The 57,671-nt window shown below is 43.6% G+C and carries 56 protein-coding genes and 1 riboswitch (2 of these 57 cut by a window edge); of the genes, 32 read left to right on the top strand and 24 right to left on the bottom strand.

The genetic code is table 11. The features are described from left to right. The 7 genes in view from ABTQ23_RS11255 to ABTQ23_RS11285 are tightly spaced (at most 60 nt apart) and all read left to right on the top strand, a layout consistent with a single transcriptional unit that may run on beyond the window. Positions 1 to 327, top strand: the 3' end of a protein-coding gene (locus tag ABTQ23_RS11255; RefSeq protein ID WP_408615825.1) for a chemotaxis protein CheA. It extends 1,737 nt beyond the left edge of the window; 327 of the gene's 2,064 nt are visible here — the last part of the coding sequence; its start codon lies beyond the left edge, outside the window; its stop codon occupies positions 325 to 327. A gap of 8 nt (positions 328 to 335) precedes the next feature. After that, a complete protein-coding gene (locus ABTQ23_RS11260; RefSeq protein ID WP_408615826.1) occupies positions 336 to 2,408 on the top strand; it encodes a HAMP domain-containing methyl-accepting chemotaxis protein in 2,073 nt (690 codons plus the stop codon). Between the two features lie 8 nt (positions 2,409 to 2,416). Then, positions 2,417 to 2,956: a chemotaxis protein CheW gene (locus ABTQ23_RS11265; RefSeq protein WP_408615827.1), complete on the top strand. Its 540-nt coding sequence runs from the start codon at positions 2,417 to 2,419 to the stop codon at positions 2,954 to 2,956. 13 nt (positions 2,957 to 2,969) lie between these two features. Beyond that, positions 2,970 to 3,806 (top strand): CheR family methyltransferase, encoded by an 837-nt coding sequence (locus ABTQ23_RS11270; protein ID WP_408615828.1) that lies wholly within the window; start codon positions 2,970 to 2,972, stop codon positions 3,804 to 3,806. Positions 3,807 to 3,815: 9 nt separating this feature from the next. Then, positions 3,816 to 4,871, top strand: coding sequence for a protein-glutamate methylesterase/protein-glutamine glutaminase (locus ABTQ23_RS11275; protein WP_408615829.1), 1,056 nt, complete (start codon positions 3,816 to 3,818; stop codon positions 4,869 to 4,871). A 20-nt stretch (positions 4,872 to 4,891) separates the two neighbouring features. Next, the gene (locus tag ABTQ23_RS11280; protein ID WP_408615830.1) at positions 4,892 to 5,410 is read left to right on the top strand and encodes a chemotaxis protein CheD; all 519 of its coding nucleotides are present in this window, start codon (positions 4,892 to 4,894) and stop codon (positions 5,408 to 5,410) included. 60 nt (positions 5,411 to 5,470) lie between these two features. Continuing rightward, positions 5,471 to 6,298 (top strand): inositol monophosphatase family protein, encoded by an 828-nt coding sequence (locus ABTQ23_RS11285; protein WP_408615831.1) that lies wholly within the window; start codon positions 5,471 to 5,473, stop codon positions 6,296 to 6,298. Between the two features lie 36 nt (positions 6,299 to 6,334). Here the strand turns inward: ABTQ23_RS11285 and ABTQ23_RS11290 are convergent, their stop codons facing one another. Together ABTQ23_RS11290 and ABTQ23_RS11295 are read right to left on the bottom strand one after the other, a co-directional pair. Then, on the bottom strand, positions 6,335 to 8,335 hold the full coding sequence (locus ABTQ23_RS11290) for an oxidoreductase (protein ID WP_408615832.1): 2,001 nt from the start codon (positions 8,333 to 8,335) through the stop codon (positions 6,335 to 6,337). A 245-nt stretch (positions 8,336 to 8,580) separates the two neighbouring features. After that, positions 8,581 to 9,600, bottom strand: a complete 1,020-nt coding sequence (locus tag ABTQ23_RS11295) for a methyltransferase (protein WP_408615833.1) — start codon at positions 9,598 to 9,600, stop codon at positions 8,581 to 8,583. A 358-nt stretch (positions 9,601 to 9,958) separates the two neighbouring features. On the opposite strand from ABTQ23_RS11295, the gene dapA reads away from it, so the two are divergent. Both dapA and ABTQ23_RS11305 read left to right on the top strand, forming a co-directional pair. After that, complete coding sequence (dapA, locus tag ABTQ23_RS11300; RefSeq protein ID WP_408615834.1) at positions 9,959 to 10,834, top strand: 4-hydroxy-tetrahydrodipicolinate synthase; 876 nt, start codon at positions 9,959 to 9,961, stop codon at positions 10,832 to 10,834. A 56-nt stretch (positions 10,835 to 10,890) separates the two neighbouring features. After that, a complete protein-coding gene (locus tag ABTQ23_RS11305; protein ID WP_408615835.1) occupies positions 10,891 to 11,676 on the top strand; it encodes a GGDEF domain-containing protein in 786 nt (261 codons plus the stop codon). Here ABTQ23_RS11305 and ABTQ23_RS11310 read toward each other — a convergent pair. Together ABTQ23_RS11310 and ABTQ23_RS11315 are read right to left on the bottom strand one after the other, a co-directional pair. Further along, on the bottom strand, positions 11,659 to 12,003 hold the full coding sequence (locus ABTQ23_RS11310) for a hypothetical protein (protein ID WP_408615836.1): 345 nt from the start codon (positions 12,001 to 12,003) through the stop codon (positions 11,659 to 11,661). The genes ABTQ23_RS11305 and ABTQ23_RS11310 overlap by 18 nt on opposite strands. Before the next feature lie 81 nt (positions 12,004 to 12,084). Further along, positions 12,085 to 12,915, bottom strand: coding sequence for a phosphotransferase (locus tag ABTQ23_RS11315; RefSeq protein WP_408615837.1), 831 nt, complete (start codon positions 12,913 to 12,915; stop codon positions 12,085 to 12,087). 39 nt (positions 12,916 to 12,954) lie between these two features. Here ABTQ23_RS11315 and thiB point away from each other — a divergent pair, with 39 nt between their 5' ends. From thiB to thiQ, 3 genes are read left to right on the top strand one after another with little or no spacing between them, the layout of a single operon-like run. Then, a complete protein-coding gene (thiB, locus tag ABTQ23_RS11320) occupies positions 12,955 to 13,956 on the top strand; it encodes a thiamine ABC transporter substrate binding subunit (protein WP_408615838.1) in 1,002 nt (333 codons plus the stop codon). After that, positions 13,932 to 15,509, top strand: a complete 1,578-nt coding sequence (locus ABTQ23_RS11325; protein WP_408615839.1) for an ABC transporter permease subunit — start codon at positions 13,932 to 13,934, stop codon at positions 15,507 to 15,509. Before thiB ends, ABTQ23_RS11325 begins: the two co-directional genes overlap by 25 nt. Next, entirely contained in the window at positions 15,503 to 16,234 is a 732-nt protein-coding gene (thiQ, locus tag ABTQ23_RS11330; RefSeq protein WP_408615840.1) for a thiamine ABC transporter ATP-binding protein, read from the top strand. Before ABTQ23_RS11325 ends, thiQ begins: the two co-directional genes overlap by 7 nt. Here thiQ and eno read toward each other — a convergent pair. The 10 genes from eno to ABTQ23_RS11380 all read right to left on the bottom strand — a co-directional run bounded on the left by eno (position 16,187) and on the right by ABTQ23_RS11380 (position 25,826). Continuing rightward, the gene (gene eno / locus ABTQ23_RS11335; RefSeq protein WP_408615841.1) at positions 16,187 to 17,476 is read right to left on the bottom strand and encodes a phosphopyruvate hydratase; all 1,290 of its coding nucleotides are present in this window, start codon (positions 17,474 to 17,476) and stop codon (positions 16,187 to 16,189) included. The genes thiQ and eno overlap by 48 nt on opposite strands. Continuing rightward, a complete protein-coding gene (locus ABTQ23_RS11340; protein WP_408615842.1) occupies positions 17,473 to 17,922 on the bottom strand; it encodes an adenine nucleotide alpha hydrolase family protein in 450 nt (149 codons plus the stop codon). The genes eno and ABTQ23_RS11340 overlap by 4 nt, the downstream gene beginning before the upstream one ends. 160 nt (positions 17,923 to 18,082) lie before the next feature. Beyond that, positions 18,083 to 18,149, bottom strand: a riboswitch (Fluoride riboswitch). 78 nt (positions 18,150 to 18,227) lie between these two features. Next, complete coding sequence (locus ABTQ23_RS11345; RefSeq protein ID WP_408615843.1) at positions 18,228 to 19,475, bottom strand: class I SAM-dependent methyltransferase; 1,248 nt, start codon at positions 19,473 to 19,475, stop codon at positions 18,228 to 18,230. 11 nt (positions 19,476 to 19,486) lie between these two features. Next, on the bottom strand, positions 19,487 to 20,212 hold the full coding sequence (locus ABTQ23_RS11350) for a DUF1365 domain-containing protein (RefSeq protein ID WP_408615844.1): 726 nt from the start codon (positions 20,210 to 20,212) through the stop codon (positions 19,487 to 19,489). Then, positions 20,209 to 21,465: an NAD(P)/FAD-dependent oxidoreductase gene (locus ABTQ23_RS11355; protein WP_408615846.1), complete on the bottom strand. Its 1,257-nt coding sequence runs from the start codon at positions 21,463 to 21,465 to the stop codon at positions 20,209 to 20,211. The genes ABTQ23_RS11350 and ABTQ23_RS11355 overlap by 4 nt, the downstream gene beginning before the upstream one ends. After that, positions 21,465 to 22,184: an SDR family NAD(P)-dependent oxidoreductase gene (locus ABTQ23_RS11360; protein WP_408615847.1), complete on the bottom strand. Its 720-nt coding sequence runs from the start codon at positions 22,182 to 22,184 to the stop codon at positions 21,465 to 21,467. Before ABTQ23_RS11360 ends, ABTQ23_RS11355 begins: the two co-directional genes overlap by 1 nt. After that, a complete protein-coding gene (locus ABTQ23_RS11365) occupies positions 22,181 to 22,597 on the bottom strand; it encodes a nuclear transport factor 2 family protein (protein WP_408615848.1) in 417 nt (138 codons plus the stop codon). The genes ABTQ23_RS11360 and ABTQ23_RS11365 overlap by 4 nt, the downstream gene beginning before the upstream one ends. A gap of 192 nt (positions 22,598 to 22,789) precedes the next feature. Beyond that, complete coding sequence (locus ABTQ23_RS11370; RefSeq protein WP_408615849.1) at positions 22,790 to 23,635, bottom strand: 23S rRNA (adenine(2030)-N(6))-methyltransferase RlmJ; 846 nt, start codon at positions 23,633 to 23,635, stop codon at positions 22,790 to 22,792. 21 nt (positions 23,636 to 23,656) lie between these two features. Next, a complete protein-coding gene (locus ABTQ23_RS11375) occupies positions 23,657 to 24,490 on the bottom strand; it encodes a CvfB family protein (protein ID WP_408615850.1) in 834 nt (277 codons plus the stop codon). A 121-nt stretch (positions 24,491 to 24,611) separates the two neighbouring features. Beyond that, positions 24,612 to 25,826 carry a uracil-xanthine permease family protein gene (locus ABTQ23_RS11380; RefSeq protein ID WP_408615851.1) on the bottom strand — a complete coding sequence of 405 codons (1,215 nt, stop codon included), beginning with the start codon at positions 25,824 to 25,826 and terminating at the stop codon, positions 24,612 to 24,614. A 690-nt stretch (positions 25,827 to 26,516) separates the two neighbouring features. On the opposite strand from ABTQ23_RS11380, the gene ABTQ23_RS11385 reads away from it, so the two are divergent. From ABTQ23_RS11385 to udp, 11 genes are all read left to right on the top strand, one after another. Next, positions 26,517 to 27,035, top strand: coding sequence for an Hcp family type VI secretion system effector (locus ABTQ23_RS11385; RefSeq protein ID WP_408615852.1), 519 nt, complete (start codon positions 26,517 to 26,519; stop codon positions 27,033 to 27,035). 75 nt (positions 27,036 to 27,110) lie between these two features. Beyond that, entirely contained in the window at positions 27,111 to 29,066 is a 1,956-nt protein-coding gene (locus tag ABTQ23_RS11390) for a type VI secretion system Vgr family protein (RefSeq protein ID WP_408615853.1), read from the top strand. A gap of 6 nt (positions 29,067 to 29,072) precedes the next feature. Beyond that, positions 29,073 to 29,984 carry a DUF4123 domain-containing protein gene (locus ABTQ23_RS11395; protein ID WP_408615854.1) on the top strand — a complete coding sequence of 304 codons (912 nt, stop codon included), beginning with the start codon at positions 29,073 to 29,075 and terminating at the stop codon, positions 29,982 to 29,984. A gap of 15 nt (positions 29,985 to 29,999) precedes the next feature. Next, on the top strand, positions 30,000 to 31,748 hold the full coding sequence (locus ABTQ23_RS11400; protein ID WP_408615855.1) for a hypothetical protein: 1,749 nt from the start codon (positions 30,000 to 30,002) through the stop codon (positions 31,746 to 31,748). Between the two features lie 84 nt (positions 31,749 to 31,832). Next, positions 31,833 to 32,729 (top strand): glycosyl hydrolase family 26, encoded by an 897-nt coding sequence (locus ABTQ23_RS11405; RefSeq protein WP_408615856.1) that lies wholly within the window; start codon positions 31,833 to 31,835, stop codon positions 32,727 to 32,729. 51 nt (positions 32,730 to 32,780) lie between these two features. Then, positions 32,781 to 33,749 carry a glycosyl hydrolase family 26 gene (locus ABTQ23_RS11410; protein ID WP_408615857.1) on the top strand — a complete coding sequence of 323 codons (969 nt, stop codon included), beginning with the start codon at positions 32,781 to 32,783 and terminating at the stop codon, positions 33,747 to 33,749. Between the two features lie 51 nt (positions 33,750 to 33,800). Beyond that, on the top strand, positions 33,801 to 34,769 hold the full coding sequence (locus ABTQ23_RS11415; protein WP_408615858.1) for a glycosyl hydrolase family 26: 969 nt from the start codon (positions 33,801 to 33,803) through the stop codon (positions 34,767 to 34,769). A gap of 45 nt (positions 34,770 to 34,814) precedes the next feature. Then, a complete protein-coding gene (locus ABTQ23_RS11420; protein ID WP_408615859.1) occupies positions 34,815 to 35,774 on the top strand; it encodes a putative periplasmic lipoprotein in 960 nt (319 codons plus the stop codon). 51 nt (positions 35,775 to 35,825) lie between these two features. Further along, positions 35,826 to 36,788 (top strand): glycosyl hydrolase family 26, encoded by a 963-nt coding sequence (locus ABTQ23_RS11425; RefSeq protein ID WP_408615860.1) that lies wholly within the window; start codon positions 35,826 to 35,828, stop codon positions 36,786 to 36,788. A 307-nt stretch (positions 36,789 to 37,095) separates the two neighbouring features. Further along, on the top strand, positions 37,096 to 37,428 hold the full coding sequence (locus ABTQ23_RS11430; RefSeq protein ID WP_408615861.1) for a DUF2956 domain-containing protein: 333 nt from the start codon (positions 37,096 to 37,098) through the stop codon (positions 37,426 to 37,428). Positions 37,429 to 37,472: 44 nt separating this feature from the next. Next, positions 37,473 to 38,237 carry a uridine phosphorylase gene (gene udp, locus ABTQ23_RS11435; protein WP_408615862.1) on the top strand — a complete coding sequence of 255 codons (765 nt, stop codon included), beginning with the start codon at positions 37,473 to 37,475 and terminating at the stop codon, positions 38,235 to 38,237. Here the strand turns inward: udp and ABTQ23_RS11440 are convergent. Then, on the bottom strand, positions 38,234 to 39,124 hold the full coding sequence (locus ABTQ23_RS11440; RefSeq protein WP_408615863.1) for a LysR family transcriptional regulator: 891 nt from the start codon (positions 39,122 to 39,124) through the stop codon (positions 38,234 to 38,236). The two genes, udp and ABTQ23_RS11440, sit on opposite strands and share 4 nt — an antisense overlap. 148 nt (positions 39,125 to 39,272) lie before the next feature. Here ABTQ23_RS11440 and ABTQ23_RS11445 point away from each other — a divergent pair, with 148 nt between their 5' ends. Continuing rightward, positions 39,273 to 40,478, top strand: coding sequence for an MFS transporter (locus ABTQ23_RS11445; protein ID WP_408615864.1), 1,206 nt, complete (start codon positions 39,273 to 39,275; stop codon positions 40,476 to 40,478). Positions 40,479 to 40,833: 355 nt separating this feature from the next. Here the strand turns inward: ABTQ23_RS11445 and ABTQ23_RS11450 are convergent, their stop codons facing one another. Beyond that, positions 40,834 to 41,499 (bottom strand): glutathione S-transferase family protein, encoded by a 666-nt coding sequence (locus ABTQ23_RS11450; RefSeq protein ID WP_408615866.1) that lies wholly within the window; start codon positions 41,497 to 41,499, stop codon positions 40,834 to 40,836. Positions 41,500 to 41,797: 298 nt separating this feature from the next. Between ABTQ23_RS11450 and ABTQ23_RS11455 the strand changes: the two genes are divergently transcribed. Beyond that, entirely contained in the window at positions 41,798 to 43,150 is a 1,353-nt protein-coding gene (locus tag ABTQ23_RS11455) for a DEAD/DEAH box helicase (RefSeq protein WP_408615905.1), read from the top strand. 56 nt (positions 43,151 to 43,206) lie between these two features. Here the strand turns inward: ABTQ23_RS11455 and ABTQ23_RS11460 are convergent, their stop codons facing one another. Continuing rightward, positions 43,207 to 44,031 (bottom strand): ion transporter, encoded by an 825-nt coding sequence (locus ABTQ23_RS11460; RefSeq protein ID WP_408615867.1) that lies wholly within the window; start codon positions 44,029 to 44,031, stop codon positions 43,207 to 43,209. Positions 44,032 to 44,116: 85 nt separating this feature from the next. On the opposite strand from ABTQ23_RS11460, the gene ABTQ23_RS11465 reads away from it, so the two are divergent. Next, positions 44,117 to 45,799 (top strand): mechanosensitive ion channel domain-containing protein, encoded by a 1,683-nt coding sequence (locus ABTQ23_RS11465; RefSeq protein ID WP_408615868.1) that lies wholly within the window; start codon positions 44,117 to 44,119, stop codon positions 45,797 to 45,799. On the opposite strand, the gene ABTQ23_RS11470 is transcribed toward ABTQ23_RS11465, so the two are convergent. Together ABTQ23_RS11470 and ABTQ23_RS11475 are read right to left on the bottom strand one after the other, a co-directional pair. Continuing rightward, positions 45,787 to 46,770, bottom strand: a complete 984-nt coding sequence (locus ABTQ23_RS11470) for a GGDEF domain-containing protein (RefSeq protein WP_408615869.1) — start codon at positions 46,768 to 46,770, stop codon at positions 45,787 to 45,789. The genes ABTQ23_RS11465 and ABTQ23_RS11470 overlap by 13 nt on opposite strands. Before the next feature lie 544 nt (positions 46,771 to 47,314). Then, on the bottom strand, positions 47,315 to 47,578 hold the full coding sequence (locus ABTQ23_RS11475) for a DUF5062 family protein (protein ID WP_408615870.1): 264 nt from the start codon (positions 47,576 to 47,578) through the stop codon (positions 47,315 to 47,317). 111 nt (positions 47,579 to 47,689) lie between these two features. On the opposite strand from ABTQ23_RS11475, the gene ABTQ23_RS11480 reads away from it, so the two are divergent. Continuing rightward, entirely contained in the window at positions 47,690 to 48,682 is a 993-nt protein-coding gene (locus tag ABTQ23_RS11480) for a DUF2333 family protein (protein ID WP_408615871.1), read from the top strand. Further along, positions 48,675 to 49,169, top strand: a complete 495-nt coding sequence (locus ABTQ23_RS11485) for an RNA methyltransferase (protein WP_408615872.1) — start codon at positions 48,675 to 48,677, stop codon at positions 49,167 to 49,169. Before ABTQ23_RS11480 ends, ABTQ23_RS11485 begins: the two co-directional genes overlap by 8 nt. Before the next feature lie 131 nt (positions 49,170 to 49,300). Here ABTQ23_RS11485 and ABTQ23_RS11490 read toward each other — a convergent pair whose 3' ends face one another. The 3 genes from ABTQ23_RS11490 to ABTQ23_RS11500 form a co-directional block, all read right to left on the bottom strand. Further along, complete coding sequence (locus ABTQ23_RS11490; RefSeq protein WP_408615873.1) at positions 49,301 to 49,429, bottom strand: hypothetical protein; 129 nt, start codon at positions 49,427 to 49,429, stop codon at positions 49,301 to 49,303. Positions 49,430 to 49,800: 371 nt separating this feature from the next. After that, positions 49,801 to 51,246: a sugar porter family MFS transporter gene (locus tag ABTQ23_RS11495; protein ID WP_408615874.1), complete on the bottom strand. Its 1,446-nt coding sequence runs from the start codon at positions 51,244 to 51,246 to the stop codon at positions 49,801 to 49,803. A 333-nt stretch (positions 51,247 to 51,579) separates the two neighbouring features. After that, positions 51,580 to 52,377 carry a CLCA_X family protein gene (locus tag ABTQ23_RS11500; protein WP_408615875.1) on the bottom strand — a complete coding sequence of 266 codons (798 nt, stop codon included), beginning with the start codon at positions 52,375 to 52,377 and terminating at the stop codon, positions 51,580 to 51,582. A 269-nt stretch (positions 52,378 to 52,646) separates the two neighbouring features. On the opposite strand from ABTQ23_RS11500, the gene ABTQ23_RS11505 reads away from it, so the two are divergent. Together ABTQ23_RS11505 and ABTQ23_RS11510 are read left to right on the top strand one after the other, a co-directional pair. After that, on the top strand, positions 52,647 to 53,222 hold the full coding sequence (locus ABTQ23_RS11505; RefSeq protein ID WP_408615876.1) for a TetR/AcrR family transcriptional regulator: 576 nt from the start codon (positions 52,647 to 52,649) through the stop codon (positions 53,220 to 53,222). Then, positions 53,223 to 53,942, top strand: coding sequence for a YjjG family noncanonical pyrimidine nucleotidase (locus ABTQ23_RS11510; RefSeq protein ID WP_408615877.1), 720 nt, complete (start codon positions 53,223 to 53,225; stop codon positions 53,940 to 53,942). 83 nt (positions 53,943 to 54,025) lie between these two features. Here ABTQ23_RS11510 and ABTQ23_RS11515 read toward each other — a convergent pair whose 3' ends face one another. Beyond that, positions 54,026 to 54,727, bottom strand: coding sequence for a MaoC family dehydratase (locus tag ABTQ23_RS11515; RefSeq protein ID WP_408615879.1), 702 nt, complete (start codon positions 54,725 to 54,727; stop codon positions 54,026 to 54,028). A 551-nt stretch (positions 54,728 to 55,278) separates the two neighbouring features. Between ABTQ23_RS11515 and ABTQ23_RS11520 the strand changes: the two genes are divergently transcribed. Together ABTQ23_RS11520 and ABTQ23_RS11525 are read left to right on the top strand one after the other, a co-directional pair. Next, positions 55,279 to 55,767, top strand: a complete 489-nt coding sequence (locus tag ABTQ23_RS11520; RefSeq protein WP_408615880.1) for a glutathione peroxidase — start codon at positions 55,279 to 55,281, stop codon at positions 55,765 to 55,767. 143 nt (positions 55,768 to 55,910) lie between these two features. Next, a complete protein-coding gene (locus ABTQ23_RS11525; RefSeq protein WP_408615881.1) occupies positions 55,911 to 57,371 on the top strand; it encodes an ATP-binding cassette domain-containing protein in 1,461 nt (486 codons plus the stop codon). 6 nt (positions 57,372 to 57,377) lie between these two features. Here the strand turns inward: ABTQ23_RS11525 and ABTQ23_RS11530 are convergent, their stop codons facing one another. Further along, positions 57,378 to 57,671, bottom strand: the 3' portion of a protein-coding gene (locus ABTQ23_RS11530; RefSeq protein ID WP_408615882.1) for an HAD family hydrolase. The gene runs 384 nt beyond the window's last position; the window shows 294 of its 678 coding nt (coding positions 385-678); its start codon lies beyond the right edge, outside the window — the gene reads right to left on this strand; the stop codon is at positions 57,378 to 57,380.

The raw sequence follows: 57,671 nt of genomic DNA on the forward strand, positions 1-57,671 counted from the left end.
GATGGGGCAAGGCTTGTTGAAAATCGTGGTGAACTTATTTCGTGTGTACGTCTTCGAGAGCTTTTTGCAATTGGTGGCGAGCAACCAGCCATCGAACAGACCGTTATTACTCATGCAGGTAAAGACCGTCTGGGAATTACGGTTGATGAAGTAATTGGTCAGTATCAAACAGTTATTAAAAGTTTAAGTCGGCTTTATCAACATGTTCCCGGGTTAATGGGGGCAACAATTCTTGGTAATGGCGATGTTGCAATGATTTTGGATATTAACAAGTTGGTTGATGAAGTGAAATCGCCAATGGAATCAATGCCAACTATGGGCAGGTAGGGACTGACATGTTAAAGAAAATCACTTTAAAAACATTGATTATCTGGGGCTATGTTTTGTTAATCATCTTGTTAGCGGCAACCAGTTTTCAAGGTATACGCAAACTGCAAAGTGCTAACACAGAGATGAATTTCATTGTCGAAGGTCCTGCTGAAGTGATCCGCCTCACAGCGCGAATGCGCCAAGATCTGCTTGAGCTGGGGATGGAATCTGCTGAGTATATTCTGGCCAAGACAGAAGCGAACCAGAAAAAACTCGAAGCAAATATTGATGTCGTACATAAGCGCTTAATGGATAGGCAAAACCGCTTAGCTAAAGTGCTACCCGCTCAATACACCGATCAGCTGACTCAATTTGATACCAATCTTAAGAATTACCGAGAAGTTATTCATAAAGTGGTTAAATTGGCGTCGCAAAATACCAATTTAAAAGCCACTCAGATGAGTGAAACGGTTGCGTTAGAAGCATACAAAAAACTGATGGCTCAGATTAATACGTTGTGTGAAAAAATCAGTTACAAGGTTTCTAATGAACTTGATATCGATAATTTGCGACTGTTAGCTAAAGAAAACGAACGATTAGCATCGCTTAACTATTACATGGGTGAAATTCAGCGACTGGAAAAAATCTTTTTGCTCACAACATCTCAGCAAGGGATGGATAAAATCCAAGAGCAACTTGATGCCATGATTGCTCAGGCAACATTGATTGAAAAAAATCTTCAGCAAGAAGCACTGCCTGACCAGAGCCATGATATCGATGCCATTATTCGTAGCTTCAATGAATACCTCAATGTTCAAAAACAGGTGTTTGAATTAGATAGAGAAAACACCAATACCCGCGCCTATGAGTTGCTTGAGTCGGAAGGGGCGCAAGCGATGAATGAAACCAGCAAATATCTGACTATGATGTTAAATGGCGCCGATAAAACCATGAATGAAACGGTTTTAGAAACGAATACGACGTTTGAGATTACCGCTAGAGTGTTGCTCATCTTGTTTGGTGTTTCATTTGTGGTTTCAGTTTTAATCGCCATTATTGTTGTCACTCGAATCAATGAGATTGCTCGTATTGCATCGACCATTGGTGAAGGGGACCTGAATCAGCGCTTTAATCCTAAATACAGCGAACATGATATTTATGGTGTATTGCGCTCAATGAATGAACGATTACGCGATATCGTTGGACGGATTAAAGAAGCTTCAGGCAACGTAGCCTCCGGTAGTGTCCAACTTTCCGGTACTGGTCAGCAGATTGCTCAAGGCGCGACCGAGCAAGCATCTTCGCTAGAAGAAATCTCATCGGCAGTAGAACAGATGTCAGCCAATATCTCGCATAGTGCTGATAATGCCAAACAGACCGAACAGATAGCCAGTCAAGCTGCCGATGATGCGGATTCGTCCGGTAAAGCGGTGAAAGACTCGGTACTGGCGATGAAAGACATCACCGAACGCATCAATATTATCGAAGAAATTGCTCGTCAGACTAACTTACTAGCACTGAATGCAGCAATTGAAGCGGCGCGCGCTGGTGAACATGGTAAAGGCTTTACGGTTGTTGCCGCTGAAGTGAGAAAACTAGCTGAGCGCAGTCAGCGTGCGGCAGGTGAAATTGTGGAATTGTCGCGTAACAGCCTGAATATATCAGAGCAGGCGGGCGAAATGCTGGAAAAACTGGTGCCTAATATCCAAAAAACGGCTGATTTAGTCCAAGAGATTAGTGCCTCAGCAATTGAGCAAAATAAAGGGGCATCAGAGATTAATACGGCTATTCAGCAGTTAGATCAGGTGGTGCAACAATCCGCTGCGGCTGCCGAAGAGATGGCTTCAACCTCTGAAGAGCTCTCCGCTCAGGCCGAGCAGATGAATACTACCATGGAATTTTTCAAGGTTGATTCGCATTACCGCTCTCGGCCACAAACACCAACCAATCATTCACGAGGAGCATCTGGTGGTTCAGGTGGCTCAAGTAGCCGAGCAAGTAATAAAGACAAAAGTAGTTCGCCAGAGATTGGTGCAAGTAATAACAAAGGTGGAATTGATCTGGATTTGGACAGTGATGATGACTTTGTACGCTATTGAGGTGAACTATGAGCGATGAAAATCAAGTCAATGACCAGCAGGACAGATTGCAAATCCTTTCTTTTGTGTTGGGTCAGGAGAGTTTTGGTACTGAGATTAGCTGTATTCAGGAGGTGTTGGAGTATCGCAAAGTCACCGCTGTTCCGCGCACGCCTGATTACATGCTGGGGGTGATTAATTTACGCGGGCAAGTTGTCCCCGTGGTTGATTTGCGCCAAGTGTTCGCGATGCCAGTGAGCAAACCGACGATTGATAGCTGCATTATTATTGTCAAAATTCCCATCGAGGGCGAGGAGACCGCTCTGGGAATTTTGGCTGATAAAGTCAAAGAGGTCGTTGAATTTAATGCAAACGAGCTTAAGGCACCGCCGCGAATTGGCAATAAAGTGGATAGTCAGTTTATTTCCGGCATGCTGCAACATGAAGATGAATTTATCATTTTACTGCGTTTAACTCGCGTATTTTCAAGCGACCAACTTCACGAAGTGCTTGATCCCGTGGGTGAGATTCCGGTTGAAAAAGTTGCTGATGATGCTCAGTCATCTTGATTAGGAGTCATTTATGATTGGGCACATGGGGCCGCTCAGTGAGCGTGACCACCACCGTTTGGCGGAATTTATTGACCAAGCTGCGGGCATCCAGTTGCCAGCGCATAAACGCTCATTGATTGAATCACGTCTGCGCAAACGCTTAATGGTGACGGGCAAGGATAGTTTTCATCAGTATTTGGATTGGGCATTAATGGATAGCTCTGAGCAGGTGATGCTCATTGATGTGCTCACCACCAATAAAACGGACTTTTTTCGCGAATCGAACCATTTTAGTTTTTTAACGGAGTATTTATCGCAGCGTTTGCAAAATGCCAGTTTGCGGCGCAGCCATTATCGGTTTTGGAGTGCAGGTTGTTCTACTGGTGAAGAACCTTATACCTTGGCCATGGTACTGGAAAATTTAAAGCGCGATTATCCGGGGTTTCAATATTCGATTGAAGCCACAGACATTGCGCCAAGTGTTTTAGATACTGCCAGACGTGGTGTTTATAGCCATGACTTAGTCCAGCCCATTTCGATGGTGGATCGTAAGCGTTATTTGTTGCGTAAAAAGACCCGCCAAGTCGATTTAGTAAAAATAGCGCCCGAGTTGCGCCATCATATTCGGTTTGCCCCATTTAATTTAATTACGGGGAATTTCAGTTCCATGGGAGAATTTGACGGTATTTTTTGTCGCAATGTGATGATCTATTTTAGCCCAGCGCAACGGGAACAAATTATTGAGCAGTTTGCCGCTGCTTTAAGTGCTGGTGGGCTATTCTTTATTGGCCACTCCGAAGGTCTATCGGGGCGTCAATTTGGGTTTGATTCACCGATGCCAACGGTTTATCAGAAAATCAGTTCATAAGGACCGTCTATGATTGATGTAATCATTGTCGATGACTCTGCGGTCGTTCGCCAGACCCTTAGTGAAATCATTAATTCGCAAACTGATATGCGGGTCAGCGCGACCGCCGGCGATCCTTATATTGCTGCTGATAAACTGCGTCAGGGCTTACCTGATGTGATGATTTTAGATGTTGAAATGCCGCGCATGGATGGGTTAACTTTTTTACGAAAATTGATGAGTCAGCACCCGATGCCAGTGGTGGTGTGTTCGTCTTTAGTTGGCGAGCGCAGTGATACTCATCTTAAAGCATTAGAGCTAGGTGCGGTTGATATTATTCAAAAACCAGCTTTGGGCACGCGCGATTTTTTACGCGAAGCCAAAGTCATGATTACTGACGCGGTGCGAGCGGCAGCCAGTGCTAAAGTAGCTAAAATTTTAAAACCTCTAGAACCCACCCAAAAACTGACTGCCGATGCGATGCTTGCTAAAGGCTCGCCGACAGCCATGAGTGAGACGACTGATAAAATTATTGTTATCGGAGCCTCGACGGGTGGCACCGAAGCCATCCGCCAAGTGCTTGAAGCGATGCCCGGAAACTGCCCACCGATTGCGGTGGTGCAACATATGCCCGAGGGGTTTACGCATTCATTCTCGCAGCGTTTAAATAATCTGTGCCGTATTAATGTTAAAGAAGCCAAAGATGGCGATAGTCTGTTGCGTGGCCATGCGTTAATTGCGCCGGGCAATCACCATATGCTCGTTAAACGAAGTGGGGCACGCTATTACGTCGAGGTGAAAGATGGCCCGCTTGTTTCACGACATCGCCCATCTGTTGATGTGTTATTTCGCAGCGCCGCCAAATATGTAGGCTCCAATGCAGTGGCTGCTATTTTAACTGGAATGGGAGATGATGGTGCGGCGGGGATGAAAGAGCTCTATGATGCTGGTGCTTGGACTTGCGGCCAAGATGAGGCAAGTTGCATTGTTTATGGGATGCCCAAAGAAGCGTTTTTAGCAGGTGGCGTTGGCCAACAACTGCCACTGGTTCATATTGCTGCTAATTTACTTAAAGCGTCCAATTAGTTGTGTTGAGTCGTTGTCTTATGCCTACTCACCTTCCGAAAAATCGCCTCGTTTATCTCTATGCTGGTGATATTCTCTTTGGCCGGGGCTATCGCGAGGTTCGCACATTGCTAGGCTCTTGTATTTCGATAGTCCTTTGGCACCCCAGAGAGAAGTTCTGTGGTATTTGCCATTTTGCTGTTCCTAATTCGCCAAATGGTCTGCATGGCAAACTCGATGCTCGCTATGGCGACCATTGCATCGAACTTTTCGAACGCTTTGCCAAAGAGCGTGGCACGGAACTCAAACATTATCAGGCCCGAATTTATGGCGGTGGTAATATGCTTGCTCACCATAACCCGCTGCAATCGATAGCAAAACCGCATGCAAGTGTTGAAGCAGGTTCTGTGGGGGATAAAAACGCTGGCGCTGCTTTTTCAATGTTGATGCAACATAAGGTGAATATCCTTGAGGCTGATGTCGGTGAGCAGTGCTATCGCAAAGTGTATATTGATACTCGCAGTGGTAAGGTAAAGTCTATCTGTTGTTATGTCGGTTAATCGTTATTAACTGTCATCTTTTACATTTAAACTGACTATTTGCAGTTTTTAAGGAGCTTTATGCAACTCAGTGAGCAGCAATTAACGCAACTTAAAAGTGATATCACCGAAATTGCCAGACCTTTGGTCCATGAGCATTACCGACATTTGCAAACCAATGATGTTCATACCAAAACCTCTCCAACTGATTTAGTGACGGTGGTGGATCAAGATATTGAGCGGCAATTAACCAAAAGGCTTCGCGGCCAATATCCGCAAGCGATGATTATTGGTGAAGAAGCGGTCAGTCAAAATCCACAATTATTAGACTCTCTTGATAATGCTGAGCTCACCTTTGTCATTGACCCTATCGATGGCACTTGGAATTTTGCGCACGGCATGAGTGTGTTTGGGGTGATGGTCGCAGTAATTAGTGATGGGCTTTGCCAACATGCGTTGCTCTATGACCCAATTATCAATGACTGGCAACAGGCGACGTTAGGTCAAGGGGCATTTTATGAAGATAGCTCAGGCAAGCAAAGCCCAATTCATGTTAGCGATAGAAACGGTTTAGCTCAGTTGCGCGGCTTTGTCCCGCTTTGTAATTTTAATCAGGCGATGCAATTACACATCGCACCACAATTAGCAGGCTTTGCCCGAATTATGGAATTTGGCTGCTCGTGTTTTGAATACCGGTTACTAAATGATGGCGCCGCCGACTTTATTATCGCTCCTGACCCAAAAGTTTGGGACCATGCTCCAGGGCAGCTTATCTTAAGCGAAGCGGGTGGTTATAGCTGTTTTTCTGACGGTGAAGCCTATCGGCCGGGGCGTAATCGAGGCATTTTACTAGCCGCTAATAGCCAACAAAATTGGCACGAGTTGATGAATCATTTTCAACTTATTTAGGCTCATTCGGCCCGCTTGGCGAGCCGAATGATACGCTTAAAGCGTTCTTGCCACTTCAAACCCATCCCAAATTGCATACATAATATTTTGTACCTGACGCGCATCGCCAATCAAATGTAAATTGGCAATCTCAGTGCGTAACTGCTGGTAGAGATGATTGTCACTGTTGTAGCCAATTGCTGCGACCAAACTTTGACAGGCAATTTCTCTCTCACCTTTTTGTGTTTGAACCACAATAGCGCTTTGTGAGGCGCGCAGCAGCTGGCTTTGTGAGAGCACTTCAATATTGCTTTGATATTTGATTAATGCCAGTAGCATGTCTTGGTTAGCATCGCACAGTGGACCACTGAGCGCTAATGGCGCCGCTGCTGATTCGATGAGATAGACTTGATGCTGATGTTGGCTAAGCCACAGAGCAAGTTCACATCCTACGAGTCCTGCGCCGACAATCGCAACGCTTTCTTTAACTTGAGTGTTACCAAGTAGAACATCCGTTGCCAGTAAAATTGGCTGATCTGATGCAATCGGTAGTGTTTTAGCGATTGAGCCAGTGGCTAAGATAACCTCGTCTGCTTTACGAGCAATAATCTCTGCCGCTGTTAAGCGAGTATTGAGCTCAATTGTAACGTGCAACTCTTTTAACTGCCCTTGGTACCAACGCAGCAGTTTATGGTCGTCTGCTTTAAACTCTGGCATTCCACCAGCGATGACAACGCCGCCTAGCTGGTCTGATGCTTCACAAACAGTGACTTTATGACCGCGCAAAGCACTAACGCGAGCACATTCAAGCCCTGCGACACCACCCCCGACAATCAGAATTTGTTTGGATTGTAAGCTTGGATGCAAAACGTAATCGCTTTCGCGAGCGGCTTGTGGATTAACCGCGCAGCCTAACTGAGTAAAGTGCTCAAGGCGGCCCATGCATCCTTCCTGACAAGATAAACAGGGGCGAACACTGGCTTTGTTGCCTTGCATCACTTTATTAGGCAGGTCGCTATCGGCTAAAAGTGGTCGGCCTAAACCTACCATATCGGTTTGGCCGGAAACGATAGCTTGGCGAGCAAGCTCTGGATTATCCATGCGTCCTGCGGTGATAATCGGTACGTTCACCTCTTTTTTAAGAATTTCACTATAGGGTAGGTACAATCCTTCTGGCTGATACATCGGCGGATGGTTCCAGTACCAGGCATCGTAGCACCCAACATCGACGTTTAGCGCATCATAACCGGCGCTTACTAGAATTTTGGCCGCTTCAATTCCTTCTTCAATATCTCGGCCTTTTTCAACAAATTCTTCTCCAGGAAGAGCGCCATCACACCAATCTTTGATAAAGCTTTTTAGGCTATAACGAAGTGAAACGGGGTAATCTGTGCCGCAACGTGCTTTGATAGCCGCGACAATTTCACAGGCAAATCGCAGTCGATTGACTAACGATCCGCCGTATTCATCTTCGCGTTGGTTGAACATTGCAATGGCAAATTGATCCAGCAGATAACCCTCGTGAACTGCGTGAATTTCAACGCCGTCAAACCCTGCTTTTTTCGCAATCTCAGCACTTTGCGCAAATTTTTCAATGTAGGTATGAATTTCATCAATACTCAAAGCTCGGCACGTGACACCTTTGACCCATCGATGGGGAATCGCTGAAGGTGCAACCGGCGGTGTTTTAATAAAGCCAGGCATTCCAACGCGGCCAAATCCGGCTGAAAGTTGTAAAAAACTTTTGGCTTGATAGGCATGAATGCGCTCGTTCATTGGCCGAGCGGTTTGAATAAAATGACCTGGATGCACAGTTGGGCATGGCATGGCGGGTAATTGGCAGCGTTCAATTTCGTTTTCAACTTTGGTCACTCCGGGCATAATCATCCCGGCGCCACCCTTGGCGCGTTCAACATAAAATTCGACGCCACGTTGATTAAACCCGCCGAGAGCATCACATAATCCCGCAGGTCCCATCGGGGCGAGCATATAACGATTTTTAATGGTGACTTGGCCAATCTGAATGGGTTCAAATAGTTCTGGGTATTCTATAGACATAGCAGTGCTCCCAAAGATACAAAGGAATGCCAACTCTGGTTTTTGGGTCGTTTAATTCATGGATTTTTAGGTGATTGATGATGCTCGCAATATTGGCACAAAAGAGTGTTGCGAGATTATCGCGTCAATGAGCGTTGCCTGCAGATAACATAAAGCAACCGATCACTGACTCATTCCAGAGCAAGCGGCTAGAACTAGCCTAACCGTTGCTTGGGGGTGTATAGCTGATAGGGATCAACTCAGCATTAGTTATGGCAGTGGTAAACCCTGAATTTACGGTTATCTGTCACAATTTCACAATGGCTAAATTCATTCTCTAACAGCTCTTTATAACTTAGAAAACTGTTGGCAACTAAGTACAGTGGTTTACCGGGTTTGAGTTTTTTAGCAGCCAGCGTAATGAAGCGGCGGCTGGTTTCATATTCGGTTTTAACGCCAAGATGAAAGGGCGGATTTGAGACGATAAAGTCAAACGATTCGCTAAACTCATTAATGCCATCGCGACAGAAAACTTGGGCCGTGAGTCCATTTTGGGTAAATGTCTGCTCAGTACTTAATGTGGCCAGAGCACTGACATCGGTGGCACTGATAGATGCTCCGGTTTGTTTGGCAATGGCGGCGCCAATAATGCCCGCTCCACAGCCAAAATCAAGCCCGTGGCCATTTAGCGGTGGTAAGTTTTCTAACAATAGCGCCGTTCCGTTATCAAGGCTGCCATGGTTAAAAACACCCGGAAGCGAGCGAACCTGCAATTCACCTTGATTTAAATTTAAAGAGAATGATTGCCACCAGTTATCAATCGAAAAAGCAATGTCATCATTGCCTCTGGGTGCATAAATGAGGCTGCAACGCCGAGCAGAGTCAACTTTGCGCCCAGAGAGTTGATATTTCTCTAAAAGCTTAATGGCTGCGTTAATACCGCCGCGATTTTCCCCGACAATAAATACATCCGCATTAGGCTCTAGCTGACTAAGACACAGGTTTAACCAGTAGTCCGCTTCTTGTTTGGCTTTGGGTATATACAATAAAAGTGTGTCGTAAGCGAGCTCAAGTTTAGGCTGTGCGCTTAATATAACTTGTGTGTTATCGTCTGCTAATTGCTGATAACGCTCTGCTTGGCCTGCATGAGCAACACAAATCGTGGCTGAGGTAGCCGCTTTTGCAAGTTCAACGGGATAGTCATCGAGTAGTTGCCCGGCGATTAATAAGCGGGTATCGGCAAAAGTTTCTTCATGACGGGTTAACAGTTCGCTTGGCGCAATCATTTAAGGCTCACTTAAAAATAACGAGACAGTTCAAAGAGCCATCACGAGCGATTGGCTCTTATTATTGGCCGCTAGTTTAGAGAAAAAGCGGTGAATTGGCGAATTTTATAAGAAATTTGAGCCCTCCTATTGACATTTATTTGGCTTACGAGAAACTAACTGCATCAAAACTAATTTATGAGTGAACTCTTGGTTATTGGCCACGTGGGATTCCCCTCGATAAGCACAGATAAGAAAACGCTGCCTAAGAAGGCTCTTAAGCTTTCCTAGATGGCGTTAACCAGGCGTTCGAATTCAACCCGGTTAGCGATAAAATATTGCGACCGGGTTTTTTTATGATTCAGATGACGGAGTAGGCATGTTCAAAGGGTCAATTGTTGCGTTGATCACCCCATTTTACGAAGGGGAAGTAGATTATACCGCCTTAAGAAATATTGTAGACTGGCATGTAGAACAGGGAACAAATGCCATTGTTCCAGTTGGAACCACTGGCGAGTCACCAACTTTAACTCATGATGAACATGTGGGGATCATTAAGGCCGTGGTTGAACAGGTTGATGGTCGTATCCCGGTGATAGCAGGTGCAGGTTCCAACAATGTTATTGAAGCGATTGAATACACCCAGCACGCAGAAGCGGCTGGTGCTGATGCAACATTGCATGTGGCTGGTTATTACAATCGACCTAATCAGCGTGGGTTGTTAGCTCATTTTAAAGCGGTGCAAGATGCCGCCACTAAACCGGTGATTTTATATAATATTCCATCTCGCGCGATTGTGAATATTGAACCGCAGACGATGGCAGAGCTTGCGCAATTGCCACGTATCGGTGGGGTAAAAGATGCTACCGGCGACTTGGCTCGTCCTTGGATTGAACGGCAACTGATTAAAAAAGCAGATTTTTGCTGGCTTAGCGGTGAAGATGCTACAGCTGTTGCCTATAATGTCAGTGGTGGCCATGGTTGTATTTCGGTAACTGCGAATATTGCACCAAAATTATGTAGCGAAATGCAACAGGCTTGCCGTGATGGGCAGTGGGATAAAGCGGTCGCATTGCAGGATCGATTGTTGCCACTGCATCAGGCAATGTTTGCTGAACCAAGTCCGGCTCCCGTGAAATATGCAGCATCCTTGCTAAACTTGTGTAGTGCTCAGTGCCGCTTGCCAGTTGTTGAATTAACTGACGAAACTAAACGGCGAATTGAACAGGCAATGCAACAGCTTGAACTGATCTAGTAAGTTCGCCAGGCTGGGCACTGGGTTAGACCGTCAGAATAAAACAGAGTGTATTGATGTCGACTTCGATCGGTGAATGGGCTTGTCAGCAGATGATGGCCCCTACAACAGATGACCTGCGCTGGTATTACGAGCCTCTGAGCCAGCGGGTGTGGTTTAATTACCGCGATGGTGACGGTTGTCGCTGTCTAACGTATGCTGCTTGGCTCAAGTCGTTGGATATGAGCTGTCGCTCGGCTGTCGCGCAGACGGTGGAACAAGTTCATGATGATAAATTGACGCGCTGCTGTCATTTTAGCCATGATGATGACTGTTGGTATCGGATGCAGGTCGAAGAACAGGTTGTTGAACCATTTGAACAGGTGCTCATCAGTGGCACTTTAACCTGTCTTTCTCGCCAATCGGGGATTGGGGATCAGCTTTATTTGCAAAGTGACTCGGGGCTTTTAAGTTGTCCGATGTTTCGCAGCTTCTTAATCCAAGCGCTCCAAAGTAATGCTCATAACGGTGAGTCTTTGGTGCTGATGGCTGTGTATATCCGTGATATGAAAAGCGGTGAGCGCCGTGATGAAGTTGCTACTGTGCTGCGCCGTGACCTGCGTCGTACTGATTTAATCGGTCTGTTTCGCCAGCAAGAACTGTTGGTGTTGCTCAACGGCGTCAGTGGCGAGGGGGCAAATCGCATCGCGGATAAATTATCAGCAAGTCTTAGCCATGAAAGCTTACCTGCAACAACGATTGGTTGGGCTGTTTTCCCGCAAGATGGTGAGAATGTCGATACACTGATTGAACGGCGTTATCAAAGCCAGCTGCAAAATGTCGATTTAAGCTCGGGCCAGTAAGATCTGGCCCCGGTCACCAAATTCCTGCATTACATCAAAATACTCACGAATATGCGTGGCGCTGTTTTGCACCGTTTCACGCATCGCTTCTCGGATATGTTTACTGTTGGCAATTTTGGCATTACGCTCATCGCGCAGTTGGGTTGGTGTTTGTCCCGGTGGAATATCATCGGAGGTAAAGACTTTGGTGCCAGGCTTGAGTTGTTGGCGATCAACGGTGTATTCAGTGAGATTACGAATCGGAGCCTGCGCTTTAATACGCTGATACGCGTGATGAATCGATTCAAAACTGGCCGCCCCTAAATTGTTTCCGTAATCATTTTGCATCGTCTTAAAGCCTGTTTTGTTGCTTGTCTTATCTTTAGCGACCTCAATGGCTTAAAGTTTAGAAATTACTTTATGTTATCGCTATAAACGGTTTTGCCACTGCTGCCAAGCGGCTAGTTGTGCATCCGATAATGGTTGCTGACTGTACCAACACAAGTCTAATAGTTCACACGCACTTTGATAAAAATAGAGGCGTTGTGGGCTAAGCGAACCCAGTTCACAAAGCTTAGATTGTTGTGATTTACTAAGCTCAAAGGTGTGGATCAAGCATGCCTCATCCCAGCCCTTGGCACTCAACGCCGCATATTCCCAGTCAAGTATTGCTAGATGTTCTGGATGAGTTTGCAACAGGTTAGCTGGCGTTAAGTCATGGTGATTAAGGCAAAAACTTTGTTCATGTGGAAACTGCTCGAGCCAGTTTTGGGCGAGTGTTTTAAACTTTATCGGCGCAAAGTTTGCTAAATCCAGATATCGATTTAGATAATCTTTCATGTCGCGCTTGGCATTTTTCCCAAGACTCATCGATTGTTCATGAATCCAGACTAAAATCTCGCACAGCTGGTCAAACAGTTTTGGGGTTTGTAAAAAACTTTGCTTGGTTAACGTTTCGCCAGGAATATATCGATACAGTAACCACGGTTCATTTTTGCTATAAAACTGTCCTTGAATCGCCCAACAATGGCCTTTGAGTGCTTGTAATAAGAGCTGTTCACGTTGATAATCGGTGCCGTAATAAGGGGTTGTGTTAGGCGAGCGCAAAATAAACTCTCCTTGCACGCAGTAGCAATGCCAGATTGGGTGGTGCCCCTTTTCTAGTCGATGAGCACTTTGAAGTGGGCCGGTTATCTGCTCAAACCAGGCAATGGCGTCCGGGCTCATCTGTTTCAATAAATCAGTGGATGTTGTAAACATCTATTCGCATCATCTTGTCATTAATCACGGAAGTGTAAAATGAAACGATTGTTTTGGCTATGCCAGGCTGTAATGCTTTGCCTATTTAGTGTCACTGCGTTAGCAGCAAGTTCAAAACCGACATTAACGGTGTACACCTATTCCTCGTTCACTTCAAAGTGGGGGCCGGGGCCACAACTGACGAAGTTATTTGAAAAAGACTGTCATTGTCAGATTAACTGGGTTGGTTTAGATGATGGTGTTTCGGTATTAAACCGGCTGCGTTTAGAACGGGCAAATACAAAAGCTGATGCGGTTGTCGGACTTGACACCAATTTGATGTATAGCGCTGAAAAACTAAAACTTGTGGCTCCGCATCAATTGAATATCGAAACAGATAAGTTGGCTATTCAATGGCAGAACAAAGATTTTATCCCTTATGATCGCGGCCAGTTTGCTTTTGTTTATAGCCGTAAAAAGTTAGCCAATCCCCCGCATTCGCTTAAAGATTTAGTCGAGAATTTTAAAGGTCGCATCATTTATGAAGACCCTCGTACCAGTACCCCAGGTTTGGGATTATTGCTGTGGGTCAAAGCGGTGTATGGTGATAAAGCGCCGCAAGCTTGGGCTAAACTTGCCAAGAAAACCGTCACAGTGACTAAAAGCTGGGATGATGCTTATGGCATGTTTTTAAAAGGTGAAGCGGATATGGTGCTTAGCTATACCACTGACTCGGCTTATCATAAGATTGAAGAAAACAATAGCGACTATCTCGCAGCGCAGTTTTCCGAAGGGCATTATCAACAGATTGAAGTGGCGGCCGTTAGTGCTTATGCCCACCATAAACAACTAGCCCGCAAGTTCCTTGAGTTTCTATTAACTCCCAAAGCTCAGCACATTATCGCGTTAAATAATTGGATGTTGCCTGTTCGTAAGGATGTTGAGCTGCCAAAAGCATTTAGCGAAATCATTCATCCTAAAGCGCTGATGTTGCCAGCAGAAGCGGTTGCTAAAAATCGTCAGAATTGGATTCGCCAGTGGCGCAGCGCAGTCAGTCAATAGTTACACTTGGCACCGCTTCGGTTCTGTCAGTGGGTGTTATATCGCTGATTTTACTGCTTGCTTTAAGTGGCATTTGGCAAGCTGGCCAAGGTTTATCCTTGGCCCAGTTCAACGATCCCTATTTGTGGCATGTCCTTTGGTTTAGTTTCTATCAAGCGGCGTTATCTGCCACATTGTCCTTAGTGATTGGGGTATGGCTTGGACGCGCTTTGTTTTATCTTCGAGCCAAAGGCACCCGCTGGTGGCTTTATCTGGCCAGTGTCTGTTTTATCGCACCGGTAATTTTGGTGGTATTAGGCGTGGTTGGGGCGTTTGGTATCCATGGGATCTGGGCGCGCGTTCTGTTTCAATCTCTGAATATTTATGGGCTCACAGGGATTTTGTTAGCTCATCTGTTTTTAAACATTCCACTATTTGTTCGCCACAGTTATTTGCTGTGGCAGTCCATCGCCAGTAGCCATTGGCAGCAAGCTGAACAGTTGGGACTGACGCCGATGCGCCGTTTTCGCTATTTAGAATGGCCATTATTAGCGCCCGGTTTAGTGAGCTCTTGGGTGCTGGTTTTCTTATTGTGTTTTGGCAGCTTTACGATTGTGTTAGCTCTGGGCGGCGGCCCTGCTCATACTACGTTAGAAGTTGCGATTTATCAGGCGCTTAAATATAGCTTTGAGCCAACCTTTGCGCTTTATTGTGCATTGTTGCAGCTGGTTATTGCTCTGGCGCTGACTATTATTTTTAAGCGCCAAGAAAAGCCCAACCCAATCGCGGCCTCTGGCGATTATCGCCCCGCATCCGGCTCTTTAGAAAAGCTTTGCATGCGCGCATCTCTTGGTTTGGCTGCGTTATTTTTTGGCTCGGTTATCATTGGGATGTTTACGCCCTTGATTGATTTTAACTGGCATCATTTACCCATGGATGCGCTTTTTAGAGCAACTTTTACAAGCCTTGCGATAGCGTTGCTCAGTTGGCTATTTTGCATTGTGCTAGTTTTCGCACTCAGTTACCTGCTTATGCAAAGCTGGGCTCTGCATTCGTTAAGATTTTTAGAACGGTTAAGTGATTTTTATAGTTCAGCTCTTTTGTATTTGCCGCCGATGGTAATTTCAACAGGCTTGTTCTTTTGGCTGTGGCTACATGGTTATCAGGTCTGGTTGTGGCCGTTAGTGGCGCTGGTTAATGCGCTGATGTCTTTGCCGTTTGTTAGTCGCATTATTAAACCGCAACTTTGGCAGTTACAGATTAGTTATCAACATCTGATGTTAGAATTAGGGCTATCGCGTTGGCAATCGTTGCGATTGGTTTACTTGCCTGTGTTAGCTCGTCCTCTGGCATTGGCCAGTGCTTTTGCATTGGTGTTATCGCTCGGTGATATGGGCGTGGTCGCGCTACTTGGGGATACTCATCTTTTGACATTACCATTGTTAATCTACCAGCAACTTGGGCACTATCAGTTCGCTGGTGCTAGCGTTACCGGCTTGTGGCTAATGCTATTATGCCTTGTCATTTTTGCTGTTATCAATTGGGTGGGGGAGCGTTCAAGAGCGCTATGTTAAAGGTAAATCAGTTAAAGTTAACTCGCCAAGGCCATGAGTTTTGCTACGATTTGACCTGCCAAGCAGGGCAGGTGGTTGCGCTGTTAGGACAAAGTGGTTGCGGTAAATCGACATTACTGGCCATGATCGCTGGATTTGAGAATGCCTCTGGTGAGCTGTCTTGGCAGAATCAATCTATCCTTGAGCTTCCCGTTGCCAAAAGGCCCGTTAGCAGTTTATTTCAGCAGCATAATTTATTTGAGCATCTAACGGTTAAGCAGAATTTAGCGTTGGGGATCAATGGTAAATTAAAGCTCAATCGCAATGAACAAGCACAAATTGATAAGGTAGCGGAGCAGCTGGCTATTGCCCAATGGTTAGAAAGTTATCCAAGCGATCTTTCCGGCGGTCAGGTGCAAAGGGCAGCCCTTGCCAGAGCATTGCTTCGTAAGCGGCCTGTTTTATTACTTGATGAACCTTTTAATGCGCTCGATCCAGTGCTTCGCGCCGATTGTTTAGCGTTGGTTCGAAACCTTGCTAATGAGCATCAATTAGCGGTGTTATTGGTGACTCATCAATTTAGTGATGCCAGTGCGATTGCTGATGAAGTTGCTTTTATCGAACATGGGCGGGTCATTCAACAATGCCCGCCCCAAGAGCTACAAAAGAACCCGGTTAATGACCAGGTTGCTCAGTTTTTAGCGATTGCGGATAAAGGCATTTTTACCAGCAAAGACCGCAGCTGAACCTAGCTGTTGTTCAATTCGCATGAGCTGATTGTATTTTTCAACACGTTCACCACGACATGGTGCACCTGTTTTGAGGTGTCCGGCACGCATCGCAACGGTCATATCGGCAATGAAGCTGTCGGTCGTTTCGCCGCTACGGTGAGAGATGAATGTCCCCCAATGGTTTTGATGGCACAGATTTACCGCATCGAAGGTTTCAGATAGTGAACCAATCTGATTTAATTTAATCAAAGCGGCATTGGCTAGTTGTTCATCAATACCCCGTTGAATATAGGTAATGTTGGTTACAAATAGGTCATCACCGACGAGTTCAACACGTCCTGCTAGTTTGTCATGCAGAACTTTCCAGCCTTCCCAGTCATCTTCAGCCAGACCATCTTCAATCAGAACCAGCGGAAAATCGTCAATCAGTTTTGAGTAGTAGTCACTCATCTGTTCGGCATTCAGTTTAGAGTTTTCAGTGTTTAGCGTATAAATACCTTTATCGCAGAATTCACTGGAAGCTGGGTCCATACAAATCGCAATGTCATCTCCAGGTTTAAACCCAGCAGCTTCAATGGCTTGGACAATATACTCAAGAGGTTCGCGGTTTGATTTAACTTGTGGAGCAAAGCCGCCTTCATCGCCAATCCCTGTTGAGAGGCCTTTTTCTTTAAGCACATTGCGCAAGGCCTGATAGACTTCGCTGCCCCAACGAATGGATTCAGCAACACTACCGGCACCCCATGGCGATATCATAAATTCCTGAAAGTCAGCGCCTTGCCAGCGAGCATGCACGCCGCCGTTAATGATGTTCATGCAAGGCACTGGTAATAGATTTGCACCTGTTCCGCCAAGATATTGATACAGTGGCAAATCTGATTGCAATGCCCCTAAGCGAGCACAAGCCAGTGACACACCTAAAATAGCGTTAGCACCGAGTTTTGCTTTGTTTTCAGTGCCGTCTAGCTCTAGCATGATAGCGTCAATTTGGCGCATTTGACGAGCATCAGTACCAATCAGCGCCGGTGCAATGGTTTTGTTAATGTGTTCAATTGCTTTTAAAACGCCTTTGCCACCAAAGCGAGATTTATCATTGTCGCGAAACTCAATGGCTTCGCGCGAACCTGTACTGGCCCCTGATGGCACAGACGCACGAGCTGTTCTGCCAGATACATCAAATACATCGACTTCGACCGTTGGATTACCGCGAGAATCAAGAATTTCGCGAGCTGTGATCTGCTGAATTTGATTATTCATAAAGCCTCCGTTAAGGATTTTTCATTGGGAATATGTTGCACCAACACATCAATATTGATGCGATTGATGAATTCAAACGAATAAGATGACATAACGCCAAATAGCCGGTTTTTATGGCCAACGATCAAAAGATCGATTTGACGTTCATTGATGAGATTTTCGATATCTTTAAACCGGGTAATGCTGACAAGCTCTTCAATTCCAGCCGGAAAATCGATGGATTTGATAAGCTCAGAGAGCATTTGTTTGGCTTCGATAACATGTTTGGACTGCTTCTCAAGGACTGTATTATCATTGAGATATTGCAGTTCCCGGTAGTCAGAACTAATGTGGCCGATGGTAATTTTAGTGCCCAGCGCATGTGCCATTTTACTGCCATGACTGAGTAAAATTTTCCCATCTATCTGATCGTGAGCCAGAACTAATGCGTGGCGATAATAGGTCATAACCACTTCCTCCAAAGGCTGTTGTCGGCAACATCAGTATGAGCTACATGAACAGCAGAAAATAAGTGGCAGTTCAAAAAACAGATGAGATTAAAATGCGTGAATGCATATAAAACTTTGATATCTGGCATACTGATGTACCCCTTAAATAGATAAGGATGAATCATCAGGTGTTATCAGCCAGAAAAGGGCGGTTTGTTACGGTGAACACCATCACCGTAGCAATCAGTTCAATTGCTAGGGATTAAAATACGCGCTTTTAATCCCCTAGGCAATTTATTAATGTAAAAATTTTGTAAATCTCACTAAGACTCGTTATGAGTTAAAGTAAGTTGCCAAACGCCTGTATTTGCACTTAAAAATCCAGCTTCACAGTAAGCCATATAAAAGTGCCAGAGCCGAAAAAACTGGGCATTAAATCCGAGATCACCAGGGTGTTGGGCGCGATAGGCACACAACCGATTATGCCAAGCCCGCAGCGTTTTAGCGTAACTTAAGCGCATGTCCAGTTGATTATCAATTTGTAGTTTTGATTTTCTAAATAGCCGTTTGAGGATTTTTAATGCGGGTAAAAAACCACCAGGGAAAACCATCTGTTGGATAAAATCGGTGTTATGGCGATAGTTATCGTAGCGCTCGTCTTTGATGGTAATCGTTTGCAAGAGCATTTTGCCACCCGGGGTGAGTAAATCAGCACATTTTTGAATAAACTGTGGCAAATAAGCATGGCCAACGGCTTCAATCATTTCAATTGATACCAATTTATCGAAATGGCCATGTAGATCACGATAGTCGCAACTTAATACTCTAATCTTGTCATTTAGGTGCAATTTATGCACTTTTTGACAACAGTATGCATATTGCTCATCAGAGATGGTGGTCGTTGTAACTTGGGCACCATAATGCTGTGCGGCATAAATAGCGAGCCCGCCCCAACCCGAGCCAATCTCCAATAGATGGCTTGAGCTATTGAGCTGGAGCTGGTCACAAATGCGCTTGAGTTTTCGCTCTTGGGCCTGTTCTAACAAAGCTTCAGGAGGCCTGTTTTTTAGCTCGTCATCATATAGCGCACAAGAATATTGCATCTTCGAGTCAAGAAATGACTGATAGAAATGATTTCCCAAGTCATAGTGCGCTAGAATATTGCGCTTGGCTTGCTGTTTACGATTGTGGTTAAGCCAGTGGCGAATTTTAGCGCTCCACTGAAACAGCTTTGAAATATTGGAATCAAGGTGATCGAGCCGCTGTTGGTTATTGGCCATCACCAGCAGTAATTCATGCAGGTTACTGGTGCGCCAGAGCCCTTCAATGTATGTTTCAGCCGCGGCTAAAGTTCCACCTCGTAACACCCGCTCAAAGACACAGGCGTCTCGAACATCAATCACCAGTTGATGTTTAGCACCCTTTTGCCCAAACAACTGACTAGGCTGTCCTGGTTGTTGCAATTCAATGCACGCGCCATCGATGCGCGACAAAAACATAGTGACAATATTGCGTGCCAGTTCGCGTTGGGGATTTAACCAGGGCAGGCTAAGCCTTCGGGCCTTTAACATAGATGATTCCTTTACCGACGATCGGATTTTTCCTTAGGGTGAGCATAAAAAGGCACTCGTTTAAGCCATAAACGCAGTGCCTGATAATAGATTCGGGCAATAATTAAGGCGCTTTGAAATGCATGATTGCGCACCAGCTGACGCACACTTTTTGCATTTAAAGGACCTTTTTTAAGAGTCATTGATGCGCTAAATTCACTGCTTTGTCGCTGACAGTCGATGACTACATTGATGGTTTCACCAAGCTCAATATGCCAGTGATAATGCATATCCATGGGATTAAATGGCGAAACATGAAATGTTTTAGTGGTGTCTTTTATTTGGCGCAGATCAATACAATAGTAGTGTTTTTCAAGCCATGGCGTATTGGTTACTTCGACCACCGCGTAGATAAAGTCTTGGTCATTGCCGTAAAACACAAAATTAATTGGACTAAAGTAGATACCACTCCAGCGCAGCTGGGCCATCATCACCATGGTTGATGGCGTAAATTCTGGGACAAACTGCGAGAGCTTATCGAGCGCTTTGTCTTTTAAAGGTTTATCTTCAGGGCCGAGGTAATCTTTATTATGCAATCTGAGGCGCAGCAATTTGTGGCGATTGAGTAGAGCGCGAACCTCATCTAACTCATCTAAGTTGACCCACAAATAGCTGATTGGGTAACTAAATTTATGATCCTTTGGCACTTTTCGGTGATGAAAGGTGCGCCCTTCAGTGATGGCAGATGTCAATCTCATAATCCTGTCCCGGTTAGAGATTCAACGACATCATTAGCGCTTCTGACCCCATCTTCATGAAAACCGTTGTACCAATAAGCGCCGCAATACCAACTGTGGTTGTGGCCATTAATTAAGTGGCGTTTGCCCTGATAGTAGCTAGTTTTGCAATCAAACAGCGGGTGGTCATATTGGTAATGGCCAAGAATAGTTGCTGAATCAATAGCTTCGCTGGGATTAAGTGTCACGACAAACGGCAGTTCACTGTGAAAGCCTTGCAGCCGATTCATATAATAACTGACACTGGCTGGCAGGTCATCGCCATGACCTTGCGGAGTAATTCGGTAGTTCCAACTGGCACGAGCTTTTTCAATGCTCGGTAATAGCGATTCATCTTGATGTAAAAACACCTCATTGCTCTGATAGCGCAATGCTTGCAATAGCTCTTTTTCTTGAGCGCTGGCATCATCGCCTAAAATAGCTAGCGCCTGATTACTGTGGCAGGCAAAGATAACCTCATCCCCTTGCCAGCGCCAATTATCAGCGCATGTTAGCGTTACACCATCTTTACTTCTTTTGATGCTTGTCACTTCACTATTAAGGCGAATATGTTCTTGGCAATTCTTGAGCAATGGTTTGATGTATTCACTCGAGCCGCCTGGGATCACATACCATTGCGGCCGGTTGGTGATATCCAGCAAACCATGGTGATTGAAAAAGCGCGCGAAAAAGCGCATCGAAAATTGGCGAATATCATTTAATGAAGTTGACCAAATAGCGGCCGCCATCGGCAATAGATAGTTTTGGCTAAATAGCAGCGAGAATTTTTGTTGATCTAAAAATTCTCCGACACTCAGTTCGGCGCCTAATTCACAGGCTTGTTTGGCTAATTTATTAAACCGAATAATTTCGCTAATAAAGCGGTAAAACCAGGGGCGAATAAGATTACGGCGCTGCGCGAACAGAGAATTTAGACTGTGTCCGTTATATTGAAGATTAAGTTCGTCATTGACGACACTAAAACTCATCTCAGTTGGTTGCCGGGTAATCCCGATTCGCGCTAGTAATTTGGTAAATAATGGATAGGTACGATCATTAAACACAATAAAACCAGTATCCACAGGATAGACTCGCTGTCCTATGGTGATCTGCTTTGTCGCCGTATGGCCACCGAGTTGACCTTCTTTTTCAAGCAAGACAACATCGTGCTGTTGTGCCAGCAGATGTGCGCAGGTCATGCCGCTGATTCCTGAACCAATAATCGCTATTTTCATTATTCTGCTCGCTTAGCGAGTTTGCGGCAAATGGTATTTTGCCAAGACATGGGTAATTTTGCTAAGACCCGAAGCATGAGGTGTAATTGCCAAGGAAATGCAATGTGTGTGCGTTTTTTAATAAGCCCTTGTTCAATGAGTTTACTTGCCTTATCAACCGATAATAAAAACGGCATTTTGAAGTGGTTGGCTTGGGTCATGGGAGTATCGATAAACCCTGGCTCAATCAGATGAACGCTAATTTGGCGTGGTTTAAGATCGGTTCGAAGTACATTGGCTAGCTGTTTGACGCCTGCTTTACTGGCGCTATAAGCGCCTGAGCGAGTGAACGGAAGATAACAAGCCAGCGAGCCAATCAAAGCAAGTTGACTGGGACTATCCATTTTCAGCCAGATAGCTTCGAGAATATAACCGATGGAGGCAAGATTAACATTGACCACATTCGCAAAGGATTGGCCATCAAAATGATGGTAATGGTGGTACTGGCAAATCCCCGCACTTAATATCACCAATTGTAGCGGTGGTAACTGGCTAAGTGCCTGCTTAACCATTTGATAGTCAGTTAAATCAAGTTCAACTGTTTCAGCACCCATTTCAGTGAGTTTGCTTAAAGTATCTTTATTGCGGCCAATGGCATACACCCGATGTCCTTTTTGGCAATAATCGAGCGCAAGTTGATAGCCAATTCCCGATGTTGCTCCAGTGATTAATACATTCATTGACCACTCCTTTTTTTGAGCCATTTAGATAAAGCTCCAAGTACCGGCAAATGGTCGTGAAGAAGCGTTGATACATCAAAATAATCACGATGGAAATAAACAAGCTGATTAAATTGAAGCCAAGAACATCCTTCTACATAAATTGGCCGTTGCCGGTTCAATTGGCGATGGGTAAAGCTCATTGTCCAGCTCAGAGTCGCTTGTTGGTTTTGAATAAGGCTATGGTGAAAATCAAACTGACAAGAGAGTGTATTAACGAGTAATTTTTCAAAATAGTGATGCAGTTGACTCTGGCCAGAAATTTGATGCAAAGGATCGCGAAATTCGACATCAGGTGCATACAGTGCCATCAGCGCAGCTAAATTATCGGTGCTTAATGTTTGGTACTGAGCTTTTAACTGTTCGATGACCATAACCTAAGACTCCATCAGTGAACGGGATGATGTCAGAACGATCTTTTTTAAGTGCGATTAAGATAATTTGAGTGTATCGGGTAGCTATAAAATATATTGCGATATCTGTCAGTTATAGTAATAAAAACAGCATATAACAAGCCGAAGCTCAAATTTTTAAACTTCGGCTAGTGAGGACTTTTTAGGAAGGGATTATTCAGCCGTTAATTGTTCACTGCGATATTTGCCTTGGCCTTGTTCACCTAAAACATCAGCTAAGTATGGTAATACCGAATCAAGTTCACTTTTGAGTGTCCAAGGCGGGTTAATCACGATCATCCCGCTGGCTGTCATGCCGTAGCCGCTGCGATCAGCGCTTTGTGATAGTTCAAACAAGACACTGTTGGCAATGCCGGTGGCTTTAATCGCCGTTTCTAGCTCATTGACCCAGCCGCGTTCAACAACCGGATACCAAAGGGCAATACAGCCGGTGGCAAAGCGTTTATGAGCCTCGACAATTAGTTTTACGACTTTTTGGTAGTCACTTTTAATTTCATAAGGCGGGTCAATTAACAGCAATCCTCGCCGACTAATCGGCGGCAGATGCGCAAGAGCGCCTTTAAATCCATCACCGAGTTTAACTTGCACCCGCTTATCTTTTCGCGTCTGTGTCAAAAGCTGTTTGTGATCGCTTGGATGCAGCTCGTATAAAAACAAACGATCTTGTTCACGTAAGCTGTGGGCCGCAATCCAAGGCGAACCTGGATAATGACGCAGATTATCTTTTTGATAGTGGAACTGTTTGACGAGCGCCAGATACTCATCCAGCAGTTCGGGTCTATCATCGCGTTGTGCTAGGCGCATAATGCCTTTGATATATTCACCGGTTTTTTCAGCCTCTGGACTATGCAAAGCATAGCCGCCTGCGCCCGCGTGGCTGTCGATGTAATGAATCGGTTTTTCTTTTTTCACTAAATAGCTAAAAATACGCTGCAAAGTGAAATGTTTTAGCACGTCAGCATAATTGCCAGCGTGAAAAGAGTGTCGATAACTTAACACGTTAAAATCCTAACTTGAGGCTCAATCATCACTGATTAGCATAATGCCGTGGGCACTGAGTTTAATAAGGTGTTCGCGATAGAGGTGACCAATCGCTTTTTTATATTGGCCTTTACTGACGCCAAATACAGCGGCGATCAATTTTGGGTCACTCTTATCACTTAATGCCAAATAGCCACCGTCAGCGCGAAGTTTTTCTAAAATTTGCTCTTGCAATGGTTCTAATTTCACATCGCCAATCGGTTGCAGACGCAAATCGAGTTTGCCATCTTCACGACTTTTATATACATAGGCTTCGATAGTTTGGCCAACTGAGATCCGTTTGAATATCTCATTGTGATAGATCATTCCGATATATTGATGATCAATAACCACCTGATAGCCCAGTTCTGAACGCTTGGATACGAGTGCTTGCACCTTATCGCCACGTTTGTAATTGCCACCTTGGGTTAAATGTTCTTCCAGTCGAGGGGTTGCCGAAAGACGGTTTTGATTATCCAAATATAGATAAACCGCATAGCTTTGACCCACTTGCATCGGAGTAAATTGCGCTTTGCTTGGCACAAAAATATCTTTATCGATACCAAGATCCATAAAAGCTCCTTGCGAGTGAACCGCAATGACCTGCAGGTAACCAATCTCGCCAACTTGGGCATAGGGCTTTTTGGTGGTGCTAACGAGCTGTTGATTGCCGTCAGAATAGACAAATACTTCAATTTCATCAGCTACTTGTGCGTCAGCAGGAAGTTCCTTGCGAGGCACGAGTAACTCACGGCCATAGTCTGCTGTAAATACGCCATGGTTAGTGTCGATGCGGACTAATTTCAGTGGTTGAATCCGGCCGATTTGTAACATAGTTTTTCTCCAAATCAGATACTGATGTCTTCTTATCAGCATTTTGCTAAGGATACTGGAGTTTTGCTTGATTGTCGCTTTATTGCCATGGACAAAGCATTATTTGTCCATGGCAAAGCAATTAAGCTTCGGCCGAAGCTTTTTTAGGCTGAGGTAAGATGATGTTTAATAAGATGGCAACGATGCCACATAAACCTACACCTTGCAGGGTGAAATTGCCAATTCCGATAGCCATGCCACCAATGCCAAAGACCAAGGTTACTGAGACAATAACCATGTTACGAGCAATAGTGAGATCGACTTGTTTGTGAATCAGCGTATTTAGACCAATTGTTGCAATCGCCCCAAAGAGCAAACACATGATCCCACCCATAACTGGAATAGGAATCGACAGCAAAAATGCACCTGTTTTACCAATAAATGCCAGGATAATGGCAAAGATAGCGGCCCATGTCATAATCACTGGATTATAAGTTTTCAACAAGCTAACCGCACCGGTTACTTCGCCGTAACTCACAACTGGTGGCCCACCAAAACAAGCAGCAACGATTGTGCCTAGTCCATCACCCATCAGTGAACGGTGGATCCCGGGGTTTTGTACGAAGTTTTTACCAACGACATTACTAATCGCTAAGATGTCGCCAAAGTGCTCGATGGTGACAATTAGACCAATTGGCGCAATGAACAGAATCGCTTGCCAGTTAAATTCAGGGTGAACAAAGGTCGGTAGTGCCAGCCAAGGTGCAGCGGCAACACTTGAAAAATCGACATAACCTAAGAACAGACTTAATAGATAGCCAACCACGACTCCGCTGACAATTGGCATTAAGCGCAATAATCCTTTGGCAAAAATCGAAACGACGATCGTTGTTACCAGTGATGCTCCCGAGATCAACAGTGCCGATTCAGTTGGCATCACATGTTTTGTGCCCGATAAACCCAATGCCATGTTAACTGCGTTTGGAGCCAGGGCCAGACCGATGACCATAATCACAGGTCCAACCACGACCGGCGGTAAAAACCGTTCAATAATGCCAATTCCGCGTATTTTTACCAGCGCACTCACAATCAAAAAGACAACGCCTGCTGCAATTAAGCCGCAAAGGGTTGCGGAAATGCCAAACTGTTTTGTGCCAAGAATAATAGGAGAGATGAATGCGAAGGAACTACCGAGAAAGATTGGAATTTGACGCTTAGTGCAGAACTGGAAAATTAATGTCCCAATGCCCGCACCCAGCAACGCAAGACGGGGATCGATGCCCGTTAGGAGCGGGACCAACGTGGTTGCGCCAAATGCGACCAATAGCATCTGCGCTCCCAGAAGTGGAGTTTTCATAGAACCTCAAAGTTGTGGATTTGGCATATGATAGAGAAAAAGATTATAAAAGGCCATGCTTTTATTGTTGTCTATATGGGTTTTCCTTTATGTTCAAAACGCTGTGATTTACTACAAAAATGGTGACCTTTCGTGGGGGAATTTTGTTCAGAATGCGCTCATCAATGAAGAGCTATTCTGTATCATCTCAAAATGGAATTTCAGAGGCTAAATTTTGGTGCTCAATATTACTACTGTATCCTGGTTATCATCAGATAAAGAAAACGCTGCCAGGGTATTATGTGTTCGTATTTGTTGTAAACGTGCCCACTTTCTTTGAATTCATGTTTGAACTACTTCCATGAATGATCTATTTATAGCTGGTAGCATAGCGTCATCTTAAGTGTGATGATTTGTGGCAAAGCCATTATACTTTTATGATATTCAGATTGTTTTTCATACAAGTGTTAATACTACCTAACTATCCGACAGAGCCCATTTGGTTAAAAATCAACTGAGCAAGATCTTGCTCGCTGGGCAACTTTTTGCTCGATCTGGGCAAGATCTTGCTCGCAGTTCAAATAGCCAATTCACACTAATATAAATATTATTTATTTTTCAATTAGTTATAAAAAATTTAAAATTTGGCATAAATGTTGATTCTTTCTTTATGTTTTCATCAATAAACATAATTTTAAGAGGAATATTTATATGCCAACTCCTTGCTATATATCAATCGAAGGGAAAACTCAGGGTAACATCACTCAGGGAGCCTTCACGGCTGATTCAGTCGGTAACATCTATGTTGAAGGCCACGAAGATGAAATGCTGGTGCAGGAATTTAAACATATTGTAACGGTTCCAACTGATCCCCAATCAGGCCAGCCTTCTGGTCAACGTGTGCATAAGCCATTTAAGTTCACGGTTGCTCTAAACAAAGCTGTCCCTCTTTTATATAACGCATTAGCTTCTGGTGAAATGCTGTCAACTGTTACTTTAAACTGGTATCGGACTTCGGTTGAAGGTAAACAAGAGCATTTCTTCACAACGACGTTAACAGATTCAACCATTATTAATATCGATGCTCAAATGCCTCATTGCCAAGATCCAACTAAATCTGATTTCACACAATTGATTGAAGTATCACTTTCATATCGTAAAATTGACTGGTCGCATGATATTGCTGGAACATCGGGCTCAGACGACTGGAGAGCCCCACTGGAAGCATAAAAAATATCTACTAAAAACTGCTGAGTTACCACGTAATTCAGCAGTGCTATTTCTAGCCATTAGTAAGGAGCAACCATGGCCGCAGCAGGGCGAATTAACTTTTCAATTCAGGTAGCTGGGTTAAGTGATGATACATTTCAAGTAATCGAATTTAATGGACATGAAGCATTGTCCATGATTTATCGTTATCAGATTGAACTAGCAAGTCGGTTTGATAATATCGAACCTGAAAGTATTGTGGATCAGTCAGTTTGTCTGACGTTAGTTCGCGATGGTGTTGTGATGCGCTATGTCCATGGTATTGTTCAATCTTTTAATAAGGCTGATACTGGGTTTCATCATACTCGTTATACTCTCGTCCTCGTGCCCTCATTCGCAAGATGTCAACTGCGGCAAAATAGCAGAATTTTCCAAACAAAATCAGCTATCGAGATAATAACTACGCTACTCGAAGAGATGTCTATTACGGATTATGCCTTCGCCTTAAAAAGAACTCCCGCTGTACGCGAATATTGTGTCCAATATAGAGAAACTGACTTGGAGTTCATTGAACGATTGGCGGGTGAAGAAGGGATATTTTATTATTTTGAGCATACTCAAGGGCAGCATACATTGTGCTTTTGCGATCAAAGTAACCAAACCCCTCAGCAAGATGACGCCATTACCTACAATGCAACCTCTGGTGGGATGGCAACACAACCCTATATTTCATCTTTTATTCGTAAGAAAAAAATTGCGCCTGCAACGGTATTTTTAAAAGATTACAGTTTTAAAAATCCTGCATATAGTTTTCTCAATGTTCAGCAAGCCAATGATGCTGATTATCAAGCGAAATATTATGAACATTACGATTATCCTGGTCGTTATAAAGATGATGTGAACGGACTTGCATTTACGAAAGTCCGACTTGAATATCTGCGCCGAGATTCAGAGCAAGCGAGTATTCATAGCGATGCCATGCAGATTACTGCAGGGTATCGGTTCATGCTCAGTGACCACTTTGAACAGAGCAATAATCGAGTATGGTTGGTGACGGCACAATCATGTCAGGGTAAACAACCTCAAGCGTTGGAAGAAGCGGGCGGAACAGGGGCTACCACATTTTTTAATGATGCCGTGTTGCTACCGGATAGCCTCTCTTGGCGTCCTGGACAAAATCCAAAACCAAGAGTGGATGGGCCACAAATTGCAACTGTTGTTGGTCCTGCCGATGAGGAGATCTATTGTGATGAATATGGGCGAGTTAAAATTCAATTTCCTTGGGATCGGGAAGGTGAACATGATGAACAGTCCAGCTGTTGGGTTCGAGTCGCGCAAGCGTGGGCTGGTGCACAATACGGATTTGTTGCGATTCCTCGTATTGGACATGAAGTCATTGTGAGTTTTCTTGAAGGTGACCCAGACCAACCTATTATTACTGGTCGCACTTATCATGTATCAAATCAAACGCCGTATCCTTTGCCTGCAAGTAAAACGGTGACCACCTTAAAGACACAAACACATAAAGGCGAAGGTTCTAACGAATTGCGTTTTGAGGATGAAAAAGACCAAGAAGAGGTCTATCTGCATGCTCAAAAGAATATGGCAATTCAGGTAGAAAATTCTAAAAATGAACGTGTTGAGTACGATCGTAGCGTTAGCATTGGTCATGATGAAGCCTTAGATGTCGCAAATGATAGAAAAGTGACCGTCACAGGCAATCAAGATCATCACACCACAGGAAATTTCAGACGCTCTACAGATGGTGATTTTAGCAATACAGTTACGGGTGATTTAGCTCAAAAAATATCTGGTGCTTTTGGTATCAGTGCAGATGGCTCTTTGACCATTAAAAGTGGCAGTAAAATAACGCTACAAGTTGGTGGAAGTTTCGTCGTGATTCACAGTGGCGGTGTGGATATTAATGGTAGTGCAATTAACTTAAACTCTGGCGGTTCGCCTGGTTCTTTACCTCTACCTGAGAGTGTTCAAGTGTTAAAAACCGCAGCTGCTGAAGGTTCTGCATTTGTTGCTAATTGTCCCGCGGTATAAGGTTGAATGATGTCTGAAGTGCTCTATAACTTTGCTATTATTGATGCAGCTAGTGAACCTGAGTGTTTTGAACTTTTTGCCCAGCAAGATCCCGTTAGAAGCTGCTTATATGAACAACCGCTTGATAGCGATGTATCTAAAGTTGCCCCATATTTAATTGAGTTAACCGATGATGTGCAAGACTGGCTGAATGAGCGAGCTACCCCTTGGGGAATGTATGTCTCGTCTGAGTGTTCATTCATTTTGCTGCGCCAACATCTTCGGCAATCTCTGCAAGCGCAAGTCCCTGAAGAGAGTCAACCGCAACTGTTTCGTTATTATGACCCTCGAATCATTTGGCTTTATATCGATGCCGTACCTGCTATAGAGCTGTACCACTTTTTAGGTCCAATTGATGCGATATCCACTCATTACGGTATTGAGCGTAGTGAAGATTTTAGTTCAATTAAAGCCACGTTTGCCAAATTGCCAGTTGATAGACATGGGCCATTAAAGCTATCGAAGCCAGTTTATCAAGCCATTATTGACGGTTGTATTAAGCAGATAGAGCAAGCGGTTTATGCGCGTTTAGATAAAATGATTGAGCGCAATGAGTTAGATAAACCTGCGGAATCTTCCTCGGCAGTTTATACACTACGTTTTAATGACGATGAGCTCTGTGATTTAGTCAGTCCAAATCAGCCAACGGCAGCACAACTATCGGAATTTTCGAAACGATTAGTCAGCGAACTAAGCCGTTGGGGAATTACCCAACAACGACTGTTAACAGGGATCGCCCAGCTGTGTGCTCAGCACCACTACTACAGTTGGGAACAATTGCCCACAGATTGGATTGATCGCCTTTGCGACGAAAATCATCGTCCTTCATTTAATGCTCAAATGCTGATGATTGATCATCTCGGCTATGTTCCAGCATAAGGAGATTAACAACGAATGCCTACATGTAATCACCCCGTTGGTACTGCTTGTCACTGTAATAGCGCACAATCGTGCTTGACAGCGATAAAAGTTGTTACCCCAAATATATCTGAAACATTTGATGGCGAACATTACTTAACGCTAAATATTATTCACGAAATTGCACCGTTACAAAATGATGAAGAGCAACCTGTTCCAGTGACGGTTAACTTGATTGGTTCTTGTTTGTATGGGAATGATAGTGATTGTCCATCGGGTGTCGTGTTAGATGAAAATGGGAAACTGGTGCAAAAGTTAGCTGCATCGCAAACTGTCGATTTAACTTATCAACGCGATAACCATAAAGCAATTCCGTTATTAGAGTGTTTTGGCTATTTATGTTTGAGTCAATCTATCGGATCCATTCCATATTCATTTTATAAGATTCGAGCAAATTGCTGTGATGGCGAAGATCTTGAACAAAACGTATTCATCAGTATATACGATGAACTAAAAGAGATGATGTTAGGCCATAAGGTATTTACTGATATCACTGTGGCTATTCACCCTCAATATAGTTGGACCGGCAGTATCACATTTAGCTGGGAAAAGGATGAAGACCAAGAAGAGGCACAAAAAGAAGAAAAACCTGAAAATAAACCCGCCAAGAAAAAACCACTCTCTACTATTTCTCATCTTTTAAGAGATGGTTTTACAATTCAGGGCGATCTGAAAGTGAATGCTGGTGGGATTACTTCTGAGTATACAGCCAAACATACGCTCAAAAACGATAAAGAAGAAAAAACACCAGTTAAAAAGAAATCAGAAAACTCATTTGAAGGGAATTTGGCTGCTTTATTATCAAATACGGCTCCGGAGCAGACTCACTCTTTGTCCGTGAGCAGTGATACGAGTGCAATGCCCCCTGTTTCTCGCGATGATAGTGCAGCCCAGATCCATTTATTAAATGCGGTCACCGATGTGTTATTAATTGTCCTGTTAGCGTGTTACGACCAAAAAGGACAGGATAAGATTAAAATGATTTCGTATGGGTTTGATAGCCCAGAGATAAAACTGCAAGGCAGTGGTCAAAGTGTTTATCGAGATGGAAACTACGGTATTGATAGTAGCCTATCTATTTCTGCCACACCTCTTTTTAGTGGTCATGTTGAGCTTGACCTTTTATTAGCATTAATTGCATCACTTAGTTCTGGTGTGGGAACAGTTGTTTATAAAGCAATTAAAAATACGTTAGACAAATTGCGAAAGGCTTATGAGGCCGGCAATGCTCCCGCCTACGCAGGCGTTAAGTTTAACCTAACGGGGGCCCTTGACTTTTCGACACAAGGAGACGGGCTCTTATTTGAGAAAAAAATGAGTCAGCCTATCGCTTTTTCCTCACTTGATACGCAAACCACGGTATCTTTTGAAGGGTTAGCTAGTGTGCGGGCAGAAGCAAAAGTGTTTGTATTCCATGGGCTATTTGATTTTCAAGCAAAACTTACTGCTATTGGCCACTGTGAATTAGTGACCCATAATCATGGGGATGAAACGACATTAGATTATGTGATCTACCATGATGGGATTAAAGCGCTTGTTGAGATTACTGTTTCTGGAGGAGTGGTACAAGATCGGGAAAGTCTTCAGAAACATGTATTTGGTAATATTCACAATAATTCTGCAAGTGAGCACACAAAAAAATATCCGTATGAATGGATTTTGGCACAACCAAAATCTAAAGAAGATTCCACATGGAAAAATACCTTATTTTCTTTCGGAGCTTAAATAATGCTTGTGAATGTATTAAAAAAGTTTTTTATAAGTTTAGCCTTATGCCTATTTTTAACCCACTGCTCGGGGGACAATACAATGTCTATGTCAACCACAGATATCGAGATTCCAACTGAAAAACCCACTTTTATTTATTTGGTTCATATGAATTCCCATCATATGATCTGCCAAAGTCTGGTCAATAATTTACCTCAGCTTGATAATACGTCATCAGTGACGGGGGATATTATTACTGGATTTAATGTCACGGCGTTTTTACAACCGGGTGAGAATACTCTCGATGCTCAGGTAGCCTCCATCAATGCGTATAAAGAAAATGGCGGAGATGGTTCAGTGCAGCGCGCGGATGGTGAATGTAAGTTTGTATTTACCGCGAATCCACAACAAGGGCAGCCAATTGAATTATCCAGTCTTAATATCACCGTTGACGATGGCAAAGTAACGACGAAAACATCCAAAACATATCCTCCAAAGTATCGCACCGATTTATCAAAAATCACATCGAATCAGCTAGGTTGGGCAACTTACTTCCATCGCCCCATTTATATTAAAACCATTCCGCAATGGGCCTGGACCAAAGCAGAGCCTTTTAAACCGACGCGCGAGAATATGAAAAAACTGCATCGGGCTTATCAAGCATTGATTGACATGATGAAGCGTAAAGATTATCAGGGGTTAAAAGATGCATATTCCCTGTCGAGCCGGGAAAAATCACTGGCTGAAGCAGGCCAATCCAGCCCGGATGATTTTTTTGATGCAATAGGCTATCAAGCACATTTAGATGTTAAAAAAGTTCAAGTTTTAGATCATGTCGATTGGAGCCACTATAAGTTAGCAAGTTATGCGGATGGTAAATTAGTGCAATTGAAAGACGATTATGATGATAGTCCATTGAGAACCCAAGTCGGTGATACTATCACTTCTTATACCCCTTATTTTTCAATCATTAATGGCCGGGTAGTGATTTCCCGTTAAGGATAAGCGCTCAGTCTTTACTGGGCGGAACATTCAATGAAAGGAGCTGTTTTGAAGTATCGATTGGGGGCTCTATTGGGCGTCATTCTGTTAGTCGGTTGCCAGTCATCTGTGGTGGATTTATCAACCACGGATATCGCCATTCCAACTGAAAAACCCACCTTTATTTATCTTATTAATATGAACTCCCATCATATGGTATGCGGCAATATGATTAATCAGATGCCGCAGTTAGATAACACCTCATCGGTGACGGGGGATATTATGACCGGATTTAATGTCACAGCCTTTTTACAACCGGGTGAAAATACTCTCGATGCGCGTGTTGCTTCAATCAATGGTTATACTGAAAATGGCGGGGATGGCTCGGTGCATCGTGCGGATGGTGAATGTAAGTTTGTATTTACCGCGAATCCACAACACGGGCAGCCGATTGAACTATCTAGCCTGAATATTACCGTGGACGATGGCAAAGCAACGGCGAAGACCTCCAAAACATATCCTCCCAAATATCGTACAGATGTTTCTAAAATAACGTTTCATCAAAAAGGCTGGACCAGTTATATCAGCCGTCCTATTTATATTAAAACCATTCCGCAATGGGCCTGGACTAAAGCAGAGCCCTTTAAACCGACGCGCGAGAATATGAAAAAACTCCATAGGGCCTATCAGGCATTAATTGACATGATGAAACGACATGATATTCAGGGGTTAAAAGATGCATATTCCCTGTCGAGCCGGGAAAAATCACTGGCTGAAGCAGGGCAATCCAGCCCAGATGAGTTTTTTGATGCGACAGAAATTGAAGCGGCATTCTCAGCCAAAGGCGTTCAAGTTGTCGATCATCAGTCATGGGGAAATTATGGGTTAAAAACCTATGCCAATGGTCGTCTGGTTCAGTTAGTTGATAAAAACGATAACAGTCCGTTAGTTATGACCACTGATGATAGTAGTTTACCCTTTCTATCCCTCTTACCTTATTTTTCAATCATTAATGGCCGGGTAGTGATTTCCCGTTAAGGATAAGCGCTCAGTCTTTACTGGGCGGAACATTCAATGAAAGGAGCTGTTTTGAAGTATCGATTGGGGGCGTTATTGGGCGTCATTCTGTTAGTCGGTTGCCAGTCATCTGTGGTGGATTTATCAACCACGGATATCGCCATTCCAACTGAAAAACCCACCTTTATTTATCTTATTAATATGAACTCCCATCATATGGTATGCGGCAATATGATTAATCAGATGCCGCAGTTAGATAACACCTCATCGGTGACGGGGGATATTATGACCGGATTTAATGTCACAGCCTTTTTACAACCGGGTGAAAATACTCTCGATGCGCGTGTTGCATCAATTAATGCCTTTAAAGAAAATGATGGAGATGGTTCAGTGCAGCGTGCTGATGGTGAATGTAAGCTGGTATTCACCGCGAATCCGCAACACGGGCAGCCAATTGAATTATCCAGCCTGAATATTACCGTGGACGATGGTAAAGCAACAGCGAAGACCTCCAAAGAATATCCTCCCAAATATCGTACAGATGTTGCTAAAATAATGTTCCATCAAAAAGGCTGGACCAGTTATATCAGCCGTCCTATTTATATCAAAACCATTCCGCAATGGGCCTGGACTAAAGCGGAGCCCTTTAAACCGACGCGCGAGAATATGAAAAAACTGCATCGGGCCTATCAGGCATTGATTGACATGATGAAACGACATGATATTCAGGGGTTAAAAGATGCATATTCCCTGTCGAGCCGGGAAAAATCACTGGCTGAAGCAGGGCAATCCAGCCCAGATGAGTTTTTTGATGCGACAGAAATTGAAGCGGCATTCTCAGCCAAAGGCGTTCAAGTTGTCGATCATCAGTCATGGGGAAATTATGAGTTAAAAACCTATGCCAATGGTCGTCTGGTTCAGTTAGTTGATAAAAACGATAACAGTCCGTTAGTTATGACCACTGATGATAGTAGTTTACCCTTTCTATCCCTCTTACCTTATTTTTCAATCATTAATGGCCGGGTGGTGATATCCCGTTAAGGATAAATGCTCAGGATTTGCTGGGCAGTAATCATAGGAGCTATTTTGAGATATCGATTGGGGGCGTTATTAGTCGTCATTCTATTGGCGGGTTGTCAGTCATCTGCGGTGGATTTATCAACCACAGATATCGCCATTCCAACGGAACAACCCACCTTTATTTATCTGGTTCATATGAACTCTCATCATATGGTGTGCTTTAGCATGATTAATCATATGTTGCAGTTAGATAATACTTCATCGGTTAGTGGCGATATTATAGCGGGATTCAATGTGACCGCTTTTTTACAACCGGGGATGAATACATTAGGTGCTCAAGTTGCTTCTATTAATGTGTGGACTCAAAATGAAGGGGACGGTGCAGTGCAGCGCCCTGATGGGGAATGTCAGTTAACTTTAACGGCTAATACAGAAAAGGGTGATAAAGTAGAGCTTTCCAGCCTGCATGTTACGGTTGATGATGGTAAAGCAACTGCCAAGACGTCTAAAAGTTATCCAGCTAAACATCAAACAGATTTGGCTAATTTATCGCAGCAGCAAAAAGGTTGGGCGACTATCTTTCACCGCCCCTTCTATATTAAAACCGTCCCGCAATGGGCCTGGACCAAAGCAGAGCCTTTTAAACCAACGCGCGAGAACATGAAGAAACTCCATCGGGCTTATCAAGCGCTGATTGAAATGATGAAACGTAAAGATTATCAGGGCTTAAAAGAGGCATATTCCCTGTCGAGCCGGGAAAAATCATTGGCAGAAGCAGGGCAATCTAGCCCGGATGAGTTTTTTGATGCGATTGGTTTTAAGGATGATTTAACGCAATCTGGGGCTGTGGTTAAATCGCCTGAAAATTGGCAGGACTATACATTGGAGAGCTACGCCGACGGAAAGTTAGTTCGATTAAAAGATAAACATGGTTCTAGTCCATTAAGAGTGGTGGCAGATGGGATAGAAACAACATACAAACCTTATTTTTCAATCATCAATGGCCGGTTGGTGATATCCCGTTAAGGATTAATGCCCGGTTTTAACTGGGCAAATCATTCAATGACAGGAGTAATTTTGAAGTATCGATTGGGAGCATTATTGGGCGTCATTCTGTTAATCGGTTGTCAGTCATCCGCGGTGAATGTATCAACCTCGGATATCGCCATTCCAACTGAAAAACCCACCTTTATTTATCTGGTTCATATGAACTCCCATCATATGATCTGTGGCAATATGATTAATCAGATGCCTCAGTTAGATAATACGACATCGGTCACTGGAGACATTATTGCAGGATTTAATGTTACTGCATTTTTGCAACTAGGAGAAAATAGTTTAGGTAGTTGGGTTGCCTCTATCAATGGATATAGTTCGAATGGGGGAGATGGTTCTATTCAACGAAATGATGGTGATTGCCAAATGATTTTAACGGCTAATACAGAGCAGGGGAATAAAGTAGAGCTTACTAGTTTACACATTACGGTCGATGCCGGAAAAGCAACTGCAGAGATGTCTAAAACATATCCGGCAAAGCATAGAACGGATATATCACAGCTTAAAGTTAGCCATGAGGGATGGGAGAGTGAATATCATCGTCCCTTCTATATTAAAACAATCCCACAATGGGCCTGGACCAAAGCGGAGCCCTTTAAACCAACGCGCGAGAATATGAAAAAGCTGCATCGGGCCTATCAGGCATTGATTGAGATGATGAAGCGTAAAGATTATCAGGGCTTAAAAGATGCATATTCCCTGTCGAGCCGGGAAAAATCATTGGCAGAAGCAGGGCAATCCAGCCCGGATGAGTTTTTTGATGCCATTGGTTTTAAGGATGATTTAACTGAAAAAGGGGCCGTGGTTGAATCGCCAAAAGACTGGTCTAACTATGAGGTTAAATCCTACTTAGATGGCAAATTAGTACAACTTGAAGATGAGGATGGTTATAGTCCACTTCGCGTAAAAAATAGCGAAGGCGTTGTAACGACATACAAACCTTATTTTTCAATTATCAATGGCCGAGTAGTAATTTCCCGTTAAGGATAAATGCTCAGGATTTGCTGGGCGGACCATTCAATCACAACAGATCGACTCATCGTCTATCCAAATGATCAATGAATCTAATGTTTAAGAGTATTTTTGTATGAGTGATTTTTCCTTTTGTCTTTCTTATTAAGTGTTGTCTATGAGTTGTCGATACTGATCAAATTGCACTGGCCGAATTAGTTCAATTAGATTTAGGTGTCAACGCCCGTGAAATATATAGTAAAGATCAATAGCCCTTATGAAATTTGCCACACGCAGGGGATTAATTTTTGTAAAATGGGCAGCTCATTAAGGAGTTGTTATGGCAAAAAACACCTCAAGTCCTCAGGTTAATCAACAAGCGCAAGCGTTGGCAAAAGCTAATCAGCGCCCGGGGCAAAATAAAGCGCAAACCAAGCTCATTGAAGAGGGCATCCGTAAAGGAATTGAGCAATATAAAAAGCAACAAAAGGCAAAAGCCCGAGAGCTTGATAAAGCGCGTAAAATAAAAGATAAGCAAAACCAGCAAGCTCGGCTGCAAACAGCTCCTGAGCAGGATGTGATTGAAAGTTCTCAAACTCAAGCAAAGTTGCCATGGATTTTACTTGGCTTGTCTTGGCTTATTTTTGTTGTCTATGCTGGAATATTTCATTAGTTGATTTGTTATTTTTATATGCTTTAAGCGATTGAGTATTGATTATGCAAAACCAAGAAGTGTTTCATTTAGGTTTAGCTGAAGCTGATATTAGTGGTGCAACACTTGCGATTATTCCTGGCGATCCCGCCCGAGTATCGCGGATTGCGCAGTTATTGGATAACCCCAAAGAGCTCGCAAGTACTCGTGAGTTTCACTCCATGCTGGGGTTCATTGATACGAAGCCGGTGGTGATTTGCTCAACTGGCATTGGGGGGCCTTCAACTTCGATTGCCGTAGAAGAGCTTGCTCAGTTAGGGATTCGGCAGTTTTTGCGAGTCGGAACAACCGGAGCTATTCAGCCAAATATTGCCGTTGGCGATCTGATTATTACCACCGCGTCTGTTCGCCTTGATGGTGCAAGCCGTCACTTTGCGCCCATTGCTTATCCGGCTGCAGCTGATTTTTTTGCAACCCAAGCGTTGTTAAACAGCGCCCATGAGCTTAAATATAATGCTCATGTTGGCATCAGTGTATCATCGGATACCTTTTACCCAGGACAGGAGCGCTATGACACCTACACTGGGCGAGTCATTGACTCTCTGGCGGGCTCTTTACAGCAGTGGCAGTCTTTGGGGGTGCTGAACTATGAAATGGAGTCAGCAACGCTATTTACTCAGTGCGCCGCAAGCGGCTTAAAAGCTGCGATGGTCGCCGGGGTTATCGTTAATCGCACTGAGCAGGAAACACCATCGGCTGAGTTAATGGCTCAAACTGAGCAAAAAGCTGTGAACACGGTTATTGCCGCTGCGGCTAAATTGCTCGTTTAAACCAGAGGGTGATCGGGTCTTAATTGCTCGAGTAAAAATTGGCGAAAGGCTTGGTTGGCTTGCGATAAGTAACGCTGCGGATGCCAGGCCAGGCGCAAATGAATATATTCGCGCGGACTAAACGAGCGAGTTGTGATTGCATCCCCCGGTTGAATGACCAATGCCAATAGCATTGAGATGGCAAAACCTCGTGAAACCACACTTTTTATCAGTGGAATAAGATTGGTGGTAATCACTCGGTTAGGCGCAACTAATGCGTGATGGCCCATTTCATCAATAAAACGCTGGTGAAAGTAGCCCGCATGAAAGCCAATTTGCTCATAGTGTAAAAACTGCTCAGAACTCACAGTCGGTTGCGCTGTAAGTGGATGGTCGTTGGCCATGCAGCAAACCATCTCCTCTTTAATTAAAAGTTCTGATTCAAGTCCCGTAGGTGCATCTTCTCCGACAATAATTCCCAAATCGAGCTCACCATGTTCTAACATTTCTCGAATTGAGACAGTGCCTGCATCCACCACGTCAATATTTAGGCCCGGGTAACGCTCTCGGAATGCCATCAACAAGGGTGGGAAAAAGTATGAGCCCAACATTGCGGGCAGGCCAATTCGCACCGTGCCTGTCTGCAGCTTTTCTACCGATGAAACCGCATCTTGCGCGTCTTTCACTTGCGCTAAGATCTGCCTTGCGTAACTTTGCAGTTTCTGGCCACTTTGGGTGAGTTTAATCCCTTTTTCTGTGCGGATAAAAAGCTTGGTATTTAGCTCATCCTCTAGCTTTTGAATACTCCGGCTCAAAGCCGGTTGGGCCAAGTTAAGCTGATGGGCCGCCTGAGTGATGGTTCCCGATTGGGCAATTTTTAGAAAATAGCGAAGTTGGCGCAGTTCCATAATCATTTTGCTAAAGCATTTTATAGGGTGATCATAGCAATAAATTTTAAGAATGAGGGTAATAAAAATAAGATCTTTTATTTATGACCCTAAACAGGCCTATTCTTTACATGTTTTTTAATGTCTGAGTATTTTTGAGGTCAAATATATGACTGCGCGAGTGCGGCGACTGGTCTATTTAGTCTGCGCTGCTTCTATTGTGGCTTTTGCCAATTTATATCTTTTCCACCCATTATTGCCTGTCATGGCAAAGCATTATCACGAAACCGAATTAGCTGCCAATATGATCATGGCCGTTGCAATGGCGGGCATGGGCGTAGGGCTTGTGGTCTTTGCGGGTTTAGCGGATGCAATCGGGCGACGTAAAATCTTTTTGTGGTCGATTTTTAGCGGTTCTGTCGTCACCTTACTGATCCCATTTATGGGGCAATTTAGCCTGATTATTGCCGCTCGTTTTGTTCAAGGCTTTTTGCTTGCAGGGTGTCCTGCTGTTGCAATTGCTTTTATGAGCGATGAATTGCCAGTCAAACGCATCCCGATGGCTGTTGGAATGTTTGTCGCGGCTAACTCTCTCGGGGGCCTAAGCGGACGTTTGTCATCGGCATTTCTTACCCAGTTAAGTGGGTATTGGCAAGTTGCCTGTTGGGTATTAGGTGCTATTGGAATTATCGTGATGGTGATTGCGATGTTCACCATGCCTCAGGCTCAAGGATTCAGTGCCAAACAATTCTCGCTGAAACAGATGGTCCGTGATTTTTCAGGTCACTTACTCAATCGACATCTTGTTGCTATCTATATTGTTGCCGGAATTGCCTTTGGCACCTTTGTGAATCAGTTTAGCTTACTGTTATTTGTTTTAGATAAACCGCCGTATTCTCTGCCAACGGCTATGAGCGGGCTCATTTTCCTCTGCTATTTAGCGGGAACCTTTGCTGCTGCTCGCTCGGGTAAATTTAGTCAGAAATTTGGGCTAGTGCGGGGGATGCAGACTGGCTTGATTTTAATGATGGTGGGGTCTTTGATTCTGCTCGCTCACTCTCTGGTATTGGTGTTAGTTGGTTTGTGTTTTCTGGCTGCTGGATTTTTCTTTTGCCACTCGCAGGCGAGCAGTTTAGTCGGTCGCCAAGTCACCCATGCTAAAGCCAGTGCTCAGGCGTTATATACTCTGTTCTACTATTTCGGCGCAAGTATTGGTGCGTTCTACCTGCAGCCTTTTTATGATTGGCTGGGGTGGTCAGGAGTCGTATTGGCGTTATTCATTGCGATAGGTATTTGTTTACTCATCACCCTTAACTTAACGGCTGCTCGCTCGCGTGGCAATTTACACGATATTGTCATGAACCGTTCTCACTAAATTTCCCCCATCTAAAAGAAAAGCCGCGCCTCAATCGAGGGCGGCTGTCTCAAATAACAGACAATCATGGAGCAAGTGCTTTCCACGCTGACAGATCGTGAACTGTCATGTGGTAAGGGAGTGCCGTGAATCTGGTAACACCAGCGCTTAACAACATATTTAGGTGTGCCGCCTAAATAAATTTTGTTGCACGACCTTAAGCTTGATAATGAGTATATCGATAATAATTTTCTTTGTAAATGATAATTATTATCATTTTTGTTTGTGTCGTACAGAGATTTATACCTATATAATGGCTAATAGCAGTTGTGGCCTCGGTTGAAGCTTGTATTAAAAGGGGAATATTTTTTGTAAATTAGCGCTCACTATAAAGCTGTTCAACCGATTCGATGACATCAACTTCTTGATAAGCATCGGCTAACCAACTTTTAATCGCTTCGTGTTGACGCATTTGCTGGCAATATGGCAATAGGTGTTCGTCAACTTCTAGCTCGTAGGTTTGTAAGCGCAGTACGACAGGGGCATACATGCAATCGGCAATGGAGAATGAACCCAACAACCATGGGCCACCACTGGCATCAAGAGCTTCTTGCCAGAGCTGTTCGATACGAATAATTTCATTGGCTAAAGCGGCTGGCATATCGGGTAGGGTGATGCGAGCACGGCAGTTCATCGGTAGCAACCGCCGCGTTAGCTGAAACCCTGCATGGATCTCAGCGGTCATTGAGCGGCCCAGTGCTTTTAATCGTGCTCGTTCTGGCCAAGCGTTGCCATTGAGGTAACATTCATTGATCCACTCACAAATGGCGAGTGAATCCCAGACCGGAATATCATCGACCCACAACACGGGCACTTGGCCACTGGGGGAAAGTGTCTGCATTTGTAGCTGCGCATCAGCGGAAGCTAAATTAACCGATTGTTCGACAAACTCTATAGCGAAGTGTTTGAGCAAGAGCCATGGTCGAAGTGACCAGGATGAGTAATTTTTATTCCCAATAACTAAGCGCAAGTTTGCGTCCATAACGGCCTCCAGTGCCCATACCAATGCAGCATGAGTATATGAATACGCTTTTAGTATAGACGAATCTGTCAGCAGAGCGGCAAATGAATTAGCAGATAAATATGTGTACTTGGCAAGCTATATGAGTTGTTTTTAACTCACTGAGCTGAATAAAAACATAGGCGTAGTATCTTTAGCCTTTGGCTCAAACGTTTTTAACGTCGCCAGAAATAGGTCGTTAAAACTACAGCGGCGCGCTGTATTCTCAGGCCTTTAACCGCTATAATTTCGGCTCAATTACGCTCGAAGGTAGATGGCTTTGCAATTTAGTGAATTTGGTATGGATCGGCGCATAGAAAAAGCGCTGGATCATTTAGGTTATACAACTCCGACAGAGATCCAGGAAGAAGCTATTCCTGTTGCGATGACTGGTCGCGATCTTATTGCTTCATCTAAGACTGGTTCTGGAAAAACGCTAGCCTATCTGTTGCCATTGATGCAGCGCTTATTGCGCGTCAAACCACTAAGTCGTCGTGATGCCCGAGCAGTTGTGCTAACGCCAACTCGAGAGCTCGCCAAGCAAGTTTATGCTCAATTGCGTTTGCTCTTAAGTGTGAGTCAAGGGCGCGGTTTATTGTTGTGTGGCGGTGAAAACTTTAATGACCAAATTAAGCAGCTGCGCCGTCAGCCACAGGTCATCGTCGCCACCCCAGGTCGATTGGCTGATCACCTGTTGCAACGTAATCTTTATCTGGAAGGATTAGAGCTGTTAGTGTTTGATGAAGCTGACCGAATGCTGGATATGGGCTTTGCCGCACAGCTGCGCATGATTGATAAAGCTGCTAGCCATCGTAAACGTCAGACATTAATGTTTTCTGCTACGCTCGATAATTTACCCGTTAATGAGCTAGTTAACGAACTGCTACGTGAGCCTGAGCGGATTGCCGTTGGTGAAGGATTTAAGCCTAATAGCGATATTGAGCAACGTTTTTATCTCAGCGATAATTTAACCCATAAAGAAGCGCAGCTTAAAACCTTACTCAGTGAGCACTCAAGCTCACAGGTGATGATTTTTACCGCGACTCGCCAAGATACCTCTCGCTTGGCCGAATTAGTGCAATCGTGGGGTTATAGCAGCGCAGCTTTAAGTGGCGAGCTGATTCAAAGTAAACGAAACCGAATTATGGATCAGTTTGAGCGCGGCCATCAGCAGGTCTTAGTGACTACTGATTTGGCGTCTCGTGGTCTTGATATTTCAGACGTTGGTATGGTGGTTAACTTCGACTTAAGTCAACATGCCGAAGAATATGTGCATCGCATTGGCCGCACTGGCCGTGCTGGGCGCAAAGGTCTGGCGTGTTCATTAGTCGGGCCTAAAGATTGGCCGCAGTTTTTAGTGCTTCAAAGCTTTTTACATACGAAGGTAGCATTTTCTGTAATTGAAGGTCTTGAAGCGAAATTTAAAGGGTTAAAACCAGCCCCTTCTCGCCATAAAAGTAAGAGCGCTAAAAACCCATGGACTGAGAAGAAACCCGCTCGTACGATTAAGAAAAAACCTCAAGCGAAACGCAGCCGGGTTTACCATGAAGGCGTTGATGTCGGAAATGTTCCGATGAAACGTAAAAAAGTCGTGCCTGAATCGCCAGAATCAGACTCCGGCGAAGAAGAGTAATCGGGTAAAAATGATAAGCCGAATCATTGCTTACGATGATTCGGTTTTTTATGCTGCTAGAGCTTGTGGCCGCAATATTTACAGTAACCGGCATCGGCATCATGGCCTTCTGCGCTGCAGTTTGGACAAGCCTGCGTTGATACTTTATGACTTCTTTTCTGCGCTTGTGATAGCTCGACTGTCACAATTCCGGTAGGAACTGCAATTATCCCGTAACCGATAATCATAATCAGCGAGGCGACAATTTTGCCAAGTGCGGTCATGGGGGCAATATCACCGTAACCGACTGTGGTGAGTGTCACAATCGCCCAGTACACTGAAGTCGGAATGTTCGTAAAGCCATGTTCTGGCCCTTCAATCAAATACATAATGCTGCCTAGAATCACGACCATGGCAAAGACCGCGAGTAGGAATACGCTGATTTTTCGGCTACTGGCGCGAAGTGCTTGTCGTAATGTCTGAGCTTCGCTCAAATAGTTAGCCAGTTTTAGTACCCGAAAAATGCGTAATAACCGTAATATTCGCACACTGAGCAAATATTGGGTGCCAGGGAAAAACAGGCCAATAAAGCTTGGCAAAATAGCCAATAAATCCACTAAACCAAAAAAGCTTCGCGCATATAACCACGGACTTTTCACACAAAGTAAGCGCAATACATATTCAATGGTAAATATAACGGTAAATAGCCATTCCAACGAGAACAGAAGCAGTCCATACTCTGCATGGATAGAGGCTACACTATCAATCATGACAATGATGACGCTGGCGATAATACTGATGATCAAGCCGATATCGAAGTATTTTCCAGCGGGAGTGTCGGCCTCATAAATGATTTCATGTAAGCGTTTTTGCCAGGGGCGTTGAGCTGGCAATTGGGGCATGGTAAAACTCCCTTATAGTTACTTTTATTAAGCATTACTATAGTTTAGATTAACCGCATTAGCACCGCATAACTGACGGGTACCAATGGTAAAACTGATTCAAACGACTTTTTTGAGCCTTTTAGCTGGCATTTTATTAAGCTATAGCTTGTTAAGCTTTGCTGATACCCAGCAATCGAGCGAACCTCAACTGAGTGAGCGGCTAACGCAAGGTCAGCATGAAATAGCAGATTTAATGAAAACCTGGCAAAAGACCCGTTCTAATATGAGTCGAGCGATGATTTTGCAACAGCTTAGCTCGCGGATGAAAGAGCTAACCAATATCGTCAGCGATACGGTTGATGAAGATAAAAATAGCTCTGATAAACCGCCCGAGGAGCAAGGTAAGAATCTGCATGTCGCAGATATTAAAACAATGCTCTCTATTTTGCGCCAGCAGCGCAGTTCATCGCCACAGCTTATTCGCGACCTTTTTCATTCTTATGAAAGCGCCGAATTAACCGATAAACCGCTTAATTGGTTAACCGTCTCCGTCGCGATGCATTACCAGAGCAGCTTGTATATTTATGAACAGCAACTGCTGAAATTATTAAATAAACAGCAGCGCGCTCCCTATTTGCAGCGTTATCGTTATCAGTTGCATCGTTATGCTAATGATTTAGCGAGCTTTTTAAAGGCGAGTATTAACCAGCAGGAACAGATGAACGATGAGTTAAGTAGCCTATCTAAATCGATGCATCAGCAGATGTCAGACCGCTTAACGATGCAGCAGCGCATTAGTAAAACGATTAGCCAGAACATTACCATGCTGATCCCAGTCCTTAAAGACTACGACATGGATGTATCGCAATACAGCCAGCTGACTTTTTCGGCCTCCGGAGAGCTAACCGATTTGGTCTTGAATAGCTCAGGGGTTTTATCCTTTTTCAAAAGCTTTTTTGTCAACGGTGACCAGTGGCTGATCACGACCGTGAAATCGGTTTTACCAAGAACCATTATCTTTATTTTGGTGATGGCTCTGTTCTATGGGTTATCTCGCTTAGTGAAGTTGCTGGTCAGTAAAATGGTGCACTCTAAGCATTCGCGTCTTTCAACGTTAGTGCAGGAATTCTTTATTTCAATGGCGGGTAAGTCGGTTATTGTGATGGGAATATTGGTGGCATTTTCGCAAATCGGTGTGGATTTAGCGCCAGTGCTGGCAGGTTTAGGGGTTGCAGGTATCGTCATCGGTTTTGCTTTGCAAGATACCTTATCGAATTTTGCATCGGGAATGATGATTTTGATTTATCGCCCATTTGATGTGGGTGATTATGTCGATGCTGGTGGAGTTTCTGGCAAGGTGAATTATATGAGCCTGGTGAATACCACGATTCGTACCTTCGATAACCAGAAAATTATGGTTCCCAATAATAAAATCTGGGGCAGTACGATTAATAACATTACCGCTGAGCGAGTGCGCCGGGTCGATATGGAATTTTCTATCGCCTACAGTGATGATATAGAGCTAGCGGAGCGCGTTCTAAAAGAGATTATCGAGGCGCATCAGGATGTTTTACGCGAGCCTGAGCCGACTATTAAACTGATGCGACTTGGCGAATCGTCTATTGATTTTATTGTTCGTCCATGGGTGAAAACAGAAGCTTATTGGGATGTGTATTGGGATGTGACGCGCACCGTTAAGTTACGCTTTGATAAAGAAGGGCTGAGTATTCCATTTCCTCAGCGCGATATTCATGTCTATCATGACAGTAATAATCAGTCGCAGTGATTGGGTTGGGATGAGCCCAACCAATACCCGCTTTTACCGTTATTTTTAACCCGGTACATGCGGGTGTCGGCGCGCTCTAAAAGACTATCTAGCGTATCGGTGGTGCGGTAAGTGGCAATGCCAACACTGACTCCGATTGAGATTTGCGTACCGTACATATTCACCTGCTCGGCATGAAATGCTTTTGTTATACGCTCGGCGAGAATGGCCAGCTCATCTTTAGAGTTATAACGCGGTACAAATAAGGCAAATTCATCGCCGCCAATGCGATAGACCGTTTCGTTGTGACGCGTTAAATGGTTGAGTTTATGGGCCAGCTTGGTTAAAAGTTCATCCCCTGCACGATGGTTTATTTTATCGTTCACCTCTTTAAAACCATCTAAGTCGAGATAAAACAACGCCATATTCATCATTGAATCGGAGTGTTGTTGACAGTGGGCAAATGTTTCTTGCAGTGCATAACGGTTAGGTAGACCCGTTAACGGATCGCGTTTAGCCATCTGCTTGAGTTGTTCTTGGCGATTTTGTTCGCGAGTGACATTTTGATAGACGCCAGCAACGACTTTAGGTTGGTCTTTTTCAAAAGAGACGATTCGCCCTCGACAGGTAAACCAATGCCAAACATGGTTAGCGTCTTTGCGATAACGAACTAATGCGCGAAAAACGGGTTCAATTCCTTCCTCATGTAATCGCAGCTTTGTCTGTAAGCGATGTTGATCGGATGGATGCAGATGCTTAAATAGTTCACTACATTCAACCACTGATGCTTGAGCTGTAAATCGACGGTTCTGGGCATCCCAGGCAACTTTCATAAAATAAAATTGACCCGTGATGAAATCAAATTCCCAATAGGTGCATCGATTGCCGTCGATCACAGTCAATAGTTGCTCAATCGTTGATATAGAGGGACTGTAATGGATATTTGAGAAACTGCTTTGCATTAACAAAGACTGGTAGTCTACCCCTTTCATATCTGATTACTCTTCACTCAGCTTTATTGATATAGAGGGATGCAGACTCATGAGCCAGTTACTTAACTGCTAACGTTTGCCATTCCCTTAGTTACTTTTAAAAAAATTTTAAATTGCAATGTTGTTACTATATTTTTGTCGCAGCTTTACTTTGTTTGTGAAGTATCTGCTGTGGCACTTTTATTATTATGTGAGCTATTTTTAATAGAAGTCCTTATCAACATGGGCCTTAAATAGCCCAAATGGAGCTCAAACAGCTGATAAAAACTTCAAGTTTATAGTCTCATTAGAGCAGGAAGAAATAAAAATGGAAATAGTCTATTCGGGTGACCTGCATCTAACTATTCATCCTTTTGGATTAATTAGTTCGATGAGAAGATATTAACTATAAAATTAACAGCAAAGGGTAGTAAATTAAGCTGTTAAAATCAAAGAATTAGAATAATTATCTTTTAGATTTTAACAAAATGGAAGCTAGAATATTTTTTTGAGCGCATTTTATGCAAAGGAGGTGGGGTAAAAACCTCCTTTGTCGCTAAAAGTATTAATTCTTAAGTAAGGGGTGATCATCCGGAAGCTGTTTGGCTAACCAGAGTACGAGTTTGTGGCGCATTTCTGGGCCGTTTTGTTTTTCTTCGGCAAGCGGCGTGATACGCTTATCAGCAACGAGTAGACGGTAAAGTGCTTCGACTTTATCTCGCTCAGAGACATTTGCTGGTAACTGACCGTAACCGCGAGCAGTGGCGTAAGCTTGGCCAATAGTAATTGCCTTTTTCAGCAATTGCGATTCGTGGGTGAACTTTTTCATATTACGCCTCCTTCAGTGGTAAGCTTGGTATTCAAAATACCTGAGCTTTACCTGCAATTCAAAATATATTGTATTGAAGGAATGCACATAATTGTTAGATGGAGAGAGCTAATGACGTTTTCCTGGTCAAAACGCAACACAATCATCGTTGCTATTGTGGCCGCAATATTTATCGTTTTTTATGCAATTAGTGTGTATTGGAGCGACGAACCGGATACTTTTAATGTTGAAAAGTATGCCAAGCAAGTCTCTGTGCAGACCAAGGAGCCAATAAAACCTGGCTTTGTTACTACGACAACATTAATGCGTTTAGCTTCGACATTGCTGGATAAACCCGGTGGATATCTGAGTAACGATGTATTGCCTCCTTCAGTATTCATGGACAATATGCCCGCTTGGGAGCTTGGGGTACTTAATCAGATTCGCGATATGTCGCTTGCGATGCGCAAAGATTTTAGCCGTAGCCAGAGCCAATCAGAAGAAGATGCCGATCTTAAAATTGCCCAGCCTAAATTTTATATCGACCATCAAAGTTGGATGTTTCCAAGTGCTGAGGGGGAGTACGGTAAAGGTGTTCGTCTGTTAGGTGATTACCGGCGTCGGTTGGCTTTAACCGGTGGTCAACAGTCCCATTTTTATGCTCGAGCCGATAACTTAGTCGATTGGTTGCAATTGGTGCAAAACCGCTTAGGTTCACTTTCTCAGCAGCTTAGTGCAAGTGTTGGAAGAGCGAGATTAAACACTTCGTTGGGCGATACCTCTGACCCGGATGCTCCTTCGGTTGAAAAATCGCGTGAACAAACAAGTTGGTGGAAAATCGACGATGTTTTTTATCAGGCGCGAGGTTCATCTTGGGCATTGCTAGAGTTAATGCGGGCTATTGAATATGATTTTCACGATGTATTGGTGAACAAAAATGCAGTGGTTAGTGTCCGCCAGATTATTCGAGAGCTAGAAGCAACCCAACAGCCAATGTTCAGCCCGATGGTCTTAAATGGCAGTGGGTTTGGTATTTTGGCAAACCACTCATTGGTTATGGCCAATTATATTTCGCGTTGTAATGCTGCTGTAATTGATTTGATTGAGTTATTAAATAATGGTTAGTGAGTTATCTTTTGCCAGTATTGGGCTGGTTAATCCCAAATCACCAGAAAATGTTGGCTCGGTGCTGCGTGCTGCTGGATGTTATGGCGCCTCTTCTATTTTTTATACCGGAGAGCGCTATTATCGAGCAAGCCGCTATGTGACTGATACTAAAAAAATGCATACTCGCATCCCGACGCTCGGTGTGGATGATCTGCGGGATGTATTGCCTGAAGGCGCAACCCCTGTTGCGATTGAATTGGTGCGAAGTGCCAAACCATTGCCTGCGTTTGAGCATCCTAAAAAAGCGTTCTATATCTTTGGCCCAGAAGATGGCTCGATTGATAAACGTTTAGTGAACTGGTGTCAGGAAGTTGTCTACATTCCCACTCAAGGTTGTATGAATCTAGCGGCAACGGTGAATGTGGTGCTTTATGATAGGCTCTGCAAACAAGCGATTGCGAATCCCTATGCAGACTTTTGGAGCGAAGAAGCGCTCTTAAGCTAATTTTATCCGTTCTAATAAAAACAACCGCCAGTACTGCACTTGGCGGTTGTTTCATATAAAGCTTTTAAGTTTAAAACTCAAAAGCATGACCTTTGTTTGTTCGACTTCTCTTTTCATCGACTAATTGGCTGTTAAGCCATCAGTCGAGAATAAGCAGATTTTAACCAAATGGCTTTCGATGAACGTTTTGGCTGTTGTTTTTTTGGTTGACGGTTTGCTACTTCGTCTTGTTTCATCTGGGCCATTAAGATTCGGTTCATTGCAAATGCACTCATCATCATATCCTCTGTTGATTTTTTTTGTTTGGAACATTTTGTTGACATGTGAATAGTAGATCTAGATCACATTTTTTGCAATTTAAATTTTATTATTTTTTATATGAAATATTAATTTCATTCATTATATGTATGATTTTTAATCGAATTAATTTTTAATATTTTTTAAAGATAAGTCTATTTAACCGTTTTTAGAACAGTTAACACTTTGTTGGTATGCTCTGGATGTTAGCTTTGCTTGTGTGTCAGCGATATCAACATAAGGTTGCATTGATGTGAAATCGCCGATAAATAATGAAGATAGAAGTGCGGTAGAGGATAAGCAAAAGGAGGCCGAAGCCTCCTAGAAAAATAGCTTATTTGCTAGGGTGGAGATGATTATCAAGCTCTTGCTCTGCGGCTGCTTCATCATCGATATGAAACCGGGTGAGAACCTCATGTTCCATCTCTTCAAGTGACAATCCTTTGGTTTCTGGAACATACAGTTTGACAAAAACCCAGGAAATTAGCGTCAAGCCTGCAAATAACAGCAGTGGAAAGCCTCCGTGGAATGTATCGACCAGATAGTGGTTGGTGTTCATCAGTGGGAAGGTTTGACTGATGATAAAGTTACCCACATACATACCACTCATCGAGATACCGGTACCTGCAGCGCGCATCCGTGTTGGGAAAATTTCGCCAATTACCGTCCAGACGACTTGCCCCCAAGTTATGCCGTTAAAGACCATGAAGCCAAATAGTCCGATAATACAGGCGTAACCTTTCACGCCAAAATAGAAAGCGAAGAAAGTATATAGCAGGCAGGCAAAACACATAATTGAGCCCAATTTGAGTAATGCCGTGCGTCCTACGCGGTCAATCAGCCACATCCCAACAAGCACCCCGATAAATTGGCAAAGTGCTAAGAAGATGGTCATATACATGGCGTTTTGTAGCGAATCGGTAATGTTCATCAACAGCGATGGACCGTAATACTGAATCACATTGATCCCGGTGAATTGGTTAAATAAAGCGAGCCCAACACCGATAAATAGAAAGACAGCGCTGCGTTTAGTGAGTTTAAAATGTTGTTTGGGGACGTTGATATGCGTTTTAAGGGATTCTTTAATTTCACTGGCAATGGCTAGAGCATGTTGCTCATCTTGAGAAATTCGCCGCAGCGTTTTAAGTGCTTTGTTCTCAAAGCCTGCGAGTATATTCCAACGTGGTGTTTCGGGGATAAAAATACTAAATATGAGAAATAAAGCACAAGGGGCAAAAACAGAGCCTAGCATCCAGCGCCAACCGACCGATTCTAGCCATTGCATCGACATTTCATGGGCAATTAAATAGTTGGTTAGTAACACGATGATCTGCCCACCGGTAATACAAATGGACTGCATGGTAATCGCGGTACCGCGAAACTCTTTGGGGGCGACTTCGGCGATGTAAATCGGTGAGATAACCGATGCCATGCCCATCGAGATACCACCAATGATACGAAAGATCACAAACATTGGGAAACTAGTCGATAATGCCGTTCCTAGGACCGATAGAGAAAAAGCAACAGCGGTGATAATCAGTGCTTTTTTACGGCCGAATTTATCACCCACATAGCCGCTGATTAGACATCCAATAATACTGCCAAAAATGATATTGGAAACCGCCCAACCCATTTGGGATGGCGTTAAATGGTAGTGATGACTCATCGGTTCAATCGCTCCGGAGATGACCGATGCATCAAACCCTAGTAATAGTCCGCCAATCGCTGCTACGAAACTGATGGCCATTACATAAATTATACTTTTTTTTGTATATTTCATTTCATGATCCCTTGTTTGGCTTTAGTTACCCTTAAAATCGCCTGTCTACGCATTCGTAGAAAATTGTATCGAGTAATAACAGAATAAAAATTCCATAAAATTATTTATCGAAAAATATTTTTTGTATATTTTTTATTCCCGTTTAAATGAAGCGGATCACATTAAATAAATAGTGGGTTTTAAAGTTAACAGTCCATTAATATTTATTTAATAAATACATGTGGTTGTATTTTTATTTGGAATATATTAGAGATAAAACAATAGGATGGTTTATTTGGAATAAATATTTCATTTTAATAAAATATGATTTTAATTTGCAGGAGTTTTAGTCGGCTAGTTTTGTAGTGCTCGACCTAATAAATTGAAATAGCGGGCAAAATTTTGATTGAGCTGCTCTCTTAATGGCGATTTTGGATAACCACCGGATTTCGCGAGCTTTGATTGTTTTGTTCCAGAAGCTAAAAAATTGTTACTAATCTTGCCATCTTGAATAAAAGCTTCAAATGCGCGCGCAAGAGCTTCGGTCGGCTTGCTCAAATAATAGCTATGGCTCTGTTTATCCAATGCGATGGCCGTTGCTAAATACTCAGATGGATTATTTTTGTCAACCGAGAGTAAGGTTGTATCAAAAATTGCGATTAAAGCATCATTGAGTGGGTGAGCTGCATAATTTTGCTCATTCAGCCAAGCATCGCTTGCTAACAAACAACGGCTCTGAGGATACAGGTGTGAACAAATATAGTGATCAAATGCATGCCAGAACTCATGAGCAAGCGCACCTCCTCCGGCATTTTTAGCCAGTGCCAGAGTGCGTTTCCCGGGTTGATAATGGGCTTTTGCATCAATATTGCCATCGGTGCCAAATGCCAGATGTAAACTGCCGCGAAGGCCAATCACCGACGGTGGAACATTGAGCATAAATGATAAATCAGCCAAGGCATCAAAAATCAGGTTTGCCGCTAGTTGTTGCTCGGTTGGGCTCACCCAGCGTCCCAGACGAATCGTTGCAAACCCAAACTGAGCCTGAATCTCGCTAAAACTTATATCGCTGTTAAAACGATAATCGGGACCATTACGATGATAGCGTTGCTGCCATGGATGGATTGGTTGATTGGGTAATACGGGTTTCACACTAACAACTCATCTTGCCATGTAATGTTTAACACTCACTCTTTATATCAGATTCCCAAGGGATTGGTACAGGCGAGCAAAGTTAGGCGGTTTAGCTCAAACATAATATTGTCTGCGACATTGTAAAATTAAATATATATCTGTTCGAGTGTTTCAAATAGGGCATAATTTATGCTTTTTATCTGGCTTTTTCCGCGTTACAGTGGGCGCATTAAGAGATAATGTCCTTTGCCTGAAGGTGAAGTTTTTAACGGTATATCTGATAATTTATGAGAACGGCAGAATTTGATCGCGAGCAAGTCCTTGAAGCCGCAATGGAAGTGTTTTGTCAAAAGGGCTATGTCAAAACAACGATGCAGGACTTAAAAGAAGCTACCGGTTTGCATCCAGGAAGTATTTACTGTGCGTTTAAAAATAAGCGGGGCATGTTGCTGGCTGCTTTAAATCAGTTTATTCAAAGTCGCTGGCGGCAAAGCCAGTTATGTTTAGACAGTGAAGAGCCATTAGATGGTATTCAATATTATCTGCACCAACTAGCTGAAAAGCTCTGCATGCATCACCCGCACTGCTTATTAAGCCGAACAGTGGCAGATTTCAGCTCAGTTGATAATGACATTCGTGATGCACTCGAGCAGCCTTGGCGAGAATTGCTTGAGCGTCTTGAAACGCTGCTGGTAAAAGCTAAAGAGCAAGGCTCATTAAAACCATCAATTAATCCTCAAAATGCCGCTTGGTTGTTGTTGATTAGCGTCTTTGGTCTTAGAGGGTTTCCTCAGTTTATGGCAGATGAAAAATCACTGCATGCCTGTATTGATTTACAAATTAATTTAATGCGTTGTGAGTAGATGAGTTACCAACATATCTTTTTTGATTTAGACCACACTTTGTGGGATTTTGAACGTAATGCCAGAGATGTTTTGCAAAGACTGTATCAGCAATTTTTGTCTTTGGAACAGTTTTCTCAAGAGCGTTTTATTAGCGTTTATGAAGCGATTAACGACAAGCTTTGGGCACGTTTTAATGCCGGTGAAATCGACAAAGAACAGCTTCGCGCAGAACGTTTTGCGCAGACCTTTGTGGCATTGGGTGTTGACCCAAACCAGCTGAGCCTGTCATCAGCGCAATTTGATCAATGGTATATCACTCATTGCGCGCAAATGGATGGCGTTTTTGTTGGTTGTCATGAGTGTTTAGCTGTTTTAAAGCAGCATTTTAAATTGCATTTGATTACGAACGGTTTTTCCCAGACTCAACATCAAAAACTGCGCAGCGCAAAGCTTGACGACTACTTTGAGCATGTGTTTATCTCGGATGAGTTAGGCATGCGTAAACCAAATGCAGATATTTTTGAACATGCGATGAATCAAGTCGGAACTCAGGCTAAGCAATGTCTGATGGTGGGTGATAGTTTGCAGGCCGATATTGCCGGGGCGCGTGGTGTTGGTATCGATCAGGTCTGGTTTAATCCTAAAAATTTACCTTACACTGAAAGCTCAACTTATCAAATTCAACAGCTTTCGCAGTTACCTGAAATATTGGGATTGGCATCGTCTAAAAATAATTAAACCGCTCGAATAGAACGGTTTAAGATGGGCTATTTTAAATACTCAATAAGGCAAAATGGCAAGTATTTAAAATAGACAGTGATTTAAAAATATAAACGAATAACCGTTTGCGCCAAACAAGCTGGCCGGCGGGTTCCTTCAATTTCTACTTTAATCTCTTTGACAACTTCCAAGCCCCGTTTTATAGGCGTGACTGATTTTAAGGTGGTGCGAGCACGAACGCGGCTACCAGCTTTCACTGGATATAAAAAGCGCACTTCATTTAAGCCATAATTAACCGTCATGCGAACCCCTGGATAAGGCGATTGTGATTCGTCGACACTTTCAGTTAAAACCGGCAATAGTGATAGTGTTAAAAAGCCGTGGGCAATCGTGGTTTTAAAAGGGGATTCACTACGAGCTCTTTTCGGATCGGTATGGATCCACTGCTGGTCTTCAGTGACTTGAGCAAACTTGTCAATGCGATCCTGATCGACTGTGAGCCACTGCCCAAGATGAATTTCTTCATTTAACTGTGCGCTTAATTCAGCCAGTAGTGTTTGTGCTTTTTCAGGTAAAACAATTGGACTTGCTTCAACTGTTTTTGTCTGAGTGTTGCTTTCATCGGTTGAAAGTAACTGGTGTTCTCGTGCCCAGTTTACAATTTGAATATTATTGGCCCGGTTTAAAAATTCAGCCCAATGGTCCAGTAAAACAGGGGGAATACGTTCTTTTAAATCGATGAGATCAAATTGATGTTGAGCTAGAATTTCTTTCTTTTTCTTCAAAAAATCAACAACCTTCATGTCAATTCCTCTATCTTTCGGGCCGCTTTTAGTCTCTATCGCATCATCATGGGTTAACATTTTGGGCGAACTACCACATTGATTAAACCCAAGAGCCGTATATTAAATGGATCTTGATTCGTCCATGATGCTTAAACGAGATATAAAATTTATTCGTTTAAGAGGAAATTTTACTGACAGTTTAGTCAAACATCCATTCGCGCAGATTATAAGGTATAAAAAAATTAAATCACGAAATTTGATGAAAAACTGTACCAACTATCATATTCGTCCCATCATCTGTGTTTATCGGCAAATATGAATAAAACTTAACCAAACAGTAAAAGAAAAGTTGATTTATCGCCTGTAAACTACAGCTGCTGCTATATTGTGTGCTAAAACATCATTAAGATCACTAAAAAAGAGTAACGTTTACTCATCTTTTTCAGCTAATCCATCTCACTTGATTAAAAAATGCTCATATATCGGGTTAGGCTGAGCAGCGATATGATATAGATAATTTTATAAGCAAGTACAGGTTAGCCGTTTTATAACCTATGTCGAGGTAACATATGAAGCCATTTCCAAAAGATTTAATTTTAGAAACGATAGACCTTAAATCTAAACCATTGGCTGATTTTGACGAGAAGGTCTTGCTTATTGTAAATACGGCTAGTGAATGCGGATTTACCGGGCAATATCAGGGGCTAGTTAAGCTCCATGAGTCATATCTCCAACAGGGGTTTAGTGTGTTAGGGTTTCCGTGCGATCAGTTTGGGCATCAAGAGCCGGGCAGTAATGTGCAAATTCAACAGTTTTGCCAAACAACTTATCAAGTTGATTTTCCGATGTTTAGTAAAACTGAAGTAAATGGGCCAGATACACATCCATTATTTGTCTGGCTCAAAGAAGCTGCGCCTGGGGTCATGGGAACGCAGCGAATTAAATGGAACTTTACGAAGTTTTTAGTCTCGCGTGACCGATCTCGAGTGCATCGTTATGCATCAACGACAACACCAGAGCAGATAGTCAATGAGCTGGAGTTGGAGCTGCAGAGCTAACCGTGCCTCTTTTGTAAAAGACATGGACGTTGTGAGAAAGCCCGTATCGATAACATACGGGCTTTTTGTTTGGTTCATTAAGTGTCTAGCCAGTGTGTGGCACTTTCCGCTATGATGAACCCAGATGTACAGGAAGGTGTCAGATGATTGAATTCAAACAGGTCGAAATAACAAAAGCAAAACAACATTGTATCATCGACGACTGGCAGATAGAGGCGGGCAAACATGTCTGCGTCATCGCCGGTGATAATTCACCGTCATTAATTGCTGACTGGTTATTTGAAAAAGCCAGTTTAACTCAAGGGCAAGTGACGGGATTACCTTCGCGCATTGGGATTGTTTCGCTAAGCGTGCAGCAGCAGCTTTATAGCGAGCAAAAAGATGCCGATGAGACAGATTTAACCAACGAAGTAGACCCAGGCAGTAGTGTTTTAGAGCTGCTTTATGAGATTAACTCCAATAGCGAGCAAGTGGAGCAGGCTATCGTTGACTGTGGCTTAGAAAAGCTGCGTGACAGAGGTTTCTTTTTGCTCTCAACCGGTGAGACTCGCCGGCTGATGCTAGCGCGCGCGATTTTAACCAATCCTCAACTCTTAGTGCTTGATGAACCCTATGCAGGGCTTGATAAAGGCTATCAGCAGCAGCTGAGTGGATTGCTGGAGCGTTTAAGCTCGCAATATACCATCTTGATGATTACCAGCCGCGATAAAGAGCTTCCCGAATGTTTTACTAAAATTAGCCTATTTGATGAAGGCCGCTTACATAGCAGCTTTGATCGACAGCAATGGCTGGAGCATCCGCTTCGCTTGCAGTGGCAGGCGCTTGCGGGCAGCGTTTCTAAAGATTTGGCCAAGGCACTGCAAACGGGTGATACAGTCAATGATAAGCTTGCTATTGACCCGTTATTCGCCATTCACGATGGCCGAGTGGCCTATCATGATGGGCTGATTTTTGAAAATCTTAATTGGCAAATTCGCCCTAATCAGCACTGGCAGGTCCGAGGCCCTAATGGCTGCGGAAAAAGCACACTGCTTAATCTGATTTTTGGCGACCATCCCCAGTGTTATAGCAACCAAATTGATATTTTAGGGCACCGACGTGGCAGCGGAGAAAGTATCTGGGAAGTCAAACAGCGCATAGGCATGGTGTCTTCATCACTGCACTTGCAATATCGAATTAATGCAAAAGCTGTGGATGTTGTGTTATCAGGTTTTTATGACTCGATTGGTTTGTACCAACAGCCGAGCGCAAGTGAGCGCGAGCAGGCGATGAATTGGTTGAAACTATTGCATATGGATAATCTGGCAAAAGCCGGCTTTCAGTCGTTAAGTTACGGTCAGCAGCGCTTGTTACTTATCGCTCGAGCGCTCATTAAACGCCCTGTCTTATTATTGCTTGATGAACCGTGCCAAGGGCTTGATTATCTTAACCGTAAGATTGTTTTGCAGGCATTATCTATTATTGCCAAACAAGGGCTGACACAGATGGTTTATGTGTCGCATCATGATGATGAAGCAATTGACGGGATAGAACATTTTGTTGATTTTATCCCCGCCGCCGATGGGCAGGGATATCATCCGCAAGTGAGCTCAAACGTTCAATAGCTGATATTAAGATGCTTTGGCCTGTTGCCATTCGATAACGGGCCAACTGCGCTTTTGGGCTATCGATAACAATGTTCCATGCGGGTTGACGACATAAGGTTCATCAACCTGTTCTAACAGCGGTAAGTCATTAATTGAGTCTGAGTAAAAGCGCAGTACATCCGGTTGCCAGCTTTGTGTGGTTAGCCATTGCTGTAAACGCACGACTTTGCCTTCGCCAAATGATGGCGTGCCAATGATACTGGGTGTATATGCGCCTTGTTGGCGAGCAATATTAACCGCAATAACATTTGAAATATC

The sequence above is a fragment of the Celerinatantimonas sediminis genome (assembly GCF_046054195.1).
Lineage (GTDB): Bacteria > Pseudomonadota > Gammaproteobacteria > Enterobacterales > Celerinatantimonadaceae > Celerinatantimonas.

Coding starts and splice junctions, on each gene's coding strand:
- ABTQ23_RS11260 (WP_408615826.1), top strand. CDS start 336: ATGTTAAAGAAAATCACTTTAAAAACATTGATTATCTGGGGCTATGTT.
- ABTQ23_RS11265 (WP_408615827.1), top strand. CDS start 2,417: ATGAGCGATGAAAATCAAGTCAATGACCAGCAGGACAGATTGCAAATC.
- ABTQ23_RS11270 (WP_408615828.1), top strand. CDS start 2,970: ATGATTGGGCACATGGGGCCGCTCAGTGAGCGTGACCACCACCGTTTG.
- ABTQ23_RS11275 (WP_408615829.1), top strand. CDS start 3,816: ATGATTGATGTAATCATTGTCGATGACTCTGCGGTCGTTCGCCAGACC.
- ABTQ23_RS11280 (WP_408615830.1), top strand. CDS start 4,892: ATGCCTACTCACCTTCCGAAAAATCGCCTCGTTTATCTCTATGCTGGT.
- ABTQ23_RS11285 (WP_408615831.1), top strand. CDS start 5,471: ATGCAACTCAGTGAGCAGCAATTAACGCAACTTAAAAGTGATATCACC.
- ABTQ23_RS11290 (WP_408615832.1), bottom strand. CDS start 8,335: ATGTCTATAGAATACCCAGAACTATTTGAACCCATTCAGATTGGCCAA.
- ABTQ23_RS11295 (WP_408615833.1), bottom strand. CDS start 9,600: ATGATTGCGCCAAGCGAACTGTTAACCCGTCATGAAGAAACTTTTGCC.
- dapA (WP_408615834.1), top strand. CDS start 9,959: ATGTTCAAAGGGTCAATTGTTGCGTTGATCACCCCATTTTACGAAGGG.
- ABTQ23_RS11305 (WP_408615835.1), top strand. CDS start 10,891: ATGTCGACTTCGATCGGTGAATGGGCTTGTCAGCAGATGATGGCCCCT.
- ABTQ23_RS11310 (WP_408615836.1), bottom strand. CDS start 12,003: ATGCAAAATGATTACGGAAACAATTTAGGGGCGGCCAGTTTTGAATCG.
- ABTQ23_RS11315 (WP_408615837.1), bottom strand. CDS start 12,915: ATGTTTACAACATCCACTGATTTATTGAAACAGATGAGCCCGGACGCC.
- thiB (WP_408615838.1), top strand. CDS start 12,955: ATGAAACGATTGTTTTGGCTATGCCAGGCTGTAATGCTTTGCCTATTT.
- thiQ (WP_408615840.1), top strand. CDS start 15,503: ATGTTAAAGGTAAATCAGTTAAAGTTAACTCGCCAAGGCCATGAGTTT.
- eno (WP_408615841.1), bottom strand. CDS start 17,476: ATGAATAATCAAATTCAGCAGATCACAGCTCGCGAAATTCTTGATTCT.
- ABTQ23_RS11340 (WP_408615842.1), bottom strand. CDS start 17,922: ATGACCTATTATCGCCACGCATTAGTTCTGGCTCACGATCAGATAGAT.
- ABTQ23_RS11345 (WP_408615843.1), bottom strand. CDS start 19,475: ATGTTAAAGGCCCGAAGGCTTAGCCTGCCCTGGTTAAATCCCCAACGC.
- ABTQ23_RS11350 (WP_408615844.1), bottom strand. CDS start 20,212: ATGAGATTGACATCTGCCATCACTGAAGGGCGCACCTTTCATCACCGA.
- ABTQ23_RS11355 (WP_408615846.1), bottom strand. CDS start 21,465: ATGAAAATAGCGATTATTGGTTCAGGAATCAGCGGCATGACCTGCGCA.
- ABTQ23_RS11360 (WP_408615847.1), bottom strand. CDS start 22,184: ATGAATGTATTAATCACTGGAGCAACATCGGGAATTGGCTATCAACTT.
- ABTQ23_RS11365 (WP_408615848.1), bottom strand. CDS start 22,597: ATGGTCATCGAACAGTTAAAAGCTCAGTACCAAACATTAAGCACCGAT.
- ABTQ23_RS11375 (WP_408615850.1), bottom strand. CDS start 24,490: ATGTTACAAATCGGCCGGATTCAACCACTGAAATTAGTCCGCATCGAC.
- ABTQ23_RS11380 (WP_408615851.1), bottom strand. CDS start 25,826: ATGAAAACTCCACTTCTGGGAGCGCAGATGCTATTGGTCGCATTTGGC.
- ABTQ23_RS11385 (WP_408615852.1), top strand. CDS start 26,517: ATGCCAACTCCTTGCTATATATCAATCGAAGGGAAAACTCAGGGTAAC.
- ABTQ23_RS11390 (WP_408615853.1), top strand. CDS start 27,111: ATGGCCGCAGCAGGGCGAATTAACTTTTCAATTCAGGTAGCTGGGTTA.
- ABTQ23_RS11395 (WP_408615854.1), top strand. CDS start 29,073: ATGATGTCTGAAGTGCTCTATAACTTTGCTATTATTGATGCAGCTAGT.
- ABTQ23_RS11400 (WP_408615855.1), top strand. CDS start 30,000: ATGCCTACATGTAATCACCCCGTTGGTACTGCTTGTCACTGTAATAGC.
- ABTQ23_RS11405 (WP_408615856.1), top strand. CDS start 31,833: ATGTCTATGTCAACCACAGATATCGAGATTCCAACTGAAAAACCCACT.
- ABTQ23_RS11430 (WP_408615861.1), top strand. CDS start 37,096: ATGGCAAAAAACACCTCAAGTCCTCAGGTTAATCAACAAGCGCAAGCG.
- udp (WP_408615862.1), top strand. CDS start 37,473: ATGCAAAACCAAGAAGTGTTTCATTTAGGTTTAGCTGAAGCTGATATT.
- ABTQ23_RS11440 (WP_408615863.1), bottom strand. CDS start 39,124: ATGGAACTGCGCCAACTTCGCTATTTTCTAAAAATTGCCCAATCGGGA.
- ABTQ23_RS11445 (WP_408615864.1), top strand. CDS start 39,273: ATGACTGCGCGAGTGCGGCGACTGGTCTATTTAGTCTGCGCTGCTTCT.
- ABTQ23_RS11450 (WP_408615866.1), bottom strand. CDS start 41,499: ATGGACGCAAACTTGCGCTTAGTTATTGGGAATAAAAATTACTCATCC.
- ABTQ23_RS11460 (WP_408615867.1), bottom strand. CDS start 44,031: ATGCCCCAATTGCCAGCTCAACGCCCCTGGCAAAAACGCTTACATGAA.
- ABTQ23_RS11465 (WP_408615868.1), top strand. CDS start 44,117: ATGGTAAAACTGATTCAAACGACTTTTTTGAGCCTTTTAGCTGGCATT.
- ABTQ23_RS11470 (WP_408615869.1), bottom strand. CDS start 46,770: ATGAAAGGGGTAGACTACCAGTCTTTGTTAATGCAAAGCAGTTTCTCA.
- ABTQ23_RS11475 (WP_408615870.1), bottom strand. CDS start 47,578: ATGAAAAAGTTCACCCACGAATCGCAATTGCTGAAAAAGGCAATTACT.
- ABTQ23_RS11480 (WP_408615871.1), top strand. CDS start 47,690: ATGACGTTTTCCTGGTCAAAACGCAACACAATCATCGTTGCTATTGTG.
- ABTQ23_RS11485 (WP_408615872.1), top strand. CDS start 48,675: ATGGTTAGTGAGTTATCTTTTGCCAGTATTGGGCTGGTTAATCCCAAA.
- ABTQ23_RS11490 (WP_408615873.1), bottom strand. CDS start 49,429: ATGAACCGAATCTTAATGGCCCAGATGAAACAAGACGAAGTAGCAAAC.
- ABTQ23_RS11495 (WP_408615874.1), bottom strand. CDS start 51,246: ATGAAATATACAAAAAAAAGTATAATTTATGTAATGGCCATCAGTTTC.
- ABTQ23_RS11505 (WP_408615876.1), top strand. CDS start 52,647: ATGAGAACGGCAGAATTTGATCGCGAGCAAGTCCTTGAAGCCGCAATG.
- ABTQ23_RS11510 (WP_408615877.1), top strand. CDS start 53,223: ATGAGTTACCAACATATCTTTTTTGATTTAGACCACACTTTGTGGGAT.
- ABTQ23_RS11515 (WP_408615879.1), bottom strand. CDS start 54,727: ATGAAGGTTGTTGATTTTTTGAAGAAAAAGAAAGAAATTCTAGCTCAA.
- ABTQ23_RS11520 (WP_408615880.1), top strand. CDS start 55,279: ATGAAGCCATTTCCAAAAGATTTAATTTTAGAAACGATAGACCTTAAA.
- ABTQ23_RS11525 (WP_408615881.1), top strand. CDS start 55,911: ATGATTGAATTCAAACAGGTCGAAATAACAAAAGCAAAACAACATTGT.